Annotated in this window: 43 protein-coding genes and 1 tRNA gene; 36 read left to right on the top strand and 8 right to left on the bottom strand. The window is 52.9% G+C overall.

Going from position 1 to position 44751, the window contains the following annotated elements:
- Positions 1–199: 199 nt before the first annotated feature.
- From WBG83_RS19420 to WBG83_RS19450, 7 genes are all read left to right on the top strand, one after another.
- Entirely contained in the window at positions 200–640 is a 441-nt protein-coding gene (locus WBG83_RS19420) for a NucA/NucB deoxyribonuclease domain-containing protein (RefSeq protein ID WP_336746992.1), read from the top strand.
- A 121-nt stretch (positions 641–761) separates the two neighbouring features.
- A complete protein-coding gene (gene tatA / locus WBG83_RS19425) occupies positions 762–989 on the top strand; it encodes a twin-arginine translocase TatA/TatE family subunit (protein WP_442955858.1) in 228 nt (75 codons plus the stop codon).
- Between the two features lie 399 nt (positions 990–1388).
- Complete coding sequence (locus WBG83_RS19430; protein WP_336746993.1) at positions 1389–3224, top strand: cache domain-containing sensor histidine kinase; 1836 nt, start codon at positions 1389–1391, stop codon at positions 3222–3224.
- Positions 3221–4747, top strand: a complete 1527-nt coding sequence (locus tag WBG83_RS19435; protein ID WP_336746994.1) for a response regulator transcription factor — start codon at positions 3221–3223, stop codon at positions 4745–4747. The genes WBG83_RS19430 and WBG83_RS19435 overlap by 4 nt, the downstream gene beginning before the upstream one ends.
- A gap of 73 nt (positions 4748–4820) precedes the next feature.
- Positions 4821–6146: an ABC transporter substrate-binding protein gene (locus WBG83_RS19440; protein WP_336746995.1), complete on the top strand. Its 1326-nt coding sequence runs from the start codon at positions 4821–4823 to the stop codon at positions 6144–6146.
- A 17-nt stretch (positions 6147–6163) separates the two neighbouring features.
- Positions 6164–7096 (top strand): carbohydrate ABC transporter permease, encoded by a 933-nt coding sequence (locus WBG83_RS19445; RefSeq protein ID WP_336746996.1) that lies wholly within the window; start codon positions 6164–6166, stop codon positions 7094–7096.
- Positions 7093–7923, top strand: coding sequence for a carbohydrate ABC transporter permease (locus WBG83_RS19450; RefSeq protein WP_336746997.1), 831 nt, complete (start codon positions 7093–7095; stop codon positions 7921–7923). The genes WBG83_RS19445 and WBG83_RS19450 overlap by 4 nt, the downstream gene beginning before the upstream one ends.
- Positions 7924–8157: 234 nt before the next feature.
- Here the strand turns inward: WBG83_RS19450 and WBG83_RS19455 are convergent, their stop codons facing one another.
- Both WBG83_RS19455 and WBG83_RS19460 read right to left on the bottom strand, forming a co-directional pair.
- Positions 8158–9066 (bottom strand): DNA-methyltransferase, encoded by a 909-nt coding sequence (locus tag WBG83_RS19455; RefSeq protein ID WP_336746998.1) that lies wholly within the window; start codon positions 9064–9066, stop codon positions 8158–8160.
- Positions 9067–9282: 216 nt separating this feature from the next.
- The gene (locus WBG83_RS19460; RefSeq protein ID WP_336746999.1) at positions 9283–11607 is read right to left on the bottom strand and encodes a UvrD-helicase domain-containing protein; all 2325 of its coding nucleotides are present in this window, start codon (positions 11605–11607) and stop codon (positions 9283–9285) included.
- A 781-nt stretch (positions 11608–12388) separates the two neighbouring features.
- Here WBG83_RS19460 and WBG83_RS19465 point away from each other — a divergent pair.
- On the top strand, positions 12389–13003 hold the full coding sequence (locus tag WBG83_RS19465) for a PH domain-containing protein (RefSeq protein WP_336747000.1): 615 nt from the start codon (positions 12389–12391) through the stop codon (positions 13001–13003).
- A gap of 106 nt (positions 13004–13109) precedes the next feature.
- Here WBG83_RS19465 and WBG83_RS19470 read toward each other — a convergent pair whose 3' ends face one another.
- Together WBG83_RS19470 and WBG83_RS19475 are read right to left on the bottom strand one after the other, a co-directional pair.
- Positions 13110–13517 carry an ImmA/IrrE family metallo-endopeptidase gene (locus tag WBG83_RS19470; protein ID WP_336747001.1) on the bottom strand — a complete coding sequence of 136 codons (408 nt, stop codon included), beginning with the start codon at positions 13515–13517 and terminating at the stop codon, positions 13110–13112.
- Between the two features lie 88 nt (positions 13518–13605).
- The gene (locus WBG83_RS19475) at positions 13606–14034 is read right to left on the bottom strand and encodes a transcriptional regulator (RefSeq protein WP_336747002.1); all 429 of its coding nucleotides are present in this window, start codon (positions 14032–14034) and stop codon (positions 13606–13608) included.
- A 601-nt stretch (positions 14035–14635) separates the two neighbouring features.
- On the opposite strand from WBG83_RS19475, the gene WBG83_RS19480 reads away from it, so the two are divergent.
- From WBG83_RS19480 to WBG83_RS19600, 25 genes are all read left to right on the top strand, one after another.
- Entirely contained in the window at positions 14636–15055 is a 420-nt protein-coding gene (locus WBG83_RS19480) for an ECF-type sigma factor (RefSeq protein WP_336747003.1), read from the top strand.
- 624 nt (positions 15056–15679) lie between these two features.
- Positions 15680–16099: a phage tail terminator family protein gene (locus WBG83_RS19485; RefSeq protein WP_336747004.1), complete on the top strand. Its 420-nt coding sequence runs from the start codon at positions 15680–15682 to the stop codon at positions 16097–16099.
- A complete protein-coding gene (locus tag WBG83_RS19490; RefSeq protein ID WP_336747005.1) occupies positions 16096–16320 on the top strand; it encodes a hypothetical protein in 225 nt (74 codons plus the stop codon). Before WBG83_RS19485 ends, WBG83_RS19490 begins: the two co-directional genes overlap by 4 nt.
- A gap of 1 nt (position 16321) precedes the next feature.
- Positions 16322–17638, top strand: a complete 1317-nt coding sequence (locus tag WBG83_RS19495; RefSeq protein ID WP_336747006.1) for a phage tail sheath family protein — start codon at positions 16322–16324, stop codon at positions 17636–17638.
- A 1-nt stretch (position 17639) separates the two neighbouring features.
- The gene (locus tag WBG83_RS19500) at positions 17640–18107 is read left to right on the top strand and encodes a phage tail tube protein (RefSeq protein ID WP_336747007.1); all 468 of its coding nucleotides are present in this window, start codon (positions 17640–17642) and stop codon (positions 18105–18107) included.
- 431 nt (positions 18108–18538) lie between these two features.
- The gene (locus tag WBG83_RS19505; protein ID WP_336747008.1) at positions 18539–18961 is read left to right on the top strand and encodes a phage tail assembly chaperone; all 423 of its coding nucleotides are present in this window, start codon (positions 18539–18541) and stop codon (positions 18959–18961) included.
- 185 nt (positions 18962–19146) lie between these two features.
- Positions 19147–21627, top strand: a complete 2481-nt coding sequence (locus tag WBG83_RS19510) for a hypothetical protein (RefSeq protein ID WP_336747009.1) — start codon at positions 19147–19149, stop codon at positions 21625–21627.
- A complete protein-coding gene (locus tag WBG83_RS19515; RefSeq protein ID WP_336747010.1) occupies positions 21627–22349 on the top strand; it encodes a LysM peptidoglycan-binding domain-containing protein in 723 nt (240 codons plus the stop codon). The genes WBG83_RS19510 and WBG83_RS19515 overlap by 1 nt, the downstream gene beginning before the upstream one ends.
- Positions 22327–23301 (top strand): XkdQ/YqbQ family protein, encoded by a 975-nt coding sequence (locus WBG83_RS19520; RefSeq protein ID WP_336747011.1) that lies wholly within the window; start codon positions 22327–22329, stop codon positions 23299–23301. The genes WBG83_RS19515 and WBG83_RS19520 overlap by 23 nt, the downstream gene beginning before the upstream one ends.
- Positions 23298–23666: a DUF2577 domain-containing protein gene (locus tag WBG83_RS19525; RefSeq protein WP_336747012.1), complete on the top strand. Its 369-nt coding sequence runs from the start codon at positions 23298–23300 to the stop codon at positions 23664–23666. The genes WBG83_RS19520 and WBG83_RS19525 overlap by 4 nt, the downstream gene beginning before the upstream one ends.
- Positions 23663–24073, top strand: coding sequence for a DUF2634 domain-containing protein (locus WBG83_RS19530; RefSeq protein ID WP_336747013.1), 411 nt, complete (start codon positions 23663–23665; stop codon positions 24071–24073). Before WBG83_RS19525 ends, WBG83_RS19530 begins: the two co-directional genes overlap by 4 nt.
- Positions 24066–25148, top strand: a complete 1083-nt coding sequence (locus WBG83_RS19535) for a baseplate J/gp47 family protein (RefSeq protein WP_336747014.1) — start codon at positions 24066–24068, stop codon at positions 25146–25148. Before WBG83_RS19530 ends, WBG83_RS19535 begins: the two co-directional genes overlap by 8 nt.
- A complete protein-coding gene (locus tag WBG83_RS19540; protein WP_336747015.1) occupies positions 25138–25722 on the top strand; it encodes a putative phage tail protein in 585 nt (194 codons plus the stop codon). Before WBG83_RS19535 ends, WBG83_RS19540 begins: the two co-directional genes overlap by 11 nt.
- Positions 25719–26012 (top strand): ketopantoate hydroxymethyltransferase, encoded by a 294-nt coding sequence (locus WBG83_RS19545; protein ID WP_336747016.1) that lies wholly within the window; start codon positions 25719–25721, stop codon positions 26010–26012. Before WBG83_RS19540 ends, WBG83_RS19545 begins: the two co-directional genes overlap by 4 nt.
- The gene (locus WBG83_RS19550; RefSeq protein ID WP_336747017.1) at positions 26009–27697 is read left to right on the top strand and encodes a pyocin knob domain-containing protein; all 1689 of its coding nucleotides are present in this window, start codon (positions 26009–26011) and stop codon (positions 27695–27697) included. The genes WBG83_RS19545 and WBG83_RS19550 overlap by 4 nt, the downstream gene beginning before the upstream one ends.
- 19 nt (positions 27698–27716) lie before the next feature.
- Entirely contained in the window at positions 27717–27926 is a 210-nt protein-coding gene (locus WBG83_RS19555) for a hypothetical protein (protein WP_336747018.1), read from the top strand.
- A gap of 87 nt (positions 27927–28013) precedes the next feature.
- On the top strand, positions 28014–29765 hold the full coding sequence (locus WBG83_RS19560) for an H-type lectin domain-containing protein (RefSeq protein ID WP_336747019.1): 1752 nt from the start codon (positions 28014–28016) through the stop codon (positions 29763–29765).
- A gap of 438 nt (positions 29766–30203) precedes the next feature.
- A complete protein-coding gene (locus WBG83_RS19565; RefSeq protein ID WP_336747020.1) occupies positions 30204–30569 on the top strand; it encodes a hypothetical protein in 366 nt (121 codons plus the stop codon).
- A complete protein-coding gene (locus tag WBG83_RS19570) occupies positions 30566–30718 on the top strand; it encodes a CD1375 family protein (RefSeq protein ID WP_336747021.1) in 153 nt (50 codons plus the stop codon). Before WBG83_RS19565 ends, WBG83_RS19570 begins: the two co-directional genes overlap by 4 nt.
- Positions 30711–30998 carry a hypothetical protein gene (locus WBG83_RS19575; protein WP_336747022.1) on the top strand — a complete coding sequence of 96 codons (288 nt, stop codon included), beginning with the start codon at positions 30711–30713 and terminating at the stop codon, positions 30996–30998. Before WBG83_RS19570 ends, WBG83_RS19575 begins: the two co-directional genes overlap by 8 nt.
- Before the next feature lie 483 nt (positions 30999–31481).
- A complete protein-coding gene (locus WBG83_RS19580) occupies positions 31482–31907 on the top strand; it encodes a phage holin family protein (protein WP_336747023.1) in 426 nt (141 codons plus the stop codon).
- Positions 31882–32529 carry a glycoside hydrolase family 73 protein gene (locus WBG83_RS19585; protein WP_336747024.1) on the top strand — a complete coding sequence of 216 codons (648 nt, stop codon included), beginning with the start codon at positions 31882–31884 and terminating at the stop codon, positions 32527–32529. Before WBG83_RS19580 ends, WBG83_RS19585 begins: the two co-directional genes overlap by 26 nt.
- Positions 32530–32814: 285 nt before the next feature.
- Positions 32815–32888: transfer RNA gene (locus WBG83_RS19590), tRNA-Asp, on the top strand.
- Between the two features lie 114 nt (positions 32889–33002).
- Positions 33003–33743 (top strand): ABC transporter ATP-binding protein, encoded by a 741-nt coding sequence (locus WBG83_RS19595; RefSeq protein WP_336747025.1) that lies wholly within the window; start codon positions 33003–33005, stop codon positions 33741–33743.
- 3 nt (positions 33744–33746) lie between these two features.
- Entirely contained in the window at positions 33747–34499 is a 753-nt protein-coding gene (locus WBG83_RS19600) for an ABC transporter permease (protein ID WP_336747026.1), read from the top strand.
- A gap of 77 nt (positions 34500–34576) precedes the next feature.
- Here WBG83_RS19600 and WBG83_RS19605 read toward each other — a convergent pair whose 3' ends face one another.
- The 3 genes from WBG83_RS19605 to WBG83_RS19615 form a co-directional block, all read right to left on the bottom strand.
- Positions 34577–34933: a hypothetical protein gene (locus tag WBG83_RS19605; RefSeq protein ID WP_336747027.1), complete on the bottom strand. Its 357-nt coding sequence runs from the start codon at positions 34931–34933 to the stop codon at positions 34577–34579.
- Between the two features lie 256 nt (positions 34934–35189).
- Complete coding sequence (locus WBG83_RS19610) at positions 35190–36092, bottom strand: pectinesterase family protein (protein ID WP_336747028.1); 903 nt, start codon at positions 36090–36092, stop codon at positions 35190–35192.
- A gap of 100 nt (positions 36093–36192) precedes the next feature.
- Positions 36193–37701, bottom strand: a complete 1509-nt coding sequence (locus tag WBG83_RS19615; protein ID WP_336747029.1) for an extracellular solute-binding protein — start codon at positions 37699–37701, stop codon at positions 36193–36195.
- Between the two features lie 954 nt (positions 37702–38655).
- On the opposite strand from WBG83_RS19615, the gene WBG83_RS19620 reads away from it, so the two are divergent.
- Complete coding sequence (locus WBG83_RS19620; protein ID WP_336747030.1) at positions 38656–40878, top strand: methyl-accepting chemotaxis protein; 2223 nt, start codon at positions 38656–38658, stop codon at positions 40876–40878.
- Positions 40879–41184: 306 nt separating this feature from the next.
- On the opposite strand, the gene WBG83_RS19625 is transcribed toward WBG83_RS19620, so the two are convergent.
- Positions 41185–42123, bottom strand: coding sequence for an aldo/keto reductase (locus WBG83_RS19625; RefSeq protein ID WP_336747031.1), 939 nt, complete (start codon positions 42121–42123; stop codon positions 41185–41187).
- A gap of 125 nt (positions 42124–42248) precedes the next feature.
- Between WBG83_RS19625 and WBG83_RS19630 the strand changes: the two genes are divergently transcribed.
- Both WBG83_RS19630 and WBG83_RS19635 read left to right on the top strand, forming a co-directional pair.
- Positions 42249–42782: a TVP38/TMEM64 family protein gene (locus WBG83_RS19630; RefSeq protein WP_336747032.1), complete on the top strand. Its 534-nt coding sequence runs from the start codon at positions 42249–42251 to the stop codon at positions 42780–42782.
- A 107-nt stretch (positions 42783–42889) separates the two neighbouring features.
- On the top strand, positions 42890–44098 hold the full coding sequence (locus WBG83_RS19635) for a multidrug effflux MFS transporter (RefSeq protein ID WP_336747033.1): 1209 nt from the start codon (positions 42890–42892) through the stop codon (positions 44096–44098).
- Positions 44099–44751 lie beyond the last annotated feature (653 nt).

The raw sequence follows: 44751 nt of genomic DNA on the forward strand, positions 1-44751 counted from the left end.
TATGTTCATCAAGTGTAACATAACCCTTGGTAAGATTGCCCTATTACCGTTGGAACTTTTGCGGAATCAAGCACTAGTAAAATATAACAGGAACATGCGTTCTTGTTCATCGAGGCCGGACAGCAAGTCCACGCTTGCGGCATAAGGGGGCATCCGCCCTCAGAACCGGCCGATTCATTTTACCAGTGAAGGTGATTTCATGCGTAAACACAGCAAGAAGCAGCTCAGGCTTTTGTTTTATTTGGTGGCCGTTGCAATAGCGGTTTATATTTTCCCGCAGCTTCATTTAGATGGTGTACGGAATTCCGATGCTTCAAGTGACTACACGCTGATTATGCCTGCCGACCGCTACCCGGAGACGGCGAGGCATATCAAGGAAGCCATCGAGGCGGGAGAGTCCCCGGTCTGTACGATTGACCGCGCAAAGGCCGATGAACGGCGGGGAGAATCGCTGAAGGGCTACCCCACGAGGCAGGGGTACGACCGGGATGAATGGCCGATGGCGATGTGCAAGGAAGGCGGAGCCGGAGCGGATATCCGCTACATCAGCCCTTCCGATAACCGGGGAGCCGGGTCATGGGTTAGCCACCAGCTGGAGAAGTATCCCGACGGCACCCGGGTGAAATTTATCATGGAGTAATTGAAATTGAGTAACAAAACGAAGGTATCTTGCCATTTTTAATTTCATTTTAATGCAGAAGCTTCCTGAAAACCGTTATAATGAAAGGAAGTCTAGTTCGGCGTGAAGTGAGGTGATATCTGTGTTAGGTGATATGTTAGCCCCTACCCATGTGATTACGATTTTGCTTGTTATTCTGCTTTTATTCGGGCCAAGCAAGCTGCCTGAATTGGGACGTGCGGCCGGCATTACGCTGCGCGAATTCAAAAGCGGCATGAAGGGCAAGGAGACGGAAGAAGCCCGCCAGCCCATCAGCCAGCCCTCCGAAGCTGTGGCAGCAGACCAGGAGCACCGTAATTCCATACGCTGATATCGGTCCACAGAAAGAACGGCCATGAATATCCCCGCTGACCTGATCAGTCGGGGATATTTGGCATGGGGCCGCACATTTTGCGCATGACGCAAGACCGTGTGGTTCGACCGACCGCCGTCGTGCAGCAAAGCACCGGGTCGACCGACCGCCGTCATGCAGCGAAACACCGCGCGCTGGGAGCTGCGCGCGGTGCGGAAAAGCGCGCTGCGAAAACAATTCATCTGGGGATTGAACATCCCGCTCCGCTTTTGTACACTGTCATCAATAGCGGGAGGGGCATGAGCTGGAATCGGGCAGCTATTTTCCGTATAGGAGAGAAGCTGGAAGGGGGTAAAAGCTCTTCGAACAAAGCTGTCTGCCTCTCATGCGGCCGAATCGAAAGGGGGCTGACTGCAGATGTCGACTTGGCTAAACATGGTGAGGCGCGCCCGGTTTCGCGGATTGCAGGCGCGAATTGTCATTTTGTTCTCTCTGGTGCTGCTGGTGGCGATTTCTTCGACCGGCTTGCTGTATTATTGGAGCACGATCCGGGAGATTAAATCGCAGACGCTGTCGCTCAGCGAGAACACGGTAGACCAGATGAAGCTGAACATCGGGTTCTTTCTGGAAAATGCGGACCGGCTGTCGATGTCCGTATTCGGGGATTACAGTGTGCAGCGGGTGCTGCGGACGCGGGAATACGCATCGGAGGCTGAGCGGCAGCAGGATGTGAGCGAGATGAATTTCCGCCTGTTGAGCTATTCTTCCCCCTGGAATCAGGTGCAGGGCATGTATGTGTTCTCTACGGACGGGCGGCTGTATTATTCCGTGAAGGGGAAAAGCCCGAGGCTGGATTACCGGATGGAGGATGAGCCCTGGTATCCCGCAATCGCAGCGGGCAGCACGAAAGCGCTTTTATACTGGCCGTCGGGTCCGGAGACGACGGTATACGGGCAGGCTGAGCATGTATTCTCGCTTATTCGACCGATTATTGATTTTCCGGTGGCTAATGTATTGGGGTACATGAAAATTGATATCAAGCTCAAGGGGCTGGAGTATGTGCTCGGACAGGACGAGAACGGGCCGACATCGTTCTCCAGCCTGTACATTGTACGGGAGGACGGCCATGTCATCTATGATCAGCGCGGGGAGCGGAGCGGGATAGACCGCGGGCTGGAGCAGTTCGCCAAGGCGGGCTCCAGCTCGGGAGAGGCCGAATGGGACGGGAGCCGGACCTTGTACGTAACCCGCCCCCTGAAGGGTGTGGATTGGACGCTGGTGGCGTTTGTCCCTTACGACGGCATTGTGCAAAAGATGAACGAGACGGGCAAGGCCACCTTTCTCATCGGAGTGGCGGCGATTGTGGTGGTGGTTCTTATCGCCTATTTTATCTCGGCTGGCATTACCCGGCCGCTGCGGCTGCTGATGCGCAATATGCAGAAGGTGGAGATGGGCAATTTCAAGGTGCGGCTCGATTCGAGCGATAATGATGAGGTCGGGCGGCTGAACCGGATGTTTAACGATATGGTGCAAAATGTGGAGCTGTTGATCAAAGAAGTGTATGAATCCAAAATTCGGGAGAAGGATGCCCGTCTGCTGGCGCTGCAAACCCAGGTTAACCCGCATTTTCTGTTCAATACGTTGAATGTGATTCGGGCCATCAGCCGCAGGCGCGGCGCGCCGGAGGTCGGCGAGGTTATCGACTCCTTGGCGGAGATGTTCCGCTACAGCATGAAGGAATGGGACCGGACGGTGCCGCTGTCCGTAGAGCTGAAATATTTGAATCATTATTTCCGTATTCAGCAGGTCCGGTTTCATTCCAGGATTACGTTCACGGTACACATCCCGCCGGAGTGTATGGACGGTCACGTTGTGAAGCTGTCCCTGCAGCCGATTGTGGAAAATGCGTTTAAGCACGGCGTTGAAATGCTGGAAAGCGGGGCCTGCATTCGGGTGTTCGCCGAGGTACGGGAGGGGCTGCTGCTGATCGGCATTGCCGATAACGGGGAGGGGATTGCCCCGGAACGGCTGGAGCTAATCCAGCGGCGGCTCGCTGCTCCTTCGGGGCTATTGTCCGTCTCCGCCGAAGAAGCGGACGAGACGAGCGGGAACGGCATTGGGCTATTTAATATTGACCGGAGGATGAAGCTGTTTTTCGGGGACGAATACGGAATTCAGCTGGCCAGCGGACCGGAAGGAACGATTGTGACCATGCGGCAGCCATACCTGCCGGGAGGGAGAGAAGCCGGGTGAACGTATTTCTGATTGAGGATGAGGATTGGGTCCGGGCGGACATGGAGCAGCTGCTTGACCGGTATACGGGGCGCCACCGCATTTACGCGTTCGCTACCGGGCTGGAGGCTGTCGATTATGCGGAACATACCGCGCCTGACATGGTGATTACCGATATCCGAATGCCCGGCATCGACGGTCTGGAGACGATCGAACGGCTGCAGGCGCTGGCTCCGCAGCTTTGCTGTATCATTTTGAGCGGCTATGACGATTTCCAGTACGCCCAGAGGGGGCTGAGGCTGGGGGTCAAGGATTTCCTGCTGAAGCCGGTGCCGACGGAGGAGCTGTACCACACGCTGGACCGTCTTCTCAAGGAGCAGGAGGGTACGAGGGAGACGCAGCTTCGCACCCTCAAATATGAGCTGGGCCACATGCTGCGCGGAACCGGCACGGGGCGCGAACCAGGACTGCTGCCTGCGGGCGGGCGCTGGGCGGCAGCGGTCATGCTGCTGGTCAATTGGGAGGCCGCCGTCCCGGCCGCCATGCTTGAAGCGGTTCAATGGACAGCGGCAGCGGGCGATTCGCCGGCCTGCGGGTTAATCCCGGAGCGAGGGCTTGTGCTGGAGGCGGATCACAATGTGTACGTTCGGCTGTGGCCGCTCCTTGCGGAATCAGACGCGGACCTGCGGCAGCAGGCTTACGAATGGCACCGGCAGTGCAGTCGGCTCGGGACCGCGCATACCGTCTTTATCTGTGCTCCGGGCGAGGGGCTGGCGCTGGATAATCTGTACAAGAAGGCGCTAACGAGGCTGGAGGACGGCTTTGTGCCGGGCCGGCCGGCTTTTGCGGACGGCCTGCTGCCGAAGCAGGCGGAGTTCGGCGGATTCTGGGACATGGCCAAAATTATCGAGGTGCACCTGCGCAGCGGAAGCTATACCGAGCTGCGCAAAAGCATCGGGCAGCTTCTATTGTGGCTGCATGAACGGAGGGTGCCGGCGCGGGAGGCGGAGCGCCAGCTGACGAATTTATTGTATGCGCTCAGATTTACAATGCGTGAGCAAGCCGCTCCCTTGGCGGATTTGCCTGAGATCGAGGGGCTGGGCCAGCTGCTGAGGCGGGTGGAGGCGTATAGCGAGCTGGCGCCTTGGCTGGAGGAGCGCTTGACTGCATTAACGGAGCGGGAAGGCGACGGAGTAGACAGCCCGAAGGGCCTCGTTCAGCGGCTAAAAAAGGAGGTCGCCTCCGGCTATGGCGGGAGCGTATCCCTGCAGCTGTTCGCCCAGCGCCATCATATCAGCGTGGGCTACATGTCCCGCCTGTTCAAGAGCGAGACAGGGGTGAATTTCTCCGAGTATTTGACCTCGTACCGTCTGGACAAGGCGCTTGCTCTGCTGCGGGATGAAGCGCTTAGTCTGGGGGATATCAGCGCCCTGGTCGGCTACGAGGACCCGAAATATTTCAGCCACATGTTCAAAAAACGGTTCGGATCGCCGCCGAATCAATACCGGGATAGGAAAAATAGTCCCCCCAATTCCGAAAAATAATCGGCATTCAGCAGCGGATGTAAGCGCTTATACTGAAGGCGGGTTACTTTTACAACGAAAAGGGAGGCGCACTATGCCAGGAAAACAAAAGCAGTGGATCGTTAGCTTGACGGCCCTGATGATCGTCCTAGCCATGCTCGTGACAGGCTGCGGATCGACAAGCGGAGGGAACGGAGCTGCAGGGGGAAGCGAAGGAGCTAAACCGGCCGCAGGCTCCGGAACGGATAAGAACAGCGGATCGGCCGTTGTTCTAAAGGCGTATACGACATCCGGCAGCGAGAAGGAAGCGCTGGATCAGCTGAACCGCAAATTCCATGAGGAGAACCCGGGTATCACGATCGATTTGGAGGTCGCCCCGGAGGATCAATATTCTACCGTCATCAAAACGCGTCTTGCTTCAGGCGATGCGCCGGATTTGTTCACCGTATGGCCGGGCAAGAAGAAGGACCCGTTTGCCAGCGCCGGTTATTTGCTGGATTTGTCCGATCAGCCGTGGGTGTCCCGTCTCCCGGCCGCAGCGAAATCGGTGGCTGAATACAAAGGCAAGGTGTACGGTATGCCTGCGGATCAGCATGTCATTGGCGTCATCTATAACAAGGCGCTGTTTCAGGAGCTGAAGCTGGACATTCCGACAACGTGGGAACAATTTCTGGGCACCGCCCAAAAAATCAAGGATGCCGGCAAAACCCCGCTGGCCGTAGGGTTCAAGGATTTATGGATCACCCAGCTCATCGCCTATCCGATGGCGGCGAACGCGGTTCACCGCGACAATCCTTCCTTTGATCAGCAAATGGCGGAAGGGAAGGCCGATTTCGCCGGTTCGGCCTGGAAGAAGGTCATGGAGGATTATGTAGACCTGAATAAAAAAGGCTATTTCAACCCGGGACTGCTGGGGACGACCTACGATCAGACTGCGCAGATGATCGCCTCCGGTCAGGCCGCCATGGTTGTCAACGGCACGTGGATGATTCCGAATCTCCGTGCGCTCAAGCCGGATTTGAACCTCGGCATGTTCCCGTTGCCGTATACGGATAGCGGCAAGCCGGCCTGGATTTCGGTCGGTCCCGGCGCCTTCTGGGCAGCCAGCGCCAAGACAGCCCATCCGGCGGAGGTCAAGAAGTATCTGGAGTTCATGTCTAAGCCGGAGAACAACAAGGTGTGGCTGAACGGCAAAAAAGCGTTCCCGGTCTTTACAGATGCTTCTGCGGATTTGGACCCGGCGCTGAAGGATATGGAAGGCTACATGAAAGGCGGCGTTTACCCGTTCCTGGATATTAACTGGCCTGCCGGTGTACAGGATACGCTGTTTATGGAAATTCAAAGCGTCTTTAGCGGCGGAGACAGTATTGATACGATGCTGAAGAAAATGGATGAAGCCTACAAACGGGGCAACAAATAACTGACGGGGGCTATTCCATGAACGAAGTCAAAACGGATGCCCGGTCGGTGCCTGTACTCGCTTCCGCCTGGCGATGGCGGAGGCAGATACAGCTGGAGGATGCCGTGTTCCTGCTGCCGGGTGTCCTCATCTATACGCTATTTCTGTGCTATCCCGCGCTCAGCAGCTTCTATTACAGCTTGACTGACTGGGACGGGCTGAGCCCGAACAGCTCTTTTATCGGACTGGATAACTTCACTAGGCTGTGGGAGGATGGCCAATTTTGGCGGACGCTGCGCAATACACTGATTTTTGCGGGCGGACTCGTTATTTTCCTCAATTTGATTGCATTTGCCGTGGCGCTTGCGCTGGATGGGAAAGGACGCCTCCGCCAGTGGCTGCGAGTGCTGTTTCTGGTGCCGACGCTGCTTAGCGGGCTGTCTATCGGGTACATCTGGAGCTACATGTACTCCCCGAACTTCGGCGTCATCAATACCCTGCTGGACAAAGCCGGGCTTGGCTCCTGGAAGCAGGATTGGCTCGGCGATGCGATGCTTGCGCTGCCGAGTGTTATTTTTACTCACCTGTGGCAGTGGACCGGCTTTCATATGATTATTTTTTTGGCTGCCCTGCAGGGCGTGGCCAAGGAGCTGCTGGAGGCGGCGGAAATGGACGGATCCGGACCCTGGCAGCGGCTGTGGCATATTATTATCCCGCAGGTGCGGCCCGCATTTACGATTAGTGTTATTTTGGCGACGATTGGCGGCTTGAAGGTGTTCGACACGATTATGATTATGACGCAGGGTGGTCCGGGCGGAGCGACGGATTCGCTCAGCACGCTAATTTACAGAACGGCCTTTAATTTCAACGATATGGGGTATGCTTCGGCAATCGGCCTGGTAATGCTGCTGTTTATTATGCTCATTTCCATCATCCAGCTGAAGCTGCTTCGCCGGGGAGGGGAAGCATGATGACCGATATGCTCTGGATACGGCTTCCCCGGTGGCTGCTGCTGCTCGTATGGACCGCCATTGTCGTCATCCCGCTGTGGCTGCTGATGGTGATTTCGTTCAAAACACCGGAAGAATTTGCGGCCAGCCCCTTCGGACTCCCGGACCAGTTCCGGTCGGATAATTTCCTGATGTCCTGGAAGCACGCCAATTTGGGACTTGCGCTAAGCAACAGCCTGATTGTCACCGGCGCTTCAATTGCGGCGCTTGTCCTGTTCGGATCGGCCGCTGCTTACGCATTGGCCCGAGGCAGACGGGCGTATCACCGCGTGCTGTATGTTTACTTTTTGCTTGGCTTGATGGTGCCGTTCCAAATAGCCATGATCCCGCTGTACAAGGTATTCCGTTATTTCGACCTCATCAATACGCTGTACGGAGGGACGCTGGCGTATGTGGCGGTGGCTCTTCCGTTTGTCGTGCTGCTGTATTATGAGTTCATCCGCACGCTAACGCCGGATTTGGAGGAGGCGGCCCGAATTGACGGGTGCGGCCGGTACCGATCCTTCGCTCTTATCGTGTTTCCGCTGCTAAAGCCGATTACGGCCACGGTCATTATTACGAACTGCATCAGCATTTGGAACGATTTCATGGTGCCGCTGCTGTTTATGCAGAAATCCTCCGTCCGCACGGTACCCATTGCGATTTACTCCTTTACGGGCGAGTACAATAATCAATGGCCGCTTATTTTCGCGGGTGTTGTTATATCGTCCGTGCCGCTGGTGCTGATCTTTTTGCTGCTGCAAAAGCAATTTATCAAGGGCATGGTGAGCGGGGCTGTCAAAGGCTAGCGTCCCGCGGTCATCCGTTTGGCCCGCTTCGTCCGGCGGACGGCTTGAATACGGGCCGTGAGCCGAGGGCTTCTGTCAGGCTCTCAGGCCGGGCTTCCCCAGGTTGATTGTTTCGCAAGCGATGCTTGGCAAGCCCTGCTTCGGCCGTTGTGTGCCGGGCAGGGCTTTGTTGCTATGCAGGCATGGAATGTTAAAATCATTGCGCTGAAAATGAGAGGCCGCAAGCTGCAGGGGTTATCCCCGTTTTAGCTTCAGTGTAGGCAGCGACGTGCCGTAAATCCGGTTGACTTCCTCATGGAAGTCCTTCAGGGCGTTGTCGTGGCGGGCCAGAAACCAGCGCTTATGATTTTCCAGGTAGGCGTTGCGGTATTCTTCGTCGCTTAAATCAAGCGGAATCCGCTTCATCCGGGGATCGATGCTGTCGAAGCCCGGGAAGGGCTCGGCCAGGCGTTCCTTCATAATCTGCACGTATTCCGGGTTCAGCTCGAAGCCGATGGAATGCCGTCCGAGCTGCTGGCACACCCGAAGCGTTGTTCCGCTTCCCGCAAACGGGTCCAGGATCGTATCGCCCGGGTTGCTGGATGCCAGCACCATCCGCTCCACGAGCCCCTCCGGCTTTTGGGTCGGATGGTTTTTTCTGTTTTTGTTGGAGTAATGAATATGGGAAAATTCCCACACGTTGCCGGGGTTCGCGCCCCGCATGTTGTTCCGGTCCCGGTAAAACTTCTGAGGCACCCGGATATCATCGAGATTGAACGTAAAGTTGTCATTTTTGGTAAACATCAGAATGTCCTCATGGCGTGGGGAAAAGCCTCTCGTCTTGCCCATGCCCTGTGTGTAGAACCATGTAATCCAGCTGTTGAAATACATGCCGAGCTTCTGATCCAGAATGTCGTACAAATACGAAATAAATCGCACGCCCATAAATACGTAAATGGTCCCGCCGGGTTTTAGTACGCGATGGGCCTCCTTCAGCCATTTGTTGGAGAAGCGCACGTATTCGTGAAAGCCGACCAAATCATGATTGTTTCCATAGTCCTTGCCCAAATTATAAGGCGGGTCGGCAATAATTAAATCGATGGAATGATCGGCGATCCGCTTGAACAGCTTCAGGGCATCCCCTTTATAAATAGTTTCCGTCATTTGAGATCCTTTCTCAATAAGAGTGTCCATCAACATAGTAGCATAAATATTGCCAAAAAGTGTATCCCGTTTTTAAACTGTTTGCGGACGGGTCATCCGCCGGTCATCATCGGATTGTCCACCGCCGCTCGCGCCCCCTTGAAACGCCAAAACGCGCGCCAGGGATTGGCGCGCGTTGGAATGGGGGGAAGAGAGAGGGAGCAGCGTCTACCGCTATCAGACAGGCACCTGGCGGCTTCCCCGCTCCATCGGAGACTTGCACAGCGGGCATTGCTTCAAGGCCTGCCGCGCCTCCTTTGCCGTCATGATGCGCGACCAAGCGCTGCATGGCTTGCTTGTACAGATCCAGGCAGGCACGGTTTTGGTCTGCTGTGCCTTGCCTCCTCCTGCATTTCCAGGCGCAGCGGCATCATTCGGCTGCCCTGTACGATTGCCCCCGCTTCCGCTTCCGCTTCCTCCGGAAGCCTTGCCCGCTCCTGCCGCCGAGGGGAAGGCCGACAAAATAAAGCGGGAAATCTCCGCTTTTTTGCCTCTGAATTGAGCGGGAGAGCTGATAATAAGCTCCTCCCGGGCGCGGGTAATGGCCACGTAGGCCAGCCTTCGCTCTTCCTCGACAGCCGTAGCTGCCCTGGTGCCGCGCGGCTGTTTTTTCTCCAAATCGTTCATCCGGTCGGCCTCCAGCGCGGAGCTGTGCGGCAAACTGCCTTCACAGGCGCCGATCACGAAAACAACCGGAAATTCCAGCCCTTTGGACCGGTGGATCGTCATCAGAGCGATCCGGTTCCCTTGCTCCTGATTTAACTGTCCGCCGGAGGCTCCGCTTTTGGCTGTCAGCTCATCGATGTACGCCAAAAAGCTGGTCACTGTGGCAAACCGGCCGGCGGAGGCTTCCAGCTCGTCCAGCGTTTCCTTCAGCTGTTCCTTATGCCGGGTAAGCGGATGCTTGTCCCCCGTCTCAATGTAGGCGTCGTAGAATTCCTTTCGCATCCGGATAATGGCCTCCAGCGGCTTCAGCTGGGGCAGCAGCCGGATGAGCTCCAGTCTTGCTTTTATTTTGGCCAGCTGAAATTCCTTGAGGCCCGGGTAGGCCAGCAGGTGTACGAGCGGGCCTTTTTTTGGCTGCTGCTGCTCCATACGGCGAATGTGCTGCATTCCCTGCTCCCGGTTCATGTACAAGGTCGGCAGCACGCTTTCCATTGCTGCGAAGTCGCGCCGATCCAGCGACAGCCGGAGGTGATCGATGACGGGTTTAACAGCCCAGTGATCATAGAGCAGCTGTCCGTCCCCGTAATCGATATGGGGGATGTCCTGAAGCAGCAGCTGCTCTATGAAGGCGCGGTTGTTGCTGGCCGAACGGTACAGAATGGCGAAGTCCCCATAGTCGCGCCGTCCTTCCTGAATCTCCTGCTCGATGAACTGGAGAATGGCAGCTGCCTCATCATCCGCGTTGCGGGGCCGCATGTATAGCGGCCGCTTCTCCCCGATTTGCGTTGCTTGCAGCGTCTTATGGCGCCGGGCCTGATTATGCCGGATAACCTGATTGCCGAGGCCGACAATGCCGGAGAAGGACCGGTAATTGACGTCCAGCGTTACGACACGGGCGGCGGGAAAGGTCCGCTCGAAGTGTAGAATGAATTCGCTGTGCGCCCCGTTAAAGGAATAAATCGTCTGATCGTCATCTCCGACGACCATCAGGTTGTTCTGCGGGGCGGCGATCATTTTGACAAGCTCATATTGCAGCGTGTTGGTATCCTGGAACTCGTCGACCATCACGTAACGAAACCGGTTTTGCAGCGTTTGCAGCAGATCCGGGCTTTGCTGCAGCAGCCGGTAGGCCTGGAGCAGCACATCGTCAAAATCGATTTTGTCATTTGTGTGCTTCCATGCTTCATAATGGAGAAATATTTGTTTTAGCTGCTGCTCATGGTCCGTTTTGTCCGGCAGCTCCGACACCTCCTGCAGATTCATCTTGTAGGAGGACAGCAGCGACAGCAGGGATTCCGGCTGATATGCGGAATCCTGGATGTTCAGCTCGCGCATCATTTGCTTGAGCAGGATGTGCTGCCTGCGGGTCTCGCTAAAGATGGCTTGCTGATAGCCTTGGCTGCGCAGCAGGTACAGGAAAAAAGCATGAAATGTGCGGGCCTGTACCCGGCCTGCGGAGCGGGCGTTTATTACGGGCAGCTGGACAATCCGCTCCCGCATTTCGGCCGCCGCCTTGCTGGAGAAGGTCAGCAGCAGCATATGGCCCGGATCGGCGCTGCGCACCGAGATAAGGTATCCCGCCCGGCTGATTAGCACCGACGTTTTGCCCGATCCGGCGCCGGCCAGCGTCAGCAGCGGCCCTTCGCCGTGCCGAACGGCCTCGATTTGGGCTTGGTTCAGGTAAAGCCCCTGCTGCTCCAGGGCACGGAAAAAATAAGCGTCCTCCTCGCCGGGACCGACGAGCTGCGCGCTGGTCTGCAGTGAAGCGATGCTGGCCAGGGGAATGGGGCTGCCGGCGGTGCCGAGGGGCCGGGAGTATAAAAACCTAGGTTCCACGATCGATTCACCTTCGATTTGGTAGTATTCTCTTCTAACACTATACCACGGTTCTGTGCTGTCCGCTGAAGCCCCGCCGTGACAGCGGAGCAATTCGATTGGGAATTGGGTGCAATTCTCTTCAGCTTGCTCCCCCGATGATGTTCAGCCTTCCTTCAAAACCCGTTTTTGCCGTTGCAGCGTGCCGCTGCATGACGGCGGCACACCGCATGGCGCGGCTTGTCCACAATCCCGGCTGTATTTGATAGCCTTAATCCTTTATAATTTTAATGTTTCACATCATCCATAAATTGGGTGAAAACCATAGCCGGAGAATATGCTGGGTCGGAGCAGCGCTACCGGTTGCCGTTTCAAACGAATTTTACAATAAGTTATGAAGCTTGACATGTAAAACATGGACGTTGGCGGCGACCGAAGCCCCAATAGCCTGACCTGAATTCGTCCGACTTGACACGGGGCTACCGGGCGGCGTATTCAACGGGTTCCCTTATACCACGTTCTTGCAAAATGTCAGACGGGTGCAAAGGTCCGGCGTAAAAGCCGAAATGTCTTCATTGTCGCCGGCGGCTAGCTGGTTGTGCTTGGCCTGCTTCCTGAATTTGCGGCACTGGCGCCGCCGATTCCGAATCCGGCGCTGGTTTACATGCCAAATATTTCTTGAAGCGCCGCCCTGTTGAACGTATGATGGAGATGTCACCGGCTGCGGGCCGTAGGAGAGCATGAGGACTCGGGCACTCAGCGATAGCGGAGACAACCACTTTTGAGGGAGAGGGGCAGTGTTATGTTTGGAAAGGTAGCGGCGGATATATTCGGTTTGAGCGATCTCGGGTCAGTCATTAAAGCGGAGCATTACGATAAAGTGGATTCCGATGATTACGTTTTGCATGAGGATGGAGAGAAAATCTTTTTCCTGATTAAATCCAAGGCCGACGAATATTGCTTTACCAATCTGGCCTTAATCCATCTGGACGGCACCAGCGCCATCAGCAAGAAGCGTGTGCTGCACCGGTACAGCTATAGCGCGCATAAGCTGTCCGACGTATACTTGGAAACTGCGGGTACGGTAGACCTGGACGTGGAAATAAAATTTACGCTGGGAACGATTTCATTCTCAATCGATGTTCACAAGAAGCATATCGAGGAGCTGAAGGATTTATACAAAGCCCTGATGAAAATTTCGGAAATTACACATGAAAATGACGTATCGCTCGATTATGCGAAGGAAAGCCTGCAGCTTGCCTTCTCCGCACTGGGCAGCATACACCGGCATGAGGGGAATTTAACCGAGCAGTTCGTCGGGCTTAATCAAGCGGCGTTTTCCTGGCTGGTGGATACGCGGAAGCAGTATAAGGTGAAGGATTTCGGAGCTATTTTTGAACGTTATATGAATCAATAGCTTGTGTTGGTGTGGAATGTAAAAGTAAGGCCCTGATCCGGTTCATGGATGCAGGGCCTTTGCTGTATGCGGGCAGGGGCGGCCAGGATTTAAGGCAGGTCCGGCCTTAATAGTATTTGCCCATCTCGGCCGGTACGCCATGTCGCTGCAAATAACGCTCCAGCGTCTCATCTTCCTCCAGCCTGGACCCCGCCAGCAGCAGATGGGTCGCAAACTGGTTTGCCTGCCGCTCATAGCGTCCGATTTCAAAAAACGTATGCTCTTCAATAAAAAAACGGCTGATGCCCTTATGCAGCCGGTCGTGTCCCAGCTCATGAGCGCAGACGAACCGCTGCCATTCCTCCGACAAATCCTCGTGAATGACGATGAACCGGCGGCGCAGCTTGCGGAAATAGATGCCCCGGGTCGTATCCCCCAAATTTGAATAACGGATATGTATTCCTAAACCTTCGGCGATTTCAAAGGGACAATTCGTCTTGAAACGGCGCACGAGTTTATGAATGATTTCTTTCACTGGCAGACCCCCGATTTATACACATTCCCGTAAAGCATATAAGAAAAAACAGACAGCCTGAAGCTGCAAAGCGGGCTCTAGCTGTCGATCATTGCGGTTTTTTTCGTTTGTTCATCTGTTTGGCTTCCCAGAACAAGCCGGTCAATACATCTTGAATACGCTGTTTATCCTCGGAAGAGAGCGGCATGCCGTCAAACATAATTTCATCTTCCTCCAGCATCTTGCGCAAATCTCGCTTGTCCTTGGTCGTAGCCCATGAAGGAACGTCGGGTTCTGCTGTTCCGGGCGCATCCATATAACCGGCAGCGTGCATAAAATCCTCGACCTTCACTCCGTTTTGCGCGGAGTCGGCAAGCTTCCGAATAATCGCCGCGCTCGGCGCGGAATCAATCAGCCCTCTGGACAGCCTCGAAATATATCCCGCATCTACGCCGGAATCCATGCTGTACTTGTTCATGGTTCTGCTGCCTCGGGCGGCAAGTAATAGCTCGGCAAATTGTTCCTTGTTAAAAACCATTGCCCATCATCCCTTCTTTACTAACCTATTATAACATATATCGTTGCGGACAGACAACAAAAACGTATTGTTTAAAAACAAAAAAAGACGTTGACTGTTGTCTATAAACATGATACATTATTAATTGTCCACGAACAATAGAAATGTTTGCCAGCATTTGAAGCGTTGGGCCCTTCGTTTCTAAGATGCAAAGCTGCTTGCAGGCTGAAGCAGCACGAGGGCTGCCCGAGCGAGGATCTATATATCCTGTTTCAATCATAAGGCTCCTTGATCTGCACAAGCCTACATACAGGGAAATGGCTGTTTAATCAGGATTTTATAAATAAAAGTGCTGGATGGGGCAGGAGGCTGCTTGCTTATTTCCATGCTTGCCGCGGATGGCTTGAAGTGCGGAAGCGTTGGGGAAAAGTGCGGAAACGAGTCTGGATTTCATCACTTAAGGGAGCAAAGGCAACCTGCTTGCGGGTTTGTCCCGGCTGGTTTTCTTGATTCGTTAAGCAGGGGATGTTGTCTGGTAACAACGATATTGTATGTCATAGGTAGTCGGCTTTTTTTATCACATTATATTGTCTACAAACAATAAACGAATGGAGGAATGAGGATGGCAGGATCGCGTAATGAGAAGGAGCAATATGCCATTGAACTGTTGAAACGCTACAAATGGTTAGCCGGCCGTATCAAGCTGCTGGAGAAGCAGCCGAACGGCGGCGGCCTTCCGATCGTTCTTGATTCCGGAGAGGACAAGCAGCAGGATCTCCATAACCAACCGCAGAGCCTGCCAGCTTCCTCTTATTTATCCCTGCGTGAGCTGCAGGAGCTTCAGTGGCGCAAGGAACTGCTGGATCGGGCGCTGGAGCTGCTGAGCGAGATTCGGCCGGAGCTGGTGAAGCTTCTGCGGCTTCGGTATATCGAGGGCCGGCTGGTGGACGATGTGGCTACCGAGCTGTGCATCTCCCGCAAAACCTTCGACCGCTGGCGGGTTCGGGCAATCGCTGAATTTGCGCATCTGATTTCCAGCTAGGCGCGCTTTAGAGTCAGGTTCATTTCCCTCAAGCGAGCGCTGGCAGTAAGTCGGCTGTCCAGGTGCTCAGGTACACAGCGAAGCCCGCGTGGTCGACCGACCGCCGTCATGCAGCGAAACACCGCGCGCTGGGAGCTGCGCGCGTGGCGGAACCCGCTGACTCATTGTCCCAAGCAAGGAGGGCAGCAAGGGCAAGCAGGCTGTTCTGCCTTTAATAATCGATTTGCAACCTGCCGGTGGAATGAGCACCTGTTTATGGGAGGAATCATAACGTCTCCGAGTGGCAGTGCTATCACGGAGCAGTGAAAAATAAGGCTGCTAGGCCATGTCATTTGAAGCATCTATAAGAAACGAATCAAATCTAACATATACATGACCTTTTAGTGACGCAAACATGTCGCAAATAGCTAAAAATACTGTGTTAATATGGATCTATAAACAATATATTACAAAAAAATGGTGATGGCGGGACAAGCCGCACAAGCGTGCAGCCGCCAGGGTGAAGCATCCCAAGGAAGGCCAGGGAGGGGGCCGGGATGATGAAAGAGGTGATGCAGGTTGATGCTGAAAGCAGGATGTTGGTAAATACAGCCGGCCGGCGGCCGGCAGAAGGAGTAAACAGGCATGAGTGTTACCGTTCAAGACGTGATTGACGGTGTAGTTGCGGCCCTTGCGGCAGCATACCCGGAAGCCCGCATCTATGCAGCTCCCGCTGATGTGCTGGTTGCCCCTTACTACTTGGTAGGCATTCTCGAATGCGGTCAAACCCGGGAGACGGGACGGCGCTATTTGCGCACGCACAAGCTGGATGTCCAGGTGACGGCGGGAACCGCATCCGAGCTGCTTGCAGCGGCGGAAGGACTGTACACGGTGCTAAGCTATGTCACCATCGGCGGCTTGCCCTGCCGGGGGAAGGGGATGAAGCATCAAGTGACAGAGGGTGTGCTTCATTTTACCGTCGAGTTTGATTTTCACGTGCTTCAGGCAGCGGAAGCGCTGCCCAAAATGCAGGAATATACCCATAAAGGAGCGATTAAGCAATGAAACGCAAAGTTGAAACGGCTGCCGCTGCGGTGAACACATCCGGCGCCGGAAATCCGGCTGGTTCCGAGGCGGCTTACAGTAAGCAGCAGCTGCTGCAGTCCAAGCTGTTCCCGCAAGGCCACAAGGATGTTATGAACGCGCTGCTGGCGGACGAACAGGCTTATACCATTAATGAAGTAAAATCCTCAATCGAACAATTTCTGAAAAAGGCGGTGCTGTAGTATGGCGGGTGGAACATGGAATACAACGAACAAGGTGCGTCCGGGTGTTTATATTAATTTTGTCAGTGAGGCGAAGGCGGTTGGCTCGGTGAGCGACCGGGGTATTGTGTCGCTTGCGCTTCCGCTCAGCTGGGGTCCTGCGAAGCAGGTCATTACCGCGGAGGCGGGCGCAGATACCACAAGCCTGCTCGGCTACAGCGTGACCGATGCCAGGCTGCTGCTTGTCCGTGAAGCGCTGAAACGCGCTAAAACGCTGCTGCTGTACCGGCTCAACAGCGGGGTCAAGGCTGCTGCCACAATGGGCGACCTGACGGTAACGGCAAAGCACGGCGGCGTGCGCGGGAACGATATTACGCTGGTGGTGCAGGTAAATGTGGATGATGCAGATTTGTTCGATGTCAAAACATTCGTCTCCGGCGAAGAGAAGGATGCGCAGACTGTAGCGGGGATCGCCGATCTGCAGGCGAACGACTGGGTCGTCTTCGGCGGGACAGGGGACTTGTCGGCATCGGCGGGTACTCCGCTCACCGGCGGCGCGGACGGCACGGTATCCAACCAGGATTATGTCGATTATTTGGCTGCGGTGGAGCTGCATGATTTCCAAACCGTGGCGCTTCCTTCGACAGACAGCTCGCTTAAGGCGCTGTACGCTTCGTTTGTCCGCCGTCTGCGTGAGGAGGAAGGCAAGAAGGTGCAGGCAGTGCTGGAAAATTACCCGTTGGCGGACTATGAGGGCATTATTAGCGTGAAGAACGGCGTTGTGCTGAATGACGGCACGGTCCTGAGCGCAGCGCAAGCCACCGCATGGGTAGCCGGTGCTACTGCGGGCGCAGGCCTCAATGAATCGCTCACCTACCAGGTATATGACGATGCTTCCGATGTAGGAACACGTTATACCAACAGCCAAATCGAGGCGGCGCTGCGCGGCGGGGAATTCGTATTCACTCCGGGCAAGGACGGTCCGGTGGTAGAGCAGGACATCAACACCTTGACCAGCATCAGCCCGAATAAGAACAAAGCGTTCTCCAAAAACCGCGTCATCCGCGTGCTGGACGGTCTGGCGGCTGATTTCAAACGGATCTTCGAATCGTACTATATCGGACAGGTGGATAACAACGCGGACGGCCGCAACCTGTTCCGCAACGAGTGCATCTCGTATTTGACCACGCTGCAAAACATGAATGCCATTCAAGCCTTCAACGCGCAAACCGATGTCATCGTCTCCGAGGGCGGCGATACGGACAGCATTATTATTGAAACGGCAGTACAGCCGGTAGATTCCGTTGAAAAAATTTATACGAAAGTGACGGTGAAGTAAGATGTCATACTTACGCGCAGGAGATACCATTTCTGGACAAGAGGGCCGGGCATTCGCCACCATTAACGGCAAAGTGGAGGATATGTTCTATATCAAGAAGCTGGAGGCCAAGGTCGAGAAGAAAAAAGCCGAGGTCAAAACGCTGGGTCACCGCGGTACGCAGCACAAGGCTGCGGGCTGGAGCGGAACCGGCAGCATGTCCATCTACTACGTCACCTCGCTGTTCCGCCAAATGATGCTCAAATACATTGAGGAAGGCAAAGATACGTACTTCGATGTATTCATCGTCAATGAGGACCCGCAAAGCACCGTCGGCCGCCAAACCGTCGTTATCGGTGGCGTCAACCTCAACAGCATCATTATGTCCACGCTTGACAGCGAGAGCGACACGCTGGCTGAGGATATCGAATTTACGTTCGAATCCGTGCGTATTCTGGAGAGCTTCAAGAGCCCTTCGCTCGCGGAATAGCCTTGCATGTCATTCCTGCTTGGTTCAGGCCGCTTCGGCAGCCGGTCCGCGTGGTCCGGCAAGACATGGGGCGGGGCAGTGCGCACCGGGGTGGGCGCGTGCTGTCCGGTATGCGGGCGGCCCCAGCCGTAATCGGCGGGGCCTGTCCCTCCGGCCGGGAAGCGCAGTGCACGGGGAGCGTCCGGTCGCCCTGAGGCTCTGCAACACGCGCGGGGACTCGCGCGCACCGGGACTGCCAATCCGCGGCCTCATCCCGCAGGAACGTTGTGAGCACGGCTGTAGCCGAGCATTCATCATCCTGAATCATTCATGTCAGCAGGCATTCATGTCACCAAGCATTCATGTAATGAAGCATTAAGGAAATGAAGCATTAAGGAAATGAAGCATTAAGGAAATGAAGCATATCCATTATCCATGAGGGGGAACTCAGAGTGAGTGATTTAAGCGTATTTTTTGCCCAAAATGCTGCATCGGAAGTTATCGAGGAATTTGCCGTGTCCGATCGGTTTAAAAACAAAAACGGTGAGCCGGTGCTGTGGCAGGTGCGCAGCATGACCGAGGGCGAGAACGAGGAGTGCCGGAAATCGGCAACCAAACGAATCAAAGGGAAGAATGGCTCCTACACGACGGAGACCAATCCGGATGAATATTTGGCCAAGCTGGTCGTCTCCTCCGTTGTATTCCCGAACCTGAAGGACGCCGAGCTTCAGAAATCGTACGGCATTATGGGCGCCGAAGCGCTGCTGCGCAAAATGCTCCGGCCTGGCGAATATGCGGCGCTGGTACAAAAGGTCCAAGCCCTGAACGGCTTCGACCGGAATATGGACGAGCTGGTGGAAGAGGTAAAAAACTAATCCACGAGGGCGATGGGGAGGCTAACTACGCCTACTACGCCCTCCACGAGCTCCGCATTTTACCGCACGATCTGGTGAAGATGTCCCGCTGGGAGAAGGCGGCCATCTTCGCGATGATCGACGTCCGCATCGAGACCGAGAAGAAGGAGCGGGCGAAATCGAAAAAGAGATAGGGGGTGAGGGGAATGGATGCGACCTTGATTCGTTCCGTATCGAATAGCTTTTCATCCGCTTCGTTTAGCGTACAAAGACTGCTTGTTTCTTGCACCAGCATGGTGAATGTGGGAGTTTTTGTATCCGTGGTTCAACAGGCGATTGGAGCTGTTCCCCAGTTGCAAACCCAGACGCAATCAGAAGCGCCTGATGCAGCTGAAGCTAATGTTTCAGGCTACAAACTGGCGTTTGAACAATTGGCGGCAATGAAGGATCAGCTTATGGGGCAAGTAAAGGAAGCCTATGACTACTATGCAGTCGGAATAAAAATGACGCTGAACCAGATGAGGGATCTGGCTGTCAGGACTGGAGACGTGTTAAAGGGAGTCGCAGTTAAAGCGGGAACCGAGATTGGCGAAGCGTATAGCAAAATGAGGGACAAAGCAATTGAGATGGCGCCTCAGGTTGTTAAGGCTTATCAGTATCTGAATACCAAATCGCAGGAAATTTTAGGGAGATTAGGGGACAGGATAACCAAGGTTGGTTCCAGAATAGGCGCAATCTACGACTCTTTTGCAAATGCTACAAGCAGGACTTTGAACAACCTAATGGTTCGGGTAGACAAGGTGAAGTCCGTCTTTAGTCCGTTTGTACTGATTATTCAGGAGTTTACCAATTCAATGAAGGGTGCTTTCAAAAGGGTTGCATCAGGGATTGCCGCATGGTCCTCCAATAATAGTCTTCTTCCGGGTAAAGAAGCGCTTTCGCGTGCATGGGAATTTGGAAAAAAAACAATCGAGTCTGCAGGACAGCAAGAATTGGTGAAGGATAGACTGATTGCCCGTACCGGAAGTGAGGAAACGGGAACGGCTATTTTTGACAAGTTTAAAAATCAAGCGATGACAGAAGGAAAAGATGTCACTGAAACATTGTCCGGTGTTGAAACCTTCCTTCCCATGACCTCCAGCACAGACCAAATTTCAAAGCTGCTCAAAATTTCGGATCAGCTTGCAGTATTTGATTCATCAGGGAAAGGAACCAAGGGAGCCTACGATGCTGTGAAGGCTGCTTTAAGCGGGGACGTGGGGGCTTTAACAAGCAAGTTCAATATTAAAAATCCGGCAGAAACCGCCAAAATTCAATCTGCAGCCAAATCAGGGGATACAGATGCAGTTATAAGCGCCATGTCACAGTTATTGGAACGACAAAATATGGGCGAAGCGGCTGTAAAGCAGGTTGATGAGAGCCCTCTAAAAAAATTAGAAACGCTGCAAACCAATTTTACAAACGCGATGAACAATGTTGGGATAGGAGCTTTGGAAGCACTGGTTCCGGTTATGGACAAAATGAATGAGGCTTTTCAAAGCGGGAAGCTTCAACCGTTCTTCGATTTAATCCGGAATGGCTTCACGGTAGGTGCGCAAGCAATGGGCGTGCTGGTTAACACGGCATTGTGGCTATTCAATGTGATTCAAAGCAACTGGCCTATGGTTCAAGCTATTTTCCTGGCACTTGCAGCAGTGTTTATTCCAATTCTAATTTCTCAGGTTTATTCATTGGCAGCAGCTTGGTTAGTAGGTATTGCTCCGATTTTGCTCGTTGTCGCTGTGATTGCTTTGCTTATTTATATTTTAATGCAATGTGGAGTGACAGCAGAGCAGATTGTGGGAACCATCATCGGTATTTTTTATATGTTGTATGCCCAAATCTATAACCAGATTGCGCTCATTTGGAACATTTTTGCCAGCCTTGCCGAATTCCTAATTAATCTTTTCAATGATCCTGTCTATGCCGTTCAGAAGCTCTTCTATGATTTGGCGATGATATTCATGACTAATATGTACAACATGATGCGCAGCGCAGAGGAGTTTGCAGGAGGGTTTATGAAGACCGTCAATGCGGGAATCAACGGTGTCATTAAAGGTATTAACTGGTTGACTAAAGCGATGAACCAGATTCTTGGCACCAACATGAAGGAATTCTCCTTATTAGATGAACAAAATATACATGCTGTAAGCGACGGAATTAAGGGGATCATGGACCGTATGACCGAGCCTGTCAGCACGGAAAATGTGGTTAAAGTTGATCGGCTGGATCCGATGAATCCAAAAGCCGCTTTTGATTCCGGATATAGTGTCGGGGCCGGGATTATGAATAGTTTATCCGGTATGTCCAATATGCTGACCCCGGATACAGGCAATATTCAATTTAACAAGCTGAACAACAATCAGGCCGGTGCTGCAGCAGCCGGCAGTACGCAGGCGCCCAACATAAACCATGTGAACACCGTCGGAAGCATTGATGACAAGGTTAACGTGGATAGTGAGGATATCAAAATTATGCGCGATTTGGCGGAAGAGAAAAACATTCAAAATTTCGTCGCTCTGACGCCAACCGTCCAGGTAACTACCGGTGATATTCGCAGCGGTGAAGATGTAGATACGATTATCAGACGTATTGAGATGCATCTGGAGCAGCAGTTTGTTGCAACAGCGGAGGGGGTATATGCCTAATGGATCTGCCGAATGAATATGGGATCTGGCTGAGCTTTAACAATCAGGAGAACGGCTTTCGGCTGCCGGTGAATCCCGAATCCATTGAGGTTCAACGCAGCGGGGATGCCAAATCATATCAAGTTCAGGGCTTGGGCGAAATTAACGTCATTAAAGATCCGAAGCTGACACAGTATAACTTTTCCGGCATTTTCCCCGCTCAGTATTATCCGTTTGTCCTTGTGGATAAGCTTGCGGCTCCTCCTCAATATGTTCGAATGATTGAACAGTGGATGGAGACCAACCGTCCGATCCGATTTGTGTTTACAAGTAAGGATTTCGACATCAATACTCCGGCCAGTATCGAGAAATTTGACTGGAAAGAGACGGCCGGAGGCTCGGGAGACATTGAATACCAGCTTACCTTGAAGCGGTATGTTTTTTATTCCGCCAAAAAAGCAAGGAAGCTGGATGCAAGTGAAGTCCAGCAAGCCAAGGAGAATGGGCTGCTTCAGTCCGGGGAGGGGATGCGCCCCGATACCCGTGTCATCCCATGGACTCTGGATGTGCGCAATGATGATAATGTATGGCTCATCGCCAAAAAAATTTATGGAGATGGCTCCCGTTATCAGGAATTGCAGTCTCTGAACGGCCTTAGCGATGCGGAGGCCAAGAAGCTGCCTGCGGGCTTTACCTTGAAGCTGCCGGAGGTGGGAAGCGTTGCTGGAAATTCTTTCTGGTAATCATTCCGGTGATCTATGGGATATCTCCGAAATCGTAGCAGAGATTAGCTGGAAAACGGGCCGCATCGGCAAAGCCTCCAGTGTGGAGTTTACTTTTATCAAGGGTGCTTTATATCAGGACAAGGATTTTGCCATTGAGCCAGGTGACATCATCCGAATGACTAAGGATGGGAAGGGCCTGTTTTACGGGTATGTATTCAGCATTGACAGCGGCCGAGAGGAGAATGTCCGGGTTACTGCATATGACCAGGTCCGGTACTTGATGTCCAATGACTTCGTGCAGCTTAAAAATGTGACAGCAACAGAGGTCATCCGGCATATTGCGGGTGCATTTAATCTCCAGACGGGTGAGCTGGCAGACACGGAGCATAAAATTCCGACGATACTTGAGGATGGCAAGAAGCTGCTGGACATCATTTGCAAAGCCCTGGACTTGACCCTTATCTCCACCGGCAAAATGTATGTATTTTATGATGATTTCGGCGAACTGACCTTACGGGATATGGACACTATGGCTGTGTACGATATCTCGCTTGGTGAAGGCAGCTTGTTGTTCGATTACAGCTCCAAGCGTTCCATTGACAGCGAAACCTACAACTACATCAAGCTGATGAAGGACGATAAAGAGGCCGGGGGAAGAGTGTTCCACATTCTGAAGAATAGTGAAACCATAGCGAGATGGGGGATTCTCCAGAAGTATGAGAAGGTCGATGAAAAGCTGAATACGGAGCAGATTAATGCCCGGTTGGAGCAGCTCATGTCCTGGCATAACCGGGAGCAAAGGTCCATGAGTCTTCAAGCTATTGGAGATCCCCGGGTCAGGGCTGGCTGTTATGTCCCTGTCTTTATTCGTGAGCTTGGTATTGAGCAAATGTATCTGGTTGAGGAATGCACTCATAAATTTGAAGGGGCGGATCACACCATGCAACTGGAATTGAAGGTGATTTCATGAGTCGGATGCTGGAAATTATTAAAAAAGCCGGTGTTGGCGCCGTCGAGGCCGGCAGCCCGGTAGCCGTTATGTTGGGGACGGTAGTTTCAGGCGAGCCGCTGGAAATTCAAGTCGATCAGCGCTTTGTGCTCACCTCGGAATTTCTGATGCTGCCGGAATCTCTAACTCCGTATGAGGTTCAGCTTCATCATCATCACGTGTATACGGATCAAACGACGGGTGGTACAGCCACCCGGATAACCGAAGAAGCTATGCCGGACCCTATTGTCATCCGCAAAAAGCTGGAGCCTGGAGATAAGGTGCTGCTGCTGCGAATGCAGGGCGGACAACAGTTTGTCGTGCTGGATAGGCTGGTGAGCCCATGATTCCACAAGGAAATGCTCTGCAGAAGCAGCAGCTGGTGACAGCCTCTGTTCAACCGAGCCGGACATATCGTCTTCACACGGCTTCAGGTCATGTAGCGGGGATGGTTGAAGGGCTGGAGGCTCTGGAGCAGGCGGTGTTCAAAATTTTACAGACACCGCGTTATGCGCATCTCATCTATACATTTAACTACGGGAATGAAATGAATGACATCATTGGCCGCCATCCGCTGCTGGTCCGCTCAGAGCTGAACCGGCTGCTGCAGGAGGCGCTGCTGCAGGATGATCGGATTACCGCTGTGACGGATGTGGCGATCACACTCGAAGAGGATGCCGCGCTGATCAGCTTTACGGTTGTTTCGAAGCTGGGCAGCCTGGAAATGAAGCAGGAGGTGAAGAAGAATGTATGAGCTGCAAACCTATGAAGCGTTATTAAAACGCATGCTGGAACGGGTGCCCGCAAGCGTGGACAAGCGGGAGGGCAGCATCATTTACGATGCGCTTGCTCCGGCGGCGCTGGAGCTGGCCCAAATGTATGTCGAGCTGGATGCCAATCTGCGGCTTGCGTTCGCAGATACGTCGAGCGGGGAATGGCTCTCCCGGCGGACGGAGGAATTCGGCGTGACGCGACAGGCGGCGACGAAGGCGAAGCGCAAGGGAAGCTTTTATAATCAATCGGGTGAATGGTCGGATATCCCGCTGAACAGCCGCTTTGCCATTCAGGGAGTGAAATATACGGCGGTGGAGAAGATTGAGCCCGGACAATTTGTACTGGAATGTGAAACAGCCGGTACTGCGGGCAATCAGCATTTCGGCACCTTGCTTCCGGTAGATTATATTAATGGGCTGTCCCGGGCCGAGCTTGGCGATGTACTGGTTCCGGGAGCGGACGAGGAAAGCGACGAGGCGCTGCGAGCCCGGTATTTTGCAGCAGTCAATGAGCAGCCCTTCGGGGGCAATATTGCGGATTATAAGCGCGAGATTGGCGGTATTGCCGGTGTCGGCGGGGTCAAGATTTTCCCGGTATGGCAGGGCGGCGGTACAGTGAAGTGTACCCTGATTGCCTCGGATTGGTCGGCTCCGGCGGCGGCCTTGGTGGATGAGGTGCAGGCCTTCATGGATCCGGCTCCTCGCCACGGGGAGGGACTTGGTCTTGCCCCGCTCGGGCATCAGGTTACTATCGCCGGCGTGGAGGGGGTAGCGGTCGATGTTACGGCAACTCTTACCCTGCAAAACGGCACGACGCTGGGCCAGGTTCAGGACGCCATTCATGAGGTCATTAGCGACTATATGCTGTCACTGCGCAAAGCGTGGCCGGAGGAGGAGCGTCTCATCGTGCGGATTAGTCAAATCGATGCGCGAATATTGACCATTGCCGGAGTGGCTGATGTTACGAATACGCTGCTGAATGGAGCGGCAGCCAATCTGGAGCTGGACGGGGAGCAAATTCCGAATCCGGGGGCGGTGGTGCTGCATGTCAACTAAGCTTCAGAGATATTTGCCCGATTTTTACAATGGTATTGCCGAATTCGAGCTGTTGACCGGTACGGAAGACATGGAGCTGGATTTGTTAAAACAAGCTATCGGCCAGTGGCTGGACGACCAGTTTGTGATGACCGCGGGTGAACAAGCCCTGAAACGGCGGGAGCAGCAGCTTCAGATTCGCGCTGATGTCTCGACTGAGACGCTGGAATTCCGCCGCAAACGACTCATAAACCGCTATTCGGCTAAACCGCCTTTTACCAAGCGTTATTTGCAGCAGCGGCTGGATTATTTGCTTGGTCCGGGCAAGGCCGAAGTAGATGTGGATGGAGACGAGTTCATCTTGCGGATTACCATCAGCGTTCCGGATGCCGCGGTTTTTAAAGAAATTGCGTTTATGATTCAAACGACAAAGCCGGCCAATATGATTTACAACCAGGCCACGTCACTGGAGGACCGAATCGGGATTGAGGAGCATCTCTGGAAAACTCCCTTGATTCGGGCGACCCTGCTGGGCAGCTGGCAGCTAGGCCGTGTGCCGTTTGCAATACGCGGGCAGGAGGTGCAAATTGGATGATTACTTCAACATATTTAGCTGAGCTTGCCGGATATACCGATCAGAGGATTGCCAAGGTGCTTTTGAATGACAGCTACGAAATTTCGGACTTCAGCGTCAAGCAGCAGACCGGTTCCACTGTTGATCTGGAGTACCTCATTCCGAATGGCTCCGTCTCTGAAGTGACCAAGATTGAGCTGCGGGGAGCGTCGGGCGATGTCATTAGCTCAAGCGCCGTCTATGTCCCGATTACATCGGATACGATCATCAGGCAAATTCTCACAGTCAGAGAGGCGGGCGGGACAGGATGAGTTATTCAGCCAAAACCAACTGGAAGCTGGACGAAATTGTTACAGAAGGTGATTTAAACCGGATCGAGCAGGGGGTGAAGGAGGCTCACGAGGGTGTGCAAGCCTCCTTGCCGAACACAGACGGAAGTGTGACTGATGCCAATATCGGCAGCAGGACAATCACGGATTCCGAAGCACCGACCGGGGATGAAGGTACGCCGACGGAGCTCTGGAACTGGCAGGCTTACATGACCAAAGCCATTACCGGAGAGACGAATTGGCGGACTGCACCGGATCTGACGCTGAAGGATGTTCAGACCAGACTGGAGGCAGCGACAAATGTGGCAACAGCCGGAACGTTAGTCGAACGGGACGGAGCCGGCAGATTCAAAGCTGCAGCTCCTGCCGCAGCAGATGACGTGGCGCGCAAGGCGGAGGTGGATGCGGCCTCTGCAGCAGCCGGTGCAGCGCAGGCAGCTGCCAATAACGCCCAGACGAGAGCGAATGCGGGCTTGCCGAAGGATGGCAGTGAGGCGATGACGGGCCCGCTAGTCGTTCATGGTGCAAAAGGCATTACTTCCGGCTCTTGGGGAACCATATCCTCTGCGGCTAACGGTAACTATCTGCTTGGTCACAATTGCTATATTGATATCAATACAGGGGATTTCAAGTATAAAAATACCCATGCTAATTTCGGAGCACGCGGAATTTATTTCACTTGGAATGGAGCCGCTAATACAGTGCAACCCTTTTATTTTGATATGGGGAACGTTCCAAGTACAGCAGATACTGTCTTCACACCAACATTAAACAAAATATGGCATGCGGGTAATGATGGGGCGGGGAGCGGGTTAGATGCGGACTTGCTGGACGGCAAGCAGGCAACCGATTTTGCCCCAAGCGGCTTTGGGTTAGGTACTGCGTCTCAGTCAATCTCGGGTAAAGATTTAAATCATATCCGAGAGACAGGATGGTATCATGGCAACGAGGTTGTGAATGCTCCGGGAGCCGGTTGGCATTGGTTTGAAGTAATCAGACATGAAGCCTCTGATAATGTCCTTCAACAGGCATGGAGCTACTTTTCTAGCGACCAGTATGTTAGAAGATTGCAGGAGGGTGTCTGGGGGCCTTGGGTCCAGGTATGGAATGCTGGAAATAACGCTGCACTTGATAAAAATACCGGTGGAATTGTGTCTGGACGTTTAACCACAGTTAAAAATACGAATGCAGCCAAAGATGGCGCATTCTATGTTTCCTCAGGTATGGAGGTAGCAACAGCTGATGGCAGTTCGCCAGCTTTTTCTTTTCACCGAATGGGTTTCTATGCCAAAGCCATTTATCTTGATGCCGATGGGAAACTAAAAACAGTGGATAGTAATGGAACTTTGGGGAATTTAATTGAATCATCAAGCCCGTCTTTGCAAATTCGGGACAACAACGGCGTACTTGAATTTTACTCAGGAGGGGTGTGGAAGCCTGTGGGGGGCGTCAAGAGTGTGCAGCGTGGAATCATAAATACTAGCAACGGTTACACGTATACAGATGTATCAATAAAAGCTGTAAATGTTGATAAGGCTTCGGTAAATCCCTTAAGCTTTGGTTCGGCTTTTAATTGGGAGCTTATAGGTTCTACGGTGCTGCGCATCTATCATGGTGCTGCAGTCTCCTCTACGACCTTAAGATGGGAAATCATTGAATATTACTAAAAGGAGGTAGAACATTTAAATGTTCAAATATGCTCAAATCGATCTCAATACTGGTTTTTGTGTCGGTGTATCGTATTTGTCAGGTGAAGTTAAGGCAGCCCACATGCTGCCTTTGACGGAGGGACAGGATGTGCAGCCGGGGGACATTTTTATGGATGGGGAATGGACAAGGCCTGCGTCATCTTCATCAGTAGGTAAAAAACGCTGGTGGGAGAAATTTAGGAAGTAGCGTATGTTTTATAACGAATAATCGATTTTACTCTCGTTGGAGCGATGAAAATAACGGAGAGGGAATCTGTAAATCAAGGAGGTCACCATGTCCTTTCATTCGAAAACAGATTGGAAATACGATGAAATCGTAACAGAGCACGATTTGAACCGGATTGAGCAGGGGATTGCGGATGCTCATGAAGGAGCGCGCGCCATTTCGGATACAGAAGCTCCTTCAAGTGACACAGGAGCCCCCAATAAGCTGTGGGGCTGGCTTGCCTATATGATCAAGAGTATTACCGGAAAATCGTCCTGGCGGACGGCACCCGCCATTAATCTCGAAACGGTTTCTAGCCGGTTAGGACAAGCCGTGAATGTAAATAGCCAACCGACCTTCGGACGTGTCAATATTATTTATGCCGGTAATGACGCAGCGCTTCTTTTACAAAATACAGGTACAAACGGACGTGGCTGGCTTCTCGGTTCCGGGTCTGGAGCTTCTGGTATTGGTGTAGGGAAGTTCGGAGTGTGGGATCAAACGTCCGGAACGCTCAGGCTATCTGTTGACCCTAATGGGGGAGTTAAGACTACCAATAACACCCTTGATGACGGAGCAGGTAATGTCCATGTAAAGGGTGCCTTCAGACTTACGCAGCCAAGCTCACAAGCAGATCCCAATCCTCATAAATGGCTGCGTAGTGACAATGGTTTTCTGCAGGTAATCAATAGCGACTTTTCAAGAGCGCTAATTAGTATTGATGATTCGGGAAACACAATAACAAGAGGCGCTATTACCTTGGATAACGGTGGAGTTGATACCCCGGAGATTAGTTGGAAGGATTCGGTGCACGGCAGTCAGACGTGGATGGATATGTGGTATGAAGAATTAAGGGTTTTTACAAGCTATCGAGGCGGGCCGATCTTGTTCCCATTGAAAATTAATCTTCCGACGGGTTCACTTGCTTCTAAAGTGAATACACTTGATGACGGTTCCGGCAAGGCTGTAATTAAAGGGACCCTTCATGCCTCTGTTTCCACGAAAGGTACGAATGGTGGTGATGGAACGGCAGCTCGTGCGCTTACTATTGGTGGAAATCTTGACGGGGCCGCATTATACAACGAAAATTTATCATTCATTGGAGTAAATCAGAGTGCCGGAGCCAGTGAAACGGTTTTTGCTTCAATAGCATCCGCTGATGACAGAGATGGTTCGGCGTTTTCTTTCAGGACGCTTATGGGATCGGCTGCTCCTTACGGGTTGAGTACGAATTTATTTGGAATATCCCGCAGTGGTCGCATTAATACCAAGAACAACGTACTTGATTTTGGGAATGGTAATACTTTTTTTACAGGGGCTATTCACGAATTCGGTGCGCCTGCTACGGGTGGAGTAGGAATAGAAATTGGTTCAATTGTAGCGGCTAATCCAGCGTATATCGATTTTCACTCAAGCGGGAATACAATTGACTATGATGCTAGAATACTGGCAACAGGAGGTAACAGCACACTAGGAAGTGGCACAATACATTTGGCTGCTGCTCAAGTCAGTCTTCCACACTCTACATTGGTAAATGGATATAACGTGCTACGGGCTGTGAGTGGGGGACATCAGGTACAAAGCGGAAGTGCAAGTGTAATTATTAACACGAGCGGTGTGTCCGTTGATGTAAACGTTCCTTTTCCAGTAGCATTTGCTACAACCCCTAAGATTCTACCTGTATTGGAAGCTGTTAGCAACGCTAATAATACTTATGTGACCGTGCAAGCGGCCAATAAGAGTATTACCGGATTTACACTTCGATGCAATAGCGGTATCCCTCAAACATTACTCATAAACTGGATTGCCATAGGATCATAAGTCCGGTCAGATGGCCTGTATTTATCCAGGTGTCTTCGGTGCGGTCGTTCTTTGAGAGGCTTTTATCCTTTATACGCAGAACCCATTTTGGAAAAATGCTTGAAATGGTAAGAACGATTCACATTCTTGCGTGGGAGAACACGGAGGAGAATCAAAACTGGTGGAAGAGGACACAGGGTTTATCTGTATTGGCGGCGGCCTATCATTTAATGCGGAACGAACCTCGAGCTAAGGAAACGGGCTTAGCCTTCCCTGCTTCTGCTCCACGCCCTTCGGGCTGCGGAACGGGTTCGGGTATGTCTGTATCCATATTCAACGTAAAGGTTGTCACTAGCTTTTTTTCATTGGAAACTCATTTGAGCTCTGTTCCGCTGTCCGGCTCAACCGGAAATTCGCACAAAATGAGCTTCTGAAACGATTGTATGAGGAGGGAATAGAATGCAATATTGGTTCTTGTATCACTTACAAGACGGCAGCATTTACGGTACGCCCTACCGAGGCTCTGTTGAAGAATGGACAAACATTCCTCCGGGCTGCGCTGTCTTGGGGCCGCTGCCGGAGGAGGATGAAGCTGCGACAGATGCCTTCATGTATCCTAACAATTACACGGTCATTGACGGTGAGCTCTCAAAAACGGGAGACACCTACCCGGAGCCAGTACCTGCGGCACCAACGCCGGACGAGATCATCGCGGATTTGAATCAGCAGGTTTTAACCACTCAAGCCGCACTGGCTGACGTGTATGAGACGATGCTGACATTGCAGGCGGAGCTGGCGGCAATGAAAGGAGGACAATCAGCATGAGTCCGATGGTGAAGCTTTATTACAGTCTGGTTAAGGCCGGATTGAGGGAAGTTGACCAGGTTCCGGCGAACAATGGATTGCGGGCTGCGGTTCAAGCGTTGATTGAGGAGGAACCACAAAATAATTCAGGAGGCTCACAGCATGGTTAATGTACGTGTAGGGACGTTTAGGATGGGGCTGCTTGATCGACTCCGGGCGGGATGTACAGGAAAGGTTCACGTCGTCGTGCAAACCTATGAAGGCCAGCTTGCCGGTATTGATGTGACGACCCGCATTCCTCAGCCGGTTCATTATATGTACCCGCTGCCACAACAGCCGGAGCAGCAAGAGGAGGGAATTGCATCCGTCGAAGTTCAACCGGAGGCCCATGAGCCGAGGATTTCATCCGCCAAACTGGAGACAGGTGCGGGACAGGGGGGAGTTGCGTAACCTTTCAAATGGGTGGACACCGATCCCACACGTATAAATTAAGGATATTAAAGCTCCGCTAAATGTATAATTTTATTGCCTCCATTTGGAAAAGTTTCTTCTTTTCTGTTAAATAGCTGCTTTCATACCGGGGATGCGACAGAAGGTCATGACGTTTTATAGTGCAATTTGAGGCGATCAGCAGTAAGGATGCTCTTGGCAAATAAGGATTATTCGGACAGTTAGCGGAGCATCGGCCTCTATCTCGGAGCTACTGTGGTTTGCATCGTTCTGTACAACGATCGTTAACAAGAACCTGGAAGAATGGAGTGGGAGCTAGCCTAAGCCCTTAGCAAGCTGAACGCGGTAACAGCTTCAAAACTTCCGGAAAAACGGCCCCGAGTCATCGGGGCAATTTTTAACTCATTCGATTGCAGGCTCTGAATGAAACCAAGTGGAGGAAATGAATTAAAAAGACCCAGGAAGGCAGAAAGGAGGACTCACATGAACTATCAGTTCTTTTTTAACTTCATGGCAGGGGCGTTTGGGGCGGTGACGTCGTATGCGTTCGGGGGGTGGTCCGGGACGCTGGAGCTGCTGGCGCTGGCAATGGTGCTGGATTACATTACGGGTGTGATTGCAGCGTGGAAGGAAGGTAATTTGTCCAGTGAGGCCGGGTTTTGGGGACTTATCAAGAAGTCTCTCATGATTACGGCGGTGATGCTGGGGCACCGGGCGGATTTGGCTTTTGGCGTGGAGGATGTGTTCATGACCGGACTGGTCTGTGCATTTATGGCCAACGAATTGATTTCACTGGCCGAGAACTATGGCCGCCTCGGGCTGCCGCTTTCGGAGCATATAATGCCAATCATAGCTGTTTTGAAGCAGAAAGGGGGGAAAGACCATGACAACGGCACAAAGCTTTATTAACAGCATTGCCCCGTATGCTATCACGGAGCAAATCCGGACAGGCGTTCTGGCGAGCATCACGATTTCACAGGCGGCGCTGGAGAGCGGCTGGGGGGCGAGCGCGCCGGGCAACAATTTGTTCGGTATCAAAGGCACGGGCCAGGAGCAGACGACCCAGGAGTATATAAACGGCAGCTTCGTTACAGTCACCGCCGGATTTCGCGTCTACGACAGCTGGATTGGAAGCATTATCGACCACAGTGATTTTTTGGTGAATAACCCTCGTTATGAGAAGGCGGGATTTTTTGCAAGGTGCGCGGAGCTGGATTATGCGGGCGCTGCACAAGCGCTGCAAGACGCAGGCTATGCAACTGACCCGAGCTATGCCAACAAGCTGATTGCCATTGTGGAGAACTATAAATTAGATGAATATGATCAGGAGGCGGAAGAAGGAATGGCATTGAAGTTGACGGCGGATTGGCAGTGGAAGCAGCTGGGGGATGCCTTGGACGGGCTGTATCACAAGGGATTGCTGTCGGACTACACTTGGGCGGAAAAAGCCTATAACCGGCAGCTCACACCATCGGAGCTGTCTTGGCTGAACACCATTGTGATTGCCCGCAAGGCCGGAATAGAGGCCTAATATAATAGTAGAAACGCGGTGGGCAGTGAACCATGAATCGCATACAGGCCTGGAGAGATGCAGGTGTTAGACCCCATCATCATGTGCGAGCCCTATCATAATGGAAGGTCGCTGCGTTGAATGAAAAATTGCAGGGAGCATATATATATAGAAGGAATACGGTGAGTGGCAGGTTCAGACAAGCCGATAACCCGTGAAACCCGCCAAAATATTGTCGAAAAGGCTTGCACGCCATTCACCGGACGTGATATGATTATCCCTGTCGTCATAGGACATCTATCACATGGAACTGTGGTGTAGAGGCCTAACATGCCTGCCTGTCACGCAGGAGACCGCGGGTTCGAATCCCGTCAGTTCCGTCAATGTAGACTTGCAGCTTTGAGAAGGAAGTACTGTGGGCAGGAGGCCGTTCCTGCTCTTTTTTATTTGGTTTTTTATTTGGCTTTGATCTCACGGGAGAGGCGGGGTTTCTTTTGACGCCGGTATTGCAATTTCATCAGCTGCAAAAAAGCTTCTCCGGAAAGACCACCCGATGCTTGTTCTCCGGGGTATCCGCCCGGATGGATCAGCCGGAATCGGTTGCCTTGTTAGGTGCCTCCGGGCAAGGAAAAAGCACCCTGCTGCGCATAGTGGCTCTGCTGGATCAGCCGGATGCGGGGGAGCTGAGTCTGCACGGAAAGCCTGCAGCCCAGTGGCCGCCCCGGGAGTGGCGGATGCGGGTATGCTATGTGGCGCAGCAGTCGGTCATGCTGCCTGGTACGGTGGAGGATAATTTACGGACGGTAAGTATACTGCATAACCGGACCTTTGAGAAGGAGCTGGCCCGCAAGCTTTTGACAAGATTAGGCCTGGAGCATCTGGACTTGGGCAAAAAGGCCGCGGACTTGTCCGGCGGTGAGAAGCAGCGGGTCGCCTTGGTCCGTTCGCTTTTACTGCGGCCGGAAATATTTTTGCTGGATGAAGTTACGGCTTCCTTAGATATTCACAGCAAGCAGGCGGTGGAGCAGGTGCTTGTAGAGTGGTATCGCCAAGAGGGAGCAGGGCTGATCTGGGTGACACATGACATGGAGCAGGCCCGGACGGCGTCGGACAAGGTTTGGTTTATGGCGGAAGGCACACTTGTGGAATGCACGGCGACTGCTGAATTTTTTGACCAGCCGGCAACCTTGGCCGCACGGCGGTTTATACAGGTTGCTGTGGAAGGAGAAGGTTAAGTCATGTCGCTCTTGGCGCTAGGAATGACGCTGGTATTTGTCTTCATTACGATGTTGATCTCCATGTGGCAGAAGCTCGGGCTGGAGAAAGAGGTTTTTATCGGAACGATCCGGTCCGCAGTGCAGCTGCTTCTTGTCGGATATGTGCTGCAATTTGTGTTTCAAGCGGATCATCCGCTGCTGCTGCTTGTGATTGTTGCCATCATGATTGTAGTCGCCACATGGAACGCGGCGAAGCGAGGGCGAGGGGTTCGGGGTGTTATGGTGCGTGTTGGCGCGGCTATAGCTTGTACCGAAACGGTGGTCATGTCGCTGCTGTTGGGCCTCGGCATAATTGAAGCTGCGCCGCAATATATGATTCCGCTCAGCGGGATGGTCATCGGCAGTGCGATGGTAGTATCGGGATTGTTCCTGAATCAGATGAAGCGGGAAATGGACTCGGCCCGGGGCGAGATCGAGGCGCTGCTGGCTCTTGGCGCTACACCCCGGCAGGCGATCCAGGATGCGCTGAAGCGTTCGGTGAAGGCCAGTATGATTCCGACGATTGACGGCATGAAAACGATAGGCCTGGTGCAGCTTCCGGGCATGATGACGGGCATGATTGTGGCGGGCGCAGACCCGGTCGAGGCTGTGCGCTACCAGATTCTGATTGTATTTTCTTTGTCGGCTTCGGCTGCGTTAAGCAGCATTTTGCTGGGAATGCTGTGCTATCGGTTGTGGTTCACCCCGCAGCAGCATTTACATTCCTTCAAGTAGATCTCCTACACAAACAGAAGCCCGCCTACCGGCCGTATCGGCCTGCAAGGTGAGCTTCTGCTTTATCCGGTGCACTGCTAGGCGTCTTCTTCGTGTTCATCAGGATTGGAACCGCCTTCATCTTCATCCTCAATTACAGCGTCGTCTGCATCTGCATCCGGGGCATCAGCTTCTTCCGCTTCCTCCACAGAATCGGCTTCTCCTTCCGCATCGTCCGCAGCTTCGTCGTCGGCTTCTTCCTCGGCGGCATCCTCCGCCGTTTCATCTTCCACCACCGCTTCTTCTTCTGCCTCATCTGCTGCCTCATCGGCGCTGCTTTGAAGCGCGGCGCTGTTGTCCGCCTCCTCTGTGCTGCCGAAAACAAGGCTGGCAGCTTCGTTCTCCAGCAATTGATCTCCGTCCAGTGGGCCGCCGTTGAATTGATTGTCCGTCATGTTTCATTCTCCTCTCAGGGAATAAAATCTGTGACTGGGGGCTGTGTTCATTAGTATATATATGAGGTGGAATCCTGTTCATTCCTGTAGCGCATGCGACGTTTTGTAACCTTGTCCTGAATAAAATTCGCTCTATGAAAAAAGCCTGTTTTTGCCGTTTTCACCGGTTGACGATTTTGGAGTTGCCTCATGCGTCATAACAAAGAACAGTGCGGCCCAAGGGGGTTCCGCACTGTCTTTGTTGAGCCTCCAGCTTCTAGTTTATTGGATTCCAGCCGTCCACACCGGCCAAAATTCGCTCCGGTGTCAGGTGGCCAGCTTCTTCAGCCGTGAGCTGCCGGGACCAGGAAACCCGCGCGCCGGTATTTCCGCCCGGGCCCGTGCTGCCAAATTCCCCATAGCGGACGGTCTGCTCATTGTTCGGATCGCGCCAGTTGTCCCAGCCCTCCGGGTGGATGTGCGCGCCCATCCACGTATGGATGAATACCGTATGAGCGTGCGGACGCCATGGCCGCCCCAAGTAAACGTCCAGATCCTCGGATGCAGCGGTCAGCCTGCAATCGATAAAAACATAGCCGACCGGCGTTCTTTCCGCGGTGCAGGCCGCCGTAATGTAGCCGCCGCGCAGGCTGTGAAGCTCACATTGCCGGAAAACAGCCGTAGCTTCACCGAAAATATAATCGACGTGGCCTTCAATATAGCAGTTCGTAAAATAATGGCGGCCTTTGCAGGTATAAAGGGTATCCTGATAGCTGAGCAGACGGACATTGTTAATTACCGCCCGATCTCCGGCGAGATACAGTGCTACCGCCTGGCCGATGCCTTCTCCGACGCCGGCAGTATTGTGTACGGTCAGTCGCTCCATGCGGAAATCATCGCCCAGAGCGGAAACGACCGCCGTGCGGAACGTTCCGAGCGGCTGGCCCTCGACGCCGATCATGTTGGCATGCTGATGGTATGTAAGGATGGTCCCGTCTACGCTTTCCCCGATGAGATGAATCAAGGTTTTGTTATCCGGAATCGTAATTTTCTCACGGTAGACGCCGTTTTTGATATGAATTACAGAAGGGACCTGCCAATGAACGCGAACCGTGTCGATCGCGGCTTGAATCGTTGTGAAGTCGCCGCTGCCGTCCTGGGCTACTGTAAACTGCTGCATACGTTGGGAATCCTCCTTGCAAGTGGGATCATCGTGCAGCAAGAGACACCGGGCAATCCGGTGTCTCTTGCATTCCGCAGCGCTGGTGTGCGCGGCAGGCTTATTTTTGGTTTTGCTTCAGGTAATACGCTTTGTATTCTTCTTTAATTTTTTGGCCGCCGGATTTGTTCCATTTCTCGATTTCGGCCATGTAGCCTGCCTCGTCAAGCTTGCCCATGATGAACTTGGTTTGAGCATCGACAATCATTTGCTCCAGCTCTTTACCGCGCTCATTGTAGGTTGCGGAGATCAGGGTCAGAGCCGGGTTCGGCACGACGTGCTTGGCGATTTCCTTTGTTACAGCCTGACCTTTTTCACCGATGGCAACGTCTTTTTGCGGCAGAACGTTGTAGCCTTCAATGTAAGGGAAGTTGTCGCGGTAAGGCTTCACTTCACGTTGGAACGCAGTGAAATCAGTAAACTCGGTTTTGTTGTCGGTTGTTTTGACAAAATGCTTGTTCTCAATACCGCGCATCAGCAACGTAGCCATGTCCGGATCCATCAGCTGATCGAGGAATTTAAGCAGGCGTTTCACTTCAGCTTCGGTTTTAACGGTACCCTTTGGAATCACGTAGATACCGGAGTTGCCGGTTTGGCCAGCAACACGCAGGCCGTTCGGGCCTTCAAGCGGCGCTACATCTACAACAGCCTTCGGATCTGTTTTGGACAGTCGATCCTGTTGGCTTTTGGCTGTGTTGGCAACAGCAACCTTCAGACCTACACGGCCGGCGTCATATTGCTTGTCGGCTTCAGTGGAGTCGAATGCTGCAAAGTCTTTGTTGATTAAGCCGTCATCATACAGACGCTTGTAGAATTTCATGACGTCAGTATATTCTTTGGTTTCGAACTCCGCTGTAAAGTTGCCGTCCTTGTCTACCGCCCATTTGTTCGGCGCGCCCATAGCAACCGCGAAGCGGGTAGTCAGCGAGTATTGGCCTTCGTTATACTTTTTGAACAGCAGGGTGCCGTTTGTGTCGGCTTTACCATTTTTGTCCGGGTCGTTCAAGGTCATAGCCTTAACCACATTGTACCAGTCGTCCAATGTTTTCGGAAGCGGCATGCCCAGGCTGTCGAGCCAGTCTTTGCGATAAACAATAGCTGCGCGAGCGATTTCGGAGAAAACCGGTACGCCGTAAATTTTGCCGTCTACTTTAATGTTATCGAAGAATTGGCTGTCTTGAGCGGATAAGTTTTTGTAATCCTTCAGATAAGGGCCAACCTCCCAGAACAGGTCCGATTGCATGGAGCTAATAATGTTCGGGTTGTATTGAACCTTCAGCAGCTTCGGCATTTCGTTGGATGCGAGCATGATGTTGATTTTGTCTTCATACGCCGCGTTCGGAATCCACTGGATGTTCAGCTTGGAATTGGTGTATTTCTCGATAGCCTGCTCTACTTCATTGCCTGCAGCCGGAATGTCGCCGACTTGTGTCATACCGATGCTGATATCCAAGGGGCCGGAGCCTTCGGCAGCATTTTCGGCTTCAGAGCCTTTTGTGCCGCAGCCTGCGATGATAGAACCGGTCAGCACGAGTGCGGTTAGTGTAGAAATCCACTTTGTCTTTTTCATGGTGTAGTACTCCCTCCTAAATATGTCGCTTTTATTCTCTATCTGTTTCGTTGACCGCCCGGCCTAGCCGGGTGTCGGTTGCCTCGGTTTTATTATGCACGAAAAATGGTAATTTGCCAGACATTGAATTTAACTTATTAAGTAAGCGCTTACTTGTACCGCGATGGGGACAAAATAAGCCGAATTTAACATCGATATGCTCGATTTAACCGCTGTAATTTCCTTTATATTCTATTATATAAATTTTTATCCACATTAAGTAATAATAACAGATTGAAATAGTGTGGAATAGAACCCGGAAATGAAGCGCCTATTTTTGTGATGGACGGTCGGATCGGCAGCAAGTAGTGTGTCTCAAATTCCGGTTATTCAGAATCACCTGCTATCCGGCCGGATGCTTGTTCACATGTCCGCTAGTATGTCCGGCAGAGATGCTGAGGAAGAACCAATGTTGAAAAGCGCCATCCAAAACCATGCACCGCAGCGCAAGTCTGGAGCTAAGCAGCGCAAGTCCGAAGAAAGGCGAAGGAAACCCCTGCCGGTGTACACGCCGATAGATGGATTTCCCAAGGCTGGCTAATTTATTAAAAAAGACCGAGACACTATTCGTGCCACCGATTGTAATATAATTCTCAAAATTCTTGTGAAGTGCTGGCAAGTTGAGTATAAAGGCTTCCAAGTTGGAATAAATGTGACAAGAGCTTAACGAGTCTTCGTTTTTTGCTTGTACGGCAGGCCCGATAAGGCTTCGGGCTGTTATCAGGACGCTTCACCTTCCTCCCATAAGCCAATTTTCCTGCGAGATACCGAACATTTTTCCGTAATTTCCTAAAAATTTTCGATTTTTCTCGTTTTTTATTGTCCTATTTATACAAAAGGAGCGGCAGATTATGTTACAATACTTTACATACATCATAGAGAGCCGACTCATATGAACGAGTGGAGGGAAATACCATGTTTGACTGGCTGGGCTTCAAAAAAGGGCTGCCGTTATGGTGGTCGTACCGGTTAAATCGTCAATTGAAGGAAGATGTGGAGCACATATTTGAAAGTGTGGCGAGCACACGCAAGGAGCTGCTGGTGGAATGGGCGGAGGAGTATTGGAGCCACCTGGATCGGCTGCTGCGGGATGCCTCGGATGCTTTGACGGAGCAATCGTTCTGGGACAGCTCAGGCCTGCCTGTCTGGGAGCGGCTCAGCGGAGCGGTCCGGCAGCGGGCGGCCGATTTCTCGGAGCTGTTCCTGCTCGATGCGTCGGGTCAGGTCGCCTTCTCGACCTATGCTCCGCATCAGGGGACACGTTATGGCGTGGACGGGCCTTTTGCCGAAGGGCTTGCTTATGCCAGAGAAGCTCGTGAAGGACGGAAGTGCCTATTCGGCCCCTATGCGGATAAAGTGACGCTGGACATCGGTCCAAGCACTTCTTCTTTTCATGATAAAATGACCCTGCTCTTTATTTGCCCGATTACGGACAAGGGAGAATGGAAGGGCGCGATCTGCGGGCGTGTGCCCAACGATGTTATCGGGGATTTGATTCAGCGTGAGTCCGGGCACGTTTATCCGGATTCGGGCGATAACTATATTTTTATGGCAGAGCCCAAGCTGCGCAAGCAGATTATGCCGGGAACGGCGCTGTCCCGCAGCCGCTTTGAGGATCGGACATTTACGCACGGGGAGAACCTGAAGGACGGCGTCACAACGGATTGGGGAATGGTTACAGTCAAGGAGCATACGGAGTTGGAGCTGATGTTTACCGATCCGGCGACGGGCCAGCTTCATCCCGGGGTAGCGAGCACCATTAAGAACGGGAGCAATCTGTTTGTCGAATTTCCGGGCTATTCGGATTACCGACATATTCCCGTTATCGGAAAAGGAGTTACCTTCCAGCTTCCGCATTGTCCTGATGGCTGGGGAATGATGTGCGAGGGAGATCTGGAGGAGGTATACCGTCTCCGCAGCATCGATTGGAAGGTGCGGCGCCTGCAGCTTCCGCTGATCTTCCTGTTCTGTATTCTTACGGTCGGGATGGTCATGCTGCTGATCAACAGCCAAATGCCTCCGCTAATCGCAGGCGCGCTCGTCGCATGCTTCAACGTGCTGTACGGCGTCGTCATCATTTCGGTTACGCACCGGAAGGGCACAGCGCCCGCTGTGCGAAGCCTGCGTGAAATTAACCGGTTTATCCGGATTAATGCGGAAGGCAAGGGCGATTTGACGCAGCGGCTGCAGACCGATCGCTTCGCGCCCGATGAGACCCGGGAGCTGGCCAAATGGATTAACAATATGAATGATTCACTCGAAGGCATCATGCTGAAGGTGAGGCAGGCTTCGGCCGACGTGCTTGCAAGCCAGCAGCGGCTTAATCAATCCACGGGCGCAACGATGCATTCAACAGAGCGGATGGGGGAAGAAATTAATGCGATGATCCGCAGTATCCGGAAGCAGCTGAAGGATATCGATATCGCCAAGGATGTAGTCGGAGAGATGAAGGATACGCTGCGCGTGCTGGAGGACAGGGCTTCTGAGCAAATTTCGGTCGCCCAAAGCGAAGTGGAGCGCATCGGGGACAAAATGGGCCAAATTTTCAGCAAAGTATCGGAAACGAACAAAACGATCCTGACCTTTATGGAGACCACCCGCCAAATCCGGGAGGTGCTGCAGGTTATCGACCAAATTTCGGCCCAGACGAACCTGCTGGCGCTGAATGCCTCGATTGAAGCGGCGCGGGTGGGCGAGCACGGCCGGGGCTTCGCAGTCGTTGCCGGTGAAATCCGCAAGCTGGCCGAGATCACCAAATCGTCGACCGAGCAAATCCATGGAACCGTGCAGCTCATTTATGAGAATGCGCAGGAGGCTGTCGTGTCGATGGAGGAAGGCACGCGTGTCGTGGAAGAAGGCAACGAGCTGGTAGCCGCAGCTTCAGAGCTGCTGAACAGCGCCAATTCCGAGGATTCGCTCAAGACGCAGATCGTGGAAGAGGTAGTAGCCCTGATGGAGAAAATTGCGGCCGTCAGCATCGAGAATCGCCGTATTTCCACGGAGGTAGAGGGCAAGGTGCATGAGCTGCTTGTGGATATGGGCGGCGTGCGGCATACCTCCAACCATGTCGAAGCGATTACCGCCTTCCTGCAGCAGCTCGTGGGACAATTCCAGCTGCGTGATGCCCGGGAACGATAAAAGCTGCAAGACTCAGAGGCTATCCGCCGTGATGGCGGCAATTGAGCAAGTAGCGGGCCCAATGAGACGCCCGTCGCTGCGAAGCGCTTGGGCGTTGCCTCGGCATCGCGCAGAGCATGGCCGCTTGCTGTCTCGAATGAAAGACGGACTTGGGTCCAACTCCGTATAAACGTAAAAAAGACCTCCGGTCCCCCCTCGTAACAAGGTGGCGGCCTGGAGGTCTTTCATTTCATGAGGTGCTTGCCCACAACGGCTGCAGGAATTGAAAGTTGTGGCTGCGCTGCATTAGCATTTCGGTTTGTCCGGTTAGCCGTCAATCCGCCGCAGCGCTTCCTGGCTGGCTTGGTCGATTTGCTGCAATTCCTCCGCGCTCAGGACAATGTCTGCGGCGGCGGCATTAGCCTCGAGATGGTGCAGGTTTTGCGTGCCGACAATAGCCGATGTGACGGCTTCCTGATGAATCAGCCAGCTAATCGCAATTTCCGAGACGGTAACCCCTTTTATGTCCGCAATGTTCTTCATTGTATTCAGCAGATCGCTTGCCGCGTCCAGATGCTCCGGATAAAATAAGCGGCGAGCTTGACGGAAATCGTCTTCTGCGAGCTTTTTCCCGCCAAAGTGGAAGGCGCCGGTCAGGATGCCCTTGGCGATGGAGCTGTAGCTGGCAATGCCGATACCGTTCGCCAGGCAATAAGGAAGCACATCCTTCTCAATGCCGCGTTGCAGCAGGCTGTATTCCGGCTGAATAATGTCAATTTGCGCGTACTGCGCCGCTTCCTGCAGCTGCTCCAGAGAGAAGTTGGACACACCGATGGCACGGATCAGCTTTTGCTCCTTCAATTTGTTGAAGGCGGAGAGCGTTTCCTTCACCGGAATGTCGAAGCTCGGCCAGTGAATATAGTAAATATCGATATAGTCCGTTTTCAGATTGGTCAGGCTCCGCTCCGCGGCACGAAGCACCTCATCCGGCTGAAGATGGGAACGGCTGACCTTGGAGGCGATGACGCAGCGGCTGCGTTCCCCTTCCAGCGCGGCTGCGAGCACCTGCTCGGAATGCCCTTCGCCGTAGCCTTCGGCGGTATCAAAAGTGGTGATGCCGAGCTCTAGCGCTTTGCGCACCGCCGCAATGTTGTTCTGATCGCTGGTAAACTCCCACGGGCCGCCGCCAAGCTCCCAGCAGCCGAAGGTCAGGGCGGAGAGGCGCAAGCCTGAATTTCCTACTGTTTTGTATTGCACCGCAAACATTCCTTTCACTATCGAAATGGTGTAGTCAGCTCTATTATACCTGAATTGCTGGACACGATTTCGTTTATTAAGGGATAATAAAAAAAGAACAAGGAATTGTAAGTGATTAAAGGAGCCTGCCTTTTGTGAAAAAGCTTATCTTCATCGTACTGCTTTATTGTGCAGCCGCCGCTGTTTTTTGGTATTACCGTGTCCCGGTGACGGATTGGCTGCAGCAGGACAGCGCCCGGGAGCTGCCGCTGCTTATCCTGGCCGCAATTATAATCAGCTGTGTGCCCGTCATCCCTTATCCGGCTGTAGCCGGGGTGTTCGGCGCGAAATTCGGGCTATTGCCGGGCCTCGGATGGAGCACGGCCTGCTCGACAGTGGCGGCGATCGTGATGTACTTCGCCATACGCCGTTTTTTTCAAACCGAAGGCCGGGCCTTATTGGCCAGTACAAGGTGGACCGAGCAGTTCACCCGGCGGGTTGAACGTTATCCGTTTTGGGCTGTCTTTCTGGCAAGGCTTATCCCGGTCATGCCGGCTCAGGCAGTGAACAGCTATGCTGCTGTTTGCCGCATACCAGCCGTGACATTTATCACCGCTACGCTGCTGGGTAAGCTGCCTGCATTAATCGTGTACACGCTAGCCGGAGACCGGCTGGGGCATTTATTATAAATTCGAGATTGCATTGACTTTCCGATTTTGTTGTAACTATAATAGTTACATGTTAATTGGCATGGTTGAACATGCAGCAGCATGAGGGTAAACAGGAGGTTTAACGCATGATCAGCTCTGAAGTGTCTGTTTCGGCACCTGCAAGCATACGCCGATTATGGGCGGTTTTTATTTTGGGCGGACTGTCCGCCTTCGGGCCGTTATGCCTGGATATGTATTTGCCGGCTTTGCCGGTTTTGGCGGGCGACCTGCAAACAAGCGCATCCATGGCGCAGTTAAGCTTGACGGCTTGCCTGCTCGGGCTCTCTCTGGGCCAATTGCTGGCGGGACCGCTCAGCGACGTCCGGGGACGTCGTGTTCCGCTTCTTGCCGGTCTGGTCGTTTACGCGGCCGTTTCCCTTATTTGCGCGTGGGCGCCCTCGGCATGGTCCTTCATCGCGCTCCGCTTCATTCAAGGTGCGGCCGGCGCGGCTGGTATCGTTATTTCCCGCGCCATTGTCCGTGATATGTATTCGGGACCGGCGCTTACAAGTTTTTTTGCCATGCTGATGCTCGTTAATGGGGCTGCGCCGATTTTGGCGCCGATTATTGGAGGCCAGCTGCTCCAGTTTACGACCTGGCGGGGCGTATTTATTGTACTCGGCTTGTTCGGGATCGTCATGCTCGCCGCCGTATGGCTGGCCATGCCTGAAACGCTGCCGTCCGCAAGGCGCTCCAAGGGCGGTTTCTCCAATACCTTGACGACGTTCCGCACACTGCTTCGTGATCGGTTGTTTATCGGCTATGCCCTGACGCAGGGCTTCGTCACAGCAGCGATGTTTGCCTATATTTCCGGTTCTCCGTTCGTACTTCAGGACATTTACGGCGTTTCACCGCAGATGTTCAGTGTGTTCTTTGCGATCAACGGTCTGGGCATCATTATTGCCGGACAAATCACGGGACGGCTGGCCGGGCGGGTGAATGATGCGAAGCTGTTTATTTCCGGTCTGTCCATTGCTGCGGCCGGCGGAATCGGGCTGCTGCTTGTCATTATAAGCGGAGGCTCCTTGGCGGCCGTCCTGATTCCTTTATTTTTTGTCGTGGCCAGTGTGGGGGTCGTTTCAACGGCAGGCTTCTCTCTGGCCATGCAGAAGCAGGGCCATCATGCGGGCAGCGCGTCGGCGCTGCTCGGTGTCCTGTCCTTTATATTCGGAGCGCTTGTCGCGCCGCTGGTCGGAATTGGCGGGGGGACGACGGCGGTTCCGATGGGTCTCGTCATCGCGGCAAGCGAGCTGTGCGCGGTGCTTTGCTACCTGCTGCTCGTCCGGAGGAAATAAGCGGAGATCATTCGAATAAAGACACAATCGGGCCTCGTGCAGCCGTTCTGCCACGAACAAGCTCATCATCAACCGTTGAATCCAGCCGAAGGATCGGAAGGAAGCGGAAGCCGCAGCGGAATTATTATTTGCGGACGCTTCAGCTCTGTATCGTGAGGCACAATAACAACAGGCTGCCGGCGCAGGAAGCATCTTTTCTCCGCCGGCAGCCTTTGTTATGACGTCAAAGCCGACAATATGACGTTTTCCTGCAAAATTTTGCCCTTTCGATAGTCTGACTAGAAATGATATAATGAGGGCGTTTACACATTTTTAATATTTACAAAGAAAACCACTAGCGTTGCATAAAAAGTCGGCGGCATAGTTTTCGAATAATTCTGAACAAGGTTTTAGTTTTCATTACCAAAAAGTCGATTGCCCACCAGAAGGTAGCTCTCTGTCCATTTGGTAAATTTATGTAGTTTCCCCTGAGTGACGGAAATACTAGCTCACTGTTTCTTGCGCCTACCCGCTGATTTTCGACTAGGTTTACGGTGAATTCGTTCCATCCATTGATGCATCGGTTCCCATAATAGAATTTTAAGCCAACGATAAAGCTGAAGAATACTGTGATGTGTAGCGGTGTCCAGTTTCATAAGTACGAGCAGACAAAA

The organism is Paenibacillus sp. y28, assembly GCF_037137075.1.
Taxonomy (GTDB): Bacteria; Bacillota; Bacilli; order Paenibacillales; family NBRC-103111; genus JBBBNV01.

Coding starts and splice junctions, on each gene's coding strand:
- WBG83_RS19530 (WP_336747013.1), top strand. CDS start 23,663: ATGATTCCACAAGGAAATGCTCTGCAGAAGCAGCAGCTGGTGACAGCC.
- WBG83_RS19485 (WP_336747004.1), top strand. CDS start 15,680: ATGAGTGTTACCGTTCAAGACGTGATTGACGGTGTAGTTGCGGCCCTT.
- WBG83_RS19525 (WP_336747012.1), top strand. CDS start 23,298: ATGAGTCGGATGCTGGAAATTATTAAAAAAGCCGGTGTTGGCGCCGTC.
- WBG83_RS19605 (WP_336747027.1), bottom strand. CDS start 34,933: ATGACGGACAATCAATTCAACGGCGGCCCACTGGACGGAGATCAATTG.
- WBG83_RS19510 (WP_336747009.1), top strand. CDS start 19,147: ATGGATGCGACCTTGATTCGTTCCGTATCGAATAGCTTTTCATCCGCT.
- WBG83_RS19440 (WP_336746995.1), top strand. CDS start 4,821: ATGCCAGGAAAACAAAAGCAGTGGATCGTTAGCTTGACGGCCCTGATG.
- WBG83_RS19615 (WP_336747029.1), bottom strand. CDS start 37,701: ATGAAAAAGACAAAGTGGATTTCTACACTAACCGCACTCGTGCTGACC.
- WBG83_RS19625 (WP_336747031.1), bottom strand. CDS start 42,123: ATGTTTGCGGTGCAATACAAAACAGTAGGAAATTCAGGCTTGCGCCTC.
- WBG83_RS19560 (WP_336747019.1), top strand. CDS start 28,014: ATGTCCTTTCATTCGAAAACAGATTGGAAATACGATGAAATCGTAACA.
- WBG83_RS19580 (WP_336747023.1), top strand. CDS start 31,482: ATGAACTATCAGTTCTTTTTTAACTTCATGGCAGGGGCGTTTGGGGCG.
- WBG83_RS19455 (WP_336746998.1), bottom strand. CDS start 9,066: ATGACGGAAACTATTTATAAAGGGGATGCCCTGAAGCTGTTCAAGCGG.
- WBG83_RS19600 (WP_336747026.1), top strand. CDS start 33,747: ATGTCGCTCTTGGCGCTAGGAATGACGCTGGTATTTGTCTTCATTACG.
- WBG83_RS19545 (WP_336747016.1), top strand. CDS start 25,719: ATGATTACTTCAACATATTTAGCTGAGCTTGCCGGATATACCGATCAG.
- WBG83_RS19550 (WP_336747017.1), top strand. CDS start 26,009: ATGAGTTATTCAGCCAAAACCAACTGGAAGCTGGACGAAATTGTTACA.
- WBG83_RS19610 (WP_336747028.1), bottom strand. CDS start 36,092: ATGCAGCAGTTTACAGTAGCCCAGGACGGCAGCGGCGACTTCACAACG.
- WBG83_RS19445 (WP_336746996.1), top strand. CDS start 6,164: ATGAACGAAGTCAAAACGGATGCCCGGTCGGTGCCTGTACTCGCTTCC.
- WBG83_RS19540 (WP_336747015.1), top strand. CDS start 25,138: ATGTCAACTAAGCTTCAGAGATATTTGCCCGATTTTTACAATGGTATT.
- WBG83_RS19450 (WP_336746997.1), top strand. CDS start 7,093: ATGATGACCGATATGCTCTGGATACGGCTTCCCCGGTGGCTGCTGCTG.
- WBG83_RS19585 (WP_336747024.1), top strand. CDS start 31,882: ATGACAACGGCACAAAGCTTTATTAACAGCATTGCCCCGTATGCTATC.
- WBG83_RS19475 (WP_336747002.1), bottom strand. CDS start 14,034: ATGGTTTTTAACAAGGAACAATTTGCCGAGCTATTACTTGCCGCCCGA.
- WBG83_RS19430 (WP_336746993.1), top strand. CDS start 1,389: ATGTCGACTTGGCTAAACATGGTGAGGCGCGCCCGGTTTCGCGGATTG.
- WBG83_RS19515 (WP_336747010.1), top strand. CDS start 21,627: ATGGATCTGCCGAATGAATATGGGATCTGGCTGAGCTTTAACAATCAG.
- WBG83_RS19570 (WP_336747021.1), top strand. CDS start 30,566: ATGAGTCCGATGGTGAAGCTTTATTACAGTCTGGTTAAGGCCGGATTG.
- WBG83_RS19480 (WP_336747003.1), top strand. CDS start 14,636: ATGGCAGGATCGCGTAATGAGAAGGAGCAATATGCCATTGAACTGTTG.
- WBG83_RS19575 (WP_336747022.1), top strand. CDS start 30,711: ATGGTTAATGTACGTGTAGGGACGTTTAGGATGGGGCTGCTTGATCGA.
- WBG83_RS19565 (WP_336747020.1), top strand. CDS start 30,204: ATGCAATATTGGTTCTTGTATCACTTACAAGACGGCAGCATTTACGGT.
- WBG83_RS19465 (WP_336747000.1), top strand. CDS start 12,389: ATGTTTGGAAAGGTAGCGGCGGATATATTCGGTTTGAGCGATCTCGGG.
- WBG83_RS19635 (WP_336747033.1), top strand. CDS start 42,890: ATGATCAGCTCTGAAGTGTCTGTTTCGGCACCTGCAAGCATACGCCGA.
- WBG83_RS19500 (WP_336747007.1), top strand. CDS start 17,640: ATGTCATACTTACGCGCAGGAGATACCATTTCTGGACAAGAGGGCCGG.
- WBG83_RS19620 (WP_336747030.1), top strand. CDS start 38,656: ATGTTTGACTGGCTGGGCTTCAAAAAAGGGCTGCCGTTATGGTGGTCG.
- WBG83_RS19535 (WP_336747014.1), top strand. CDS start 24,066: ATGTATGAGCTGCAAACCTATGAAGCGTTATTAAAACGCATGCTGGAA.
- WBG83_RS19490 (WP_336747005.1), top strand. CDS start 16,096: ATGAAACGCAAAGTTGAAACGGCTGCCGCTGCGGTGAACACATCCGGC.
- WBG83_RS19420 (WP_336746992.1), top strand. CDS start 200: ATGCGTAAACACAGCAAGAAGCAGCTCAGGCTTTTGTTTTATTTGGTG.
- WBG83_RS19555 (WP_336747018.1), top strand. CDS start 27,717: ATGTTCAAATATGCTCAAATCGATCTCAATACTGGTTTTTGTGTCGGT.
- WBG83_RS19495 (WP_336747006.1), top strand. CDS start 16,322: ATGGCGGGTGGAACATGGAATACAACGAACAAGGTGCGTCCGGGTGTT.